This window comes from Streptomyces sp. NPDC057302 (genome assembly GCF_042667685.1).
In the GTDB taxonomy this organism is placed as follows: domain Bacteria; phylum Actinomycetota; class Actinomycetes; order Streptomycetales; family Streptomycetaceae; genus Streptomyces.
Genome location: NZ_JBHUZJ010000006.1, coordinates 172380 through 218149, shown reverse-complemented (window position 1 = coordinate 218149; position 45770 = coordinate 172380). Strand labels below are relative to the sequence as shown.

The following is a 45770-nucleotide window of genomic DNA, read 5'->3' as shown; positions in this document are numbered from 1 at the left end:
CGACGTACACACCACGCGTGTGTACGTCGACGAAGAGCCCCTACGCGTGTCACGGCCGCTCGGCCGTCAGATACCGCTGGACCGTCGGTCCTGCCCAGTCCGCGAGCTCCTCGCCGGACAGCGCGACCACCGGCGGAAACCGCAGGACGTAGCGGGTCAGCGCCACGCCGAGGATCTGCGAGGCGCAGAGCCCGGCCCGCGCCGGGGCGTCGGCGGGATCGGGGCAGACGCGGCGCGCGACCGGCAGCAGTTGGTCCTTGAAGATGCCCTGCATGCGTTCGGCGCCCGCCGCGTTGGTGATGCCGACGCGGAGCATCGCGGTCAGGACCTCGTCCTTCTCCCAGACGTCGAGGAAGTGCGTCACCAGGGCGCGCCCGACGTCCTCGCGCGGCACCGCGGTGAGATCGGGCAGCCGCAGATCGATGGCGCAGGCCGCGGCGAACAGGCCTTCCTTGTTGCCGTAGTAGCGCATCACCATGGACGGGTCGATCCGCGCGTCCTTGGCGATGGCGCGGATGGTGGCCCGCTCATAGCCGTCGGCGGCGAACCGCTCGCGGGCGGCGGCGATGATCGCGCCGCGGGTCGCGTCGGAGCGGCGGGGTGGTGCCGGGGGTGCTTCGGCAACATGCGACGTCGCTGGATCGGGTGGGCTTTCGTTCATGCCAACAATCGTAGGCCAACACGTGTTGACAGTCCATGACGGCGGTCCTACGTTAGCCAACAAGCGTTGACCAACAGTTGTTGGCCCTAGGAGGCAGCCGCCATGAACGGAACCCAGGACTCGAACGCCACCCCGGACCCCGCAGTGATCGTCGTCGGCTGCGGCCCCACCGGACTGCTGCTCGCCGGGGACCTGGCCGCCGCGGGCGTCCCCGTCACCCTGCTCGAGAAGCGGCCGCACGGAATCAGCAACCTCTCGCGCGCCCTGGTGCTGCACGCCCGCACCCTCGAACAGCTCGACGCGCGCGGCCTCGCCGACGAACTGGAGGCCAAGGGCAGGACGCTCGACCGGCTGCGCCTCTTCGCCCGCCTCGACGTGGGCCTCGACAAGCTGCCCTCGCGCTACAACCACCTGCTGGTCCTGCCGCAGTACGAGGTGGAGCGCGTCCTCGAACGGCGGGCGGTCGAGGCGGGCGTCGACTTCCGCTACGAGAGCGAGGTCACCGGACTCACCCAGGACGCGGACGGCGTGACGCTCCAAGTCCGGGGCCCAGGAGGGGAATCGAGCACGCGACGGGCCGCGTACGTCGTCGGCGCCGACGGGCTGCACAGCCCGGTCCGCAAGGCCATCGGCCTGCCCTTCCCCGGGAAGTCCGCCATCCGCTCGCTCGTCCTCGCCGACGTGAAGCTGGCCGAGAAGCCCGCGTCGGTCCTCACCGTGAACGCCGCCGGTGACGCGTTCGCCTTCATCGCGCCCTTCGCCGACGGCTACTACCGCGTGATCGGCTGGAACCGCGCCCACAACGTCCCCGACAGCGAGCCTCTCGACCTCGAAGAGGTCAAGGAGATCACCCGGCTCGCGCTCGGCCGCGACTACGGCATGCACGACGCCCGCTGGATGTCCCGCTTCCACAGCGACGAGCGCCAGGCGCCCGCCTACCGGGTGGGCAGGGTCTTCCTCGCCGGGGACGCCGCGCACGTCCACACCCCGGCGGGCGGCCAGGGCATGAACACCGGCCTCCAGGACGCCGTGAACCTGAGCTGGAAGCTGGCGGCCACGGTCAACGGCCGCGCCTCGGAAGGCCTGTTGGACACCTACCAGTCCGAGCGGCACCCCATCGGCAAGGCGGTCCTGCGCAGCAGCGGGGGGATCGTGCGGCTCGCGATGGCCAAGCGCCCGTGGACGATCGCGGCGCGCGCGGTGTTCGCGTCCTTCGTCAACGCCGTGCGCCCGGTCCGCGAGAAGGCGATCGGCCAGATCACCGGCATCGGCTACAGCTACCCCGCCCCGAAGGGCGCCCACCGCCTGACCGGACGCCGCACCCCGGACGTCGCGCTCAAGGAGGGCCGGCTCTACGAGGCCCTGCGCGAGGGCGAGTTCGTGCTGATCGCACCGGTGGGCGCCGAGTACGACGCGGGGCGTGCGGTCGCGAGGCACTGGGCGAGCGACCGGCGTACGACCGTCCTGGTCCGGCCCGACGGGTACGTGGCGTGGGCGGCGGAGGAGGCGGACGCGGGGGAGATTCGGGCGGCGCTGGGGGAGTGGGGTGCCGCATAGAACGACGCGAGCCCGACTGTTCAGTTTGCCTTCAAAGAAGTCTCGAAAAGATTCGATGGACCTGATGGGTGCGGGGGTGCGACGGTAGTCCCGCAGCCAACCAAGAGATCAGCCAAGAGATCCCCGCCGGGTGGTGCCCACCTCGGCGGGGTTCGTGTTTTCCCGGGACGACCGGGAGAGAGACAAGGGATATCAGTGACTGTCCTGGACCGGACGACCCCCCTGCACACCGAGCCGACGCGGACCAGCACGTCGGCGGCGGGCAAGGCGCAGCGGGCCGCGCGCCCCATCGGCCTCGGCCTCGCTCTCGCGGCGCTCGCCACGGTCGTCTGGTCGGGCAGCTTCGTCACCTCGCGCGCCCTGGCCGACAGCGTGCCGCCCATCCAGCACGCGTTCTGGCGGTGGATCATCGCGATCGCGGCGGTGGCGCCGTTCGCCGCACGCCAGACGTGGCGGCAGCGGGCCCTGCTCCGCAAGCACCTGCGCTTTCTGCTCCTGGCCGCCCTCCTCGGCGTCACCATCTACAACACCCTGGTCAACCAGGCGGGCGTCACCACCACCGCGGGCAACATGGGCATGATCATGGCCGCGTCGCCGGTCCTGATGGCGGTGTACGAGCGGCTCGGCGGCGCGAAGCTCGGCGCGCGCCGGGTGACCGGCATGCTGATCGCCTGTGCGGGCGTCCTGGTCCTGGTGTCCGGGGGATCGCTCTCCATGGACTTCGCGGTGGGTGACCTGTGGGTGATCGCGGGGGCTGTCTCCTTCGGCTCGTACAGCGCGCTGCTCAAGCGCAAGCCCGCGGAGATCGGCGGACTGCCGTTCCTCTTCGCGACGTTCACGCTGGGCGCGCTGATGCTGCTCCCGGTGTTCGTGGTCAGCCTCGTCGTGCAGGGCGGCTTCGAGCCCACCGCCGGGACGGTCTCCCCGCTCCTGTACGTCGGTGTCGTCTCCTCCGCGATCGCCTTCTTCGCCTGGAACAAGGCGATCTCGATCATCGGCGCCGCCCGCGCCGGGGTCATCTACTACCTCCAGCCGGTGTGCGTGGCCCTGCTCTCCTTCGCGGTGCTCGGCGAGGCGATGGGGTGGCTCCAGGTGCTGTGCATGGGGCTGATCCTGGGCGGCGTCGTCCTCGGCTCGGCGCGCACGAAGTAAGGGGGGCGTCCGGTGGGAACACCACTCCTGACCAGTCGGTACGTTGACTCCATGAGCGAGTGGGACATCAAGAAGCTGCAGATCCTGCGGACGTTGAGCGAGCGGGGCACGGTCACGGCGACGGCGCAGGCGCTGCGGATGACGCCGTCGGCGGTGTCCCAGCAGCTGTCCAACCTCGCGAAGCAGCTGGGCGTGCCGCTCCTGGAGGCGCACGGACGGCGGGTGCGCCTGACGGACGCGGCGCATCTCGTCCTGCGGCACGCGGAGGCGGTGTTCGCCCAACTGGAGCTGGCCGACGCGGAGTTGGCGGCCTACGCGCAGGGCGAGGCGGGCGAGGTGCGGGTCGGCGCCTTCTCGACCGCGGTGCCCGCGCTGGTGGTCCCCGCGGTGCGGGAGCTGAGGGCGGCGGCGCCGGGGATCTCGGTGCGGGTCCGAGAGGTGGAGGCGGCGGAGGCGTACGAGCTCCTTGCCGCGGGGGAGGTGGACGTGGCGCTCTCCCTTGCGGTGACGGCGCCCGCCCCGGCGGACGCGGACACGCGCTTCACACGGGAGTCACTCCTGGCGGATCCGCTGGACGTGGCGCTTCCGGGGGACCACGAGCTCGCGGCGGTGGAGGGGCTGCGCCTGTCCGACCTGGCCGGGGAGCCGTGGATCTTCGGGGGCAGCGGCCCCTGGTCGGAGATCACGCGGGCGGCGTGCGAAGGGGCCGGTTTCACCCCTGAGCAGGCGCATTCCGCCTCCGGCTGGACGGCGATCCTGGCGATGGTGGAGGCGGGGATGGGGGTCGCCCTGGTCCCGCGGATGGCGGCGGTCCGCCGTGACGGGGTGGTGATGCGCTCCCTGACCCAGGACAGGCCGCGGCGGCACGTGGTGGCGGCGGTCCGCCGCGGGGCGGCGGGGGGAGCGGCGGTCAGCAGGGTCCTCTCGGCGCTCCGCGGGGCGGTCGCCACGCGGGGGGCGGCGGACCTGCCGTAGACCGGGCCGCCCCGGAGCCGCCCCGCTCTCACCGATGGGCGGCCCGCTCTCACCGATGGGCGGCCAGCACCGCCGCCAGACCCTCTCGCAGATCCCTGACGAAGTACTCGGGAACCTCCAGCGACGGGAAGTGTCCCCCGTTGTCGGGCGCGTTCCACCGGACGATCTGTCGGTACCGCTCCTGCGCCCACGGGCGCGGAGACTTCTCGATGTCGCGGGGATACATGCTGATCGCCGACGGGACGTCGACCCGCAGTTCGGGGTCGAGTGAGTTGTGGCTCTCGTAGTAGATGCGGGCCGCCGACGCCCCGGTCCGCGTCAGCCAGTACAGGGTGACGTCGTCAAGAACGCTGTCCCGGGAGATCGTCTCGAACGGACTGTCCTCGGTGTCCGACCACTCGGCGAACTTGTCGAGGATCCAGGCGAGAAGCCCGACCGGTGAGTCGACGAGCGAGTAGCCGATGGTCTGCGGCCGGGTCGCCTGCTGCTTCGCGTACGCCGCGCGGTGGCTCCAGAAGTCGCGCGTATCCTCGGTCCATTCGCGCTCGGCCGCCGTAAGCCCGTCCGTCGTCAGTCCGGGCGGCGCCTGCGCGAACAACGTGTGGATGCCCAGGACGTGCGCCGGGTACCGGCCGGCGAGGACCGTGGTGATATTGCCTCCCCAGTCGCCACCGTGGGCCACGAACTTGCCGTAGCCGAGCCTGCCCATCAGTTCCACCCAGGCGGCGGCGATCTTTTCCGTTCCCCACCCGGTGGTGGCCGGTTTGTCGCTGTAGCCGAAGCCCGGTAGCGACGGGACCACGACGTGGAACGCGGGCGCGTCCGCGTCTTTCGGATCCGCCAACGCGTCCACCACATCGGTGAATTCGGCGATGCTGCCCGGCCAGCCGTGCGTCAGGACCAGCGGAGTGGCGTCCGCGCGCGGGGACCGGCGGTGCAGGAAGTGGATTCCCAGATCGTCGATGGTCGTGCGGAACTGGCCGATCCGGTCGAGGCGCGCCTCGAACGACCGCCAGTCGTACCCGGTGCGCCAGTAGTCCACGAGATCGACGAGGTCGGCGAGCGGAACGCCCTGTTCCCATCGGCGATGCCCGGACGCGGCGCGAGGGACCGTCTCGGCCTCCGGCAGCCGCGCCGCGGCCAGCCGGGCGCGCAGATCGTCGAGATCGGCGTCGGTCGCGCGGGCTTCAAAGGCTTGTACGTCGCTGGTGGGGCGGGGCATGAGACCTCCTGGCCGTCGCGGAACCGGCTACGACCCGTCGAAGAACCGGCTAAGACGGTTCTAGCAGTTCTCCGAGCCGGGCTGCAACCGGCTAAGGTGGTTCCATGTGTGCTGCGTTCCCTGACTTCCGCCTCGGTACGGTGCTGGCGACCAGCTTCACGGGGACCCTGTCGGAGCGGCACGGCGACGCCGTGGAGCGCATCCCCGTTCCGCACCGGCTCGTCGACTGGCTGGCGGTGTACGGCCTGGCCGTGGACTCCTGCACCGCTGCTCAGCTCGACCTCGCCCGGGAGCTGAGGGAGGCGATCCACGCCGCCGCGACGGCGGCCGCGCTCCAGGAGGCGCTGCCCGCGTCCGCCGTCCACGTCATCAATGACTTCAGCGCTCAGGGCCGGGCCGCGGCGATCCTGACGCCCGAGGGCGAGCGGCGGTGGCGGCTCGGCCCGGAATCCCGCGTGGAGGACGCGCTCAGCGTGATCGCCGCCGACGCGATCAGCGTCATCGCGGGCGAGCGGGACGGAAAGCTGGCCCTGTGCGCGTCACCGTCCTGCCGGGCCGCCTTCTTCGACGGCAGCCAGAGCCGCACCCGCAAATGGTGCGACATGAACACGTGCGGCAATCGCCAGAAGAAGGCCCGCTACCTCGCCAACCAGCGCAAAGCCCAGAGGCCCTGACGGTCACCCGTCAGGGCCTCTGGGCTTTTTGCGGCTACGGCAGGCGGATCAGACGTCCGCCGCCTGCGCCCGCAGGGCCCGCTCGACGCCCGCCCTGGACTCCGTGATCAGGCGGCGCAGGGCCGCCGAGGGAGCCGCCGAGGCCAGCCACGCGTCCGTCGCGTCCAGGGTCGCCCGGGACACCTGGAGCGACGGGTACAGGCCCACCACGATCTGCTGCGCCATCTCGTGCGAGCGCGCGTCCCACGCGCCCTTGACCGCCGCGAAGAACTTCTCCGCGTACGGAGCGAGCAGTTCGCGCTGCTCGGTCTGGACGAAGCCGCCGATCACGGCCTCCTGGATCGCGTTCGGGAGCTGGTCGGACTCCACGACCGAGGCCCAGGCCTCCGCCTTCGCCTCCGGAGTGGGCCGCGCCGCCCGCGCCGAAGCGGCGTGCCGCTCGCCCGCGGCCGTCTTGTCGCGGTCGAGCTCCGCCGTGATGCCGGCCTCGTCGAGCCGCCCCATCGCCGCGAGCCGGTGCACGAAGGCCCAGCGCAACTCGGTGTCCACCGCGAGGCCCTCGATCGACTGCTTGCCCGAGACGAGCTCCTCGACGAGCGTCAGCTGCGCCTCCGTGCGGGCCGTCGCCGCGAACGCCCGCGCCCACGCCAGCTGGTGGTCGCTGCCCGGCTCCGCCGCCCGAAGGTGCGAGAGCGTCGCCTCGGTCCAGCGGGCCAGCGCCTCCTCGCGCCCGGCGGGCGCCGCGTACAGCTCCAGCGACATCTTCACCTGGCGGTGCAGCGACTGCACGACCCCGATGTCCGACTCCTTGGCGATGCCGGACAGGACCAGCGAGAGGTACTCCCGGGTCGGCAGCTCCGCGTCCCGCGTCATGTCCCACGCCGACGCCCACGAGAGCGCCCGCGGCAGCGAGGCCTCGAAGTCGCCGATGTGCTCCGTCACGAAGGCGAGCGACTCCGCGTCCATGCGCACCTTCGCGTACGACAGGTCGTCGTCGTTCAGGAGGATCACCGCGGGGCGCTCGCGGCCCACCAGGGCGTCCACCGAGGTGAGTTCGCCGTCCACGTCCAGCTCCACGCGGTCGGTGCGCAGCAGCTTGCCGCTCTCGTCGTCGAGGTCGTACAGACCGATCGCGATCCGGTGCGGACGCAGGGTCGGCTCGCCCTTCGCGCCGGCGGGCAGCGCGGGCGCCTCCTGCTTCACGGCGAACGACGTGATCCTGCCGGACGTATCGACGTCCACCACCGGACGCAGGACGTTGATTCCGGCCGTCTCCAGCCACTTCTTCGACCACGTCTTCAGGTCGCGCCCGCTGGTCTCCTCAAGCGCGCCGAGCAGATCGGACAGGCGCGTGTTCCCGAACGCGTGCGCCTTGAAGTACGCCTGCACGCCCCGGAAGAACTCGTCCGTGCCGACGTACGCGACCAGCTGCTTCAGGACGCTCGCGCCCTTGGCGTACGTGATGCCGTCGAAGTTGACCAGGACGTCGTCGAGGTCCTGGATGTCGGCCATGATCGGGTGCGTGGAGGGCAGCTGGTCCTGGCGGTACGCCCACGTCTTCATGGAGTTGGCGAACGTCGTCCAGGAGTGCGGCCAGCGCGAGTTCTCCGCGTACGCCTGGCAGGCGATGGAGGTGTACGTCGCGAACGACTCGTTCAGCCAGAGGTCGTTCCACCACTCCATCGTCACCAGGTCGCCGAACCACATGTGGGCCAGCTCGTGGAGGATGGTCTCCGCGCGCGTCTCGTACGCCGCGTCCGTCACCTTCGAACGGAACACGTACTGGTCGCGGATGGTCACCGCGCCCGCGTTCTCCATCGCGCCCGCGTTGAACTCCGGCACGAAGAGCTGGTCGTACTTGGCGAAGGGGTACGCGTAGTCGAACTTCTCCTGGAACCAGTCGAAGCCCTGCCGCGTCACCTCGAAGATCGCGTCCGAGTCGAGGAACTCGGCCAGCGAGGGACGGCAATAGATGCCGAGCGGAACCGACTGGCCGCCAGGACCCTCGTATGAGCTGTGGACCGAGTGATACGGACCGACGATGAGTGCCGTGATGTACGTCGACATGCGCGGCGTGGGCTCGAAGGACCAGACGTCACCGCTGGGCTCGGGCGTCGGCGAATTCGAGACGACCGTCCAGCCGGACGGCGCCTTCACGGTGAACCGGAACGTCGCCTTGAGATCGGGCTGTTCGAAGGAGGCGAAGACGCGGCGCGCGTCCGGGACCTCGAACTGCGTGTAGAGGTAGGCCTGTTGGTCGACGGGGTCGACGAACCGGTGCAGCCCCTCACCCGTGTTGGTGTAATCGCAGTCGGCGACCACCTTCAGCTCGTTCGGCCCCGCCTCCAGGTGCTTCAGGGCGATGCGCGAGTCACGGAAGACGGCGGCGACGTCCAGCGGGCGCCCGTTCAGGACGGCCTCGTGGACCGCGGGGGCGACCAGGTCGATGAACGTCTCGGCGCCCGCCTCCGCGGAGTCGAAGCGCACCGTGGTCACCGACCGGTAGGTGCCGCCCTCTTGCGCGCCGGAGAGGTCGAGATCGATCTCGTACGAGTCAACGGTGAGCAGCTTCGCCCGCTGCTGCGCCTCTTCGCGGGTCAGATTGGTGCCGGGCACGCGGTCATCTCCTCAGGAACGTCAGGTACGACTTGTGGCGTTTCCAGCCATCCTTCCACGTGGGTCCGCGCGCGTGACGGGGCATTGTCCGAGGGGCACCACGCGGCATTGTCCGCGGACTGCCGTGCCGCTAGCATCCGCGCGTCGACTCACGCCCCGGGGGGAGCGTTCATGGGACTGCGACGGGCAGCGCGATTATCGCCGTCACGGCGATTACGGCGATCAACGCGATCACCCCGATCATGTGGCGCGAGGTGCGCCCGATGACCGACGTACTCGTCGTGGGCGCCGGGATCGGCGGGCTCACCGCCGCGCTCAGCCTGCACGCGGCGGGCATCGGGGTCCGGGTCGTCGACGCGGTGGACGCGCTGCGGCCCGTCGGGGTCGGCATCAACCTCCTCCCGCACGCCGTACAGGTCCTTACGGAGCTCGGCCTCGGCGCCGAGCTCGCCGCCACGGCCGTGCCGACCGCCCAGACCATCCACTTCGACCGGCACGGCAACCACATCTGGGGCGAGCTGCTCGGCCGTGCCCGGGGCCACCACTGGCCGCAGTACTCCCTGCACCGCGGCGCCCTCCAGCTGATCCTCCTCGACGCCGTGCGCGACCGGCTCGGCGAGAACGCCGTCCAGACCGGTACGGCCTTCGTGCGGTACGCCGAGCCGGAGGGGTCGGGGGCGGTGCGGGTGACCCTGCGGGACGTGGGGCGCGGGCGGGAGTTCGCGGTGCCGGTGCGGGCCCTGATCGGGGCCGACGGGCTGTACTCGGCGGTGCGGGCCCGGCTGCATCCCGGGGAGGGGCCGCCGCTGTGGAACGGCATCCGGATGTGGCGGGGCGTCACCGAGTGGGACCCGGTGCTCGGCGGCCGGACGATGGCGTTCGCGGGCAGCAACGCGACCGCGAAGCTCGTCGTCTACCCGATCTCGCGGGAGGCGGAGACGCGGGGGCGCGCGCTGCTCAACTGGGTGGCGGAGGTGCGGTTCCCCAGGCACCACCACGGGGCGCCGGGGCCGGTGGACTGGAACCGTTCGGGCCGCCTCTCCGATGTCCTGCCGCACTTCTCGGGCTGGCGGATCGGAGACCTGGACGTGCCCGCGCTCCTTGCCGCGACGGGTTCCACGGGCCGGATCCTGGAGTACCCGATGGTGGACAGGGACCCGCTGCCGTGGTGGGGCAGGGGCCCCGTGACGCTGCTGGGCGACGCGGCCCACCCGATGTACCCCGTGGGGTCCAGCGGTGGCTCCGAGGCGGTGCTCGACGCGTGGGTGCTCGCGCAGTGCGTGGCCCATGGCGGGGTGGACCGGGTGAGTGGGCTGCGGGCCTACGAGGCGCAGAGGTGGGGGCCCGCCAATGCCGTGGCCCTGGCGAATCGGGCGATGCCGGTGGACGAGGTGCTGCGCGCTGTCGCCGAGCGCGCGCCGGAGGGGTTCGTGCGGGTGGAGGACGTGCTGACGGGGGAGGAGCTGGCGGGGCTGGGGGAGGGGTACCGGCGGATGCGGGGATGTTGGTAGCGGCCTTTTCGCTCCCCGGCCCGGCCGGCGGTGGAGGCCGAAGGGCCCCCGCGCCGAGCGGGTTGTCGGGAAGGGGCGGGGTCGGCGAGAGCGACGTCCGAAAGCCGCCAGCCCCATCCACCCGCACGCGCGAAGCTCGGCACATGAACGCAACCACCGCAGCCGCCACCACCACCTACACCCCCCTGCCCATCCACCCCACCGCCCTCGAAGAACTCCGCACCACGGACGACGCCGGACGGCCCTGCGCGCCCTACGTGGACGCGGAAGGCGGCGACCCCCTCCGCTGCTGCCTGCGCCCCGTCGCCCCCGGCGAACGCGTCGCCCTCGTCTCGTACGCACCCCTGCGCCGCTGGGCCGCGCAGACCGGCGCCACCCCCGGCGCCTACGACGAGCAGGGCCCCGTCTTCATCCACGCGCAGGACTGCGAGGGCCCGGAGCCCGGCGACGGCGAGTACCCCTTCGCCCGCCCCGGGTCCCTGCGCACCCTGCGTCGCTACAACGCCCAGGGCCACATCGTCGGTGGCCGCCTGCTGGAGATCCCGGGCCCCGCCACCGAAGGCTTCGACGCCGCGTTCGCGGAGGCCTTCGCCGACCCGGAGGTCGCCCTCGTGCACGTCAGGGCCGTGGAGTACGGCTGCTTCCACTTCGAGGTCCGGCGCCCCTGAGCGAACGCGCGAACTCCCGTACCCGCTCGGTCTCCGCGTCCCGGCGCCACACCATCCCGAGCACCGAGTCCGGCAGCCCCTCCACCGTCACGAAGGTGACGTCGCTGCGCCCGTGGTACTCCGCCGTGGGGCGGCACAGCAGCATCGCCCCGCGCCCGGCCGCGACCAGCGTCAGCCCCTCCTGGAGGGTGCGCACCTGAGGGGCGGGCGGGGTGGCGGCCGTGGCCGAGGCCGAGGTCGACATCGACGGAGCCTGCGCCAGGCGCCAGTACGCGGGCGCCGGCGCCGTCGCGGAGATCAGCGGGGTCCCGGCGAGGTCGGCCGCCCGCAGCGACGCACGGGCCGCGAAGGGATGACGCAGCGACACCGCGACCGTCTGCGGCTGCCGGGAGAAGAGCGGGCCCAGCACCAGGTCCGGCTCCTGAACGGGCAGCAGCACGATCGCCGTGTCCACGTCCCCGTGCCGCACCGCTCCGAAGGGGTCGGAGAACGGCACCTCCACGATCTCCGTCACACAGCCGGGATGCCGCTCCTGGAAATCGGCGATCGCCCCCATGAGCCGCGCGTCCGCCGTCCCCTGGAAGCCGATCCGAAGCCGCCCCGTGACCCCACGCGCGGACTCCCGCGCCGCGTCCACCGTGGCGCTCAACGTCTCGTACGCCGGGCGCAGTTCGGCCAGGAAGCGCTCGCCCGCCGGAGTCAGCCGCACCCGTCGGCTCGACCGCTCCACGAGCCGTGTGCCGATCCGCCGTTCCAGGTCCCGGAGGAGCTGGCTGACGCGGCTCTGCGAGACGTAGAGCCGCTCGCCCGCGCGGCCGAAGTGCAGTTCGTCGGCGAGCGCCATGAAGCACTCCAGCTCCCGTATCTCGAGCACGGGCACACCCCCCTGATCCATGAGCCCCGCTCATTCAAGGATGAGATCTTCGCCGTTGTTCCCGGCAGGGTGTCCGACGAAGGCTTGACCCCATGAAAGCCGCCCCGAACGCATCCCCTGAACTCGCGGAGCCGCAGCGCTCCTTGCCGCTCTCCGTCCTCACCGTCGCCGCCACCACCTTCTCCGTCGTCACCACGGAGATGTTGCCGGTCGGCCTCCTCACCTCCCTCTCCGCCGGGCTCGGCGTGTCCGACGGGACCGCGGGCCTGACCGTCACGCTGCCCGGCGTGGTCGCGGCGCTCGCCGCCCTGCTCCTGCCGGTCGCCGTGCGGCGGGCCGACCGGCGGACGGTGCTGTGCGTGCTGATGGCCCTGCTCGCCGCCGCCAACCTCCTCTCCGCGCTCGCGCCCGCCTTCGGCGTACTGCTCGCCGCGCGGGTACTGGTGGGGGTCTGCATCGGGGGCGTCTGGGCCGTCGCGGCGGGGCTCGGCGTACGGCTCGTGCGCGAGGAGTCCGCGGGGCGGGCCACCACGGTGATCTTCAGCGGTATCGCGGTGGCGTCCGTGCTCGGCGTCCCCGCGGGTACGTTCCTCGGTGAACTCGCCGGCTGGCGCTGGGCGTTCGCCGTGATGGCGGCGTTCGCGCTGGCCGTCGCCGGACTGCTCGCCGCGGTGCTTCCGCCGCTGCCCGCTTCGGCGGCGCTACGGCTCGGCACGTTCCCCGGGCTGCTCCGGGGCGCGCGGCTGCGGGCCGGGCTCCTCGTGGTGCTGCTTCTGGTGACCGGGCACTTCGCCGCCTACACCTACGTACGCCCCGTCCTGGAACGCGTGCCCGACCTGGGCGCCGGGCTGATCAGCGGGCTGCTCCTCGTGTACGGGATCGCCGGCATCGTCGGCAACTTCGCGGGCGGCGCCCTCGCGGCCCGCGACCCGCGCCGGGCGCTGCTCGTCATCTCCGCGGGCCTTGCCGCCGTCGTCCTGCTCCTCGGCCCCGCGGGCGGCTCACTCCTCGCGTCGGCGGCGCTCCTGGTCGCGTGGGGGCTCGCCTACGGCGGGGTCTCGGTCTCCACCCAGCACTGGGTGCTCGCCGCCGCGCCCCACGCCCGCGAGGCGGCGTCCGCGCTCTTCGCCGGGGTGTTCAACGCGGCGATCGCCCTGGGCGCGCTGACCGGCGGCCTGGTCGCGGACGGCTTCGGGACGGCGGACGTGCTGTGGCTCGGGGGCGGCCTCGCGGCGATCGCGCTGCTCGTCGTGGGGTACGCGAAGGGGGCGGGCACCGAATGAGCATCGGTGTCCGCCCCCATCGGCGTACGCAGGCGGGAAAGCCCGTATGTGAGAAAGCCCGCATGCGGGAAAGCCGCAGTCGCGGTCTCGGCCTCAGCCCTTGAGCTCGGCCGCCACCAGCTCCGCGATCTGCACCGCGTTCAGCGCGGCGCCCTTGCGGAGGTTGTCGTCGGAGATGAAGAAGGCCAGGCCGTTCTCCGCCGTCTCGTCGCCCCGGATGCGGCCCACGAAGGCGTCGTCCTTGCCCGCGGCGACCAGCGGGGTCGGGACGTCCGTGAGGACGACGCCCTGGGCCGACGCGAGGATCTCGGTGGCGCGCTCGGCGCTCAGCGGACGCTCGAAGCGGGCGTTGACCTGCAGCGAGTGGCCGGTGAAGACCGGTACGCGGACGCAGGTGCCGGAGACCTTGAGGGCCGGGATCTCCAGGATCTTGCGGGATTCGTTGCGGAGCTTCTGCTCCTCGTCGGTCTCGTTCAGGCCGTCGTCGACGATGGAGCCCGCCATCGGCAGGACGTTGTACGCGATCGGCGCGACGTACTTGTTCGACGCGGGGAACTCGGTGGCCGAGCCGTCGTGCGTGAGCTTCGGGGCGTCGTCGCCGACCTTCTTGACCTGCTCGAAGAGCTCGTCGACACCGGCGAGGCCCGAGCCGGACACGGCCTGGTAGGTCGCCACGACGAGCGCGGTCAGCCCGGCCTCCTCGTGCAGCGGCTTCAGGACCGGCATGGCGGCCATCGTCGTGCAGTTCGGGTTGGCGATGATGCCCTTGGGGCGGTCCGCGATCGCGTGCGGGTTGACCTCGGAGACGACCAGCGGGACCTCGGGGTCCATCCGCCAGGCCGAGGAGTTGTCGATCACGACGGGGCCCTGCGACGCGACCTTCTCGGCCAGCGCCTTCGAGGTGGCGCCGCCCGCGGAGAACAGGACGATGTCGAGGCCGCTGTAGTCGGCCGTGGAGGCGTCCTCGACCGTCACACCGTCGAGGGTCGAGCCGGCCGAGCGGGCCGATGCGAACAGGCGCAGCTCGTCGATGGGGAAGTCCCGCTCGACGAGGATCTTGCGCATGACCGTGCCGACCTGACCGGTGGCTCCGACGATTCCGACCTTCACAGGGATGTCCTCCGTATGTGCATGGGCGCGGGCTTTGGCCCGCGCCGGTTCCATGATGCGTCTGTCCACGGGCGCCTTGTCCAATCCATTGTCCGAAGTTCGGGATGTCACATTCCCGTGGCCCTGGGCCGAACGTTTCGCACGCTCCCCGCGTCCTAGGGGAAACGCGGGGACGGGAGGGGTGTCTTGCTGCGCGGAAGAATGCGACGGGACCGACGGGACCGGCGGGAACGGGCCGACCCGCTCGACGCGGCCCAGGAGAGCCGGGTGCGGGCGGTGCTCGCGCTCGGCGGGGTGCCGCACGCCGATCTGCCCGACGGCGTCCAGCAGGTCAGGCTCAAGCTCCTGGAGCGGGCGGCGGGCGGGCACGAGGCACCGCGTGACGTGTCGGCGTGGGCGGCCGTCGTCGCCTCGAACCTCGCCATGGACTGGCACCGGGCGCGCAGGCGCCAGGAGCGCCTGGGGGAGCGGCTCGCCGTGCTGTGGCGGGAGGCGACGGACGAGGACGGGGCGGAGTCACGGGCGCTCTCGATGGCCGTGACCCAGGGCCTCGACGCGCTGCCGGACACCCAGCGGCAGGTCGTCGTCCTGCGCTTCTACGCCGATCTGCCGGTGCGGGCGATAGCCGACGAGCTGGGCATCCCGGAGGGCACGGTCAAGAGCAGGCTGCATACGGCGGTACGGGTCCTGCGGACGCGGCTGCACGAGGGCGAGGTGGTGTGACGGTGGCCGACGACGAGGTGATCAGGGACGAGCGCGAGTACGAGGACGACGCGCTGCTGCTCGCCCTCATGGACGAGCCGCTGCCCGAGGCGGCCGGGCGGGACCCGGAGCTGGCGGCGGAGCACGCGGCGGCCGTGGCGGACGTCGCACTGCTCCGGGAGGCCATCGGGGCGGCGGGGCGGAGGCTGGCGGAGCCGGAGCCGGAGCCGGGTCCCGAGCCCGTGCCGAAACCGATGCCGCTACCGGTCCGGCCCGCGGGGGTCCGGCGCCGCCGCCTCACGCTGGCGCTGGGCGTGGCCGCCGCGACCGCGGCGGTCTCGCTGGTCGGCGGGGTCCTCTGGCGGGGCATGGAGAGCGGGGGCGGCATCAACAAGAGCTCCGCCGATGCCGACTCCGGCTCCGACTCCCGCTCCGGCTCGGCGAAGGACGCGGCCCCGGAAGCCGGGGACCAGAAGTCCGGGGCGTACGGGGCCTGCGCCCGCCTGATCGTCGAGGGAACGGTGCGGCGGGTCGAGCCGGTCCCCGGCGGAGTCCAGGACCGGATCGTCCTGGACGTGACCCGCTACTACAAGCCGAGCCAGGGGGCGAAGCGGGTCACGTTCGTGATGGACGTGAACGTGGACCCGCGGCTGCGGCCCGGCGACAGGGCCTTGATCGGCATCCCGAAGGGGGAGGCGTCGCCGGACATCTGGTCCAAGGGAGTGAAGGACCTGGCCAGGGACCGGGCGTGGATCGAGCGGGAGCTGCGGCTGGGAAAGGGCATGAAGTGCTGAGCCGAGCGGCCCTGGACCGACCCCGAACAGCCCTCCGGCCGGGCTGGAGAGCCAGCCCGGCCGGAGGGGTGTCACGGGGAGAGGGTCTTACGGGGTGACCTTCTCGATGAGCACGCTGCCGTTGCCGGCGACCGTGCCCCGCCCGTTCAGGAGCGACACCTCACCGAACAGCTGGCGGCCGTCGGCGGCGGGCGCGTCGGCCGCGACCTCCGCCGAGACCTGGGCGGACGCGCCGTTCGCCAGCTTCACCGGCGCCGACTCGTCGACCTTGACCGAGCCGAGCGCGCCCGAGAAGAAGACGTCCCGGTAGTCGTACGCGGTCGTGCCGGACGGGATCGAGTAACCGGCCACCTGGATCTCGTACGTGCCCGCCGCGGGCTTGGTCAGGCTGACCGACTCCTCCGAGTCGCCGTCCGCCGACGAACCCACGACGGCCCCGTCCTTGGAGACCGACAGGTCGAGGTCCGCCGCGGTGTCCGCGGTCGAACCGATGGCGACGTCGAGCCGCTCCGCGCCCTGGGGCACGACCACGGTCGTCGTCTGCGTCTCACCCTGCTTGATCGTGGGCTTCGCCGCCTTCGCCGAACCGAGCGGGCCGCCCTTCAACTTGCCTTCCACCGCGGCGAAGTTGTTCGTGACCTTCCAGGAGACGGGCGCCGGAGTACCGACCTTCGCCTCCGGCACCGTCTGCACGGCCGGGTCGAAGGCGACACCAAGTGCGGAGACGTCCAGCTTGTAGGAGTTGTCCAGGAGCGGGGACGTCCTGCGCGACTCGACCTCGACCTCCCACACGCCCGCCTGCGGCTCGGGGTACGAACGCAGGTCGGGGCGGCAGGTGTTGGCCGGGTTGTCGTAGTTCGCGTAGCAGGTCAGCGACGACGTCGAGTCGACCGGGACGCCGTACGGGTGCACCGCGATGAACCGCGTCTGGCTCTTGTCCTTCAGGCCGCCGAGCGCGAGCTCCAGGGACTTGGCGCCCTTGGGGACCGTCACGAAGTACGACCGGGTGCTGTTGCGCTGCACCTCGCCGGAGCCCGAGAACGTGTACGCGGGCTTGGCGAGCGGCGTCGAGACGACGACCGTCGTCATGATCTGCTGGTCGATGCCCTCGGAGCGCTCGTCGTCGACGGTCAGGATCGCGCTGTGCAGACCTGCCGACTTGGCCTTCGCCTGCACCTTGACGGTGACCGGCTTGTTCAGCGGCAGCGACACGTCGCCGTCGCCGAGCAGCTTGAAGGTGCCCTCGTGGTTGTTGACCAGGTCCAGCTCGTGGCGGACGGAGCGGTCCGGGCCCGAGGTGCGGGTGACCGTGACGTCGTAGGTCCGCTTCTGGCCGGTCTTCAGGCCGCCCTCGCGGTCGTAGACGCCGGTGCCGGGCAGCTTCAGCTCCTGCTCCAGGGCGGTGTCGACCGGGGCCTTCACCGTGTAGGTGTGCGCCTTCGCGTCGTCCTCGATGGCGTTCCAGGCGTCGACCACGTTGATCTGGCCGGTGCCCTGCGCGTACGCCTGCTCGCCGCGGATGCGGTCCGCGGTGGAGGTGAGGGCGGTACGCAGCTTCGCCGGGGTCAGGTCGACGTGCTCGCGCTTGGCGGCGGAGAGGAGAAGCGCCGACGCGCCCGCGGCCTGCGGGGACGCCATCGACGTACCCTGCAGCATCGAGTAACCGGCGGGCAGCGTGTAGCCCGCCTCGGCGACCGGTGCGCCCGGCAGCCAGGTCTGTGTGGTGTTGATGGCCGAGCCCGGCGCGGAGATGATCGGCGCGAAGCCGCCGTCCTCACGCGGACCGCGCGAGGAGAAGGGCATCATCGCGTACGACTTCTTCACGGCCGAGCCGTAGTTGGCGGCCCAGGTCTCCTTGGAGATGGAGGCGCCGACGGAGATGACCTTGTCCGCGAGGCCGGGGTCGCCGATGGTGTTCGCGCCGGGGCCCGAGTTGCCCGCGGAGATCACCAGCTGGACGCCGTACTCGTCGATGAGGCGCTTGTAGAGCAGGGCGCGCGCGTTGTTGCCGTCGTTCAGCGCCGGGAGGCCGCCGATCGACATGTTCACGATGTCGACGCCGCGCTTCGTCACGAGGTCGATCATGCCCTCGGTGAGCGCGACGTTCGTGCAGCCGCCGGTCCAGGTGCAGGCGCGGGACGAGACGATCTTGGCGCCGGGGGCGGCGCCGCTCATCTTGCCGCCGAACAGGCCGTTGGCCGCGGTGATGCCCGCGACGTGCGTGCCGTGCTCGGACTCGATGACGCCGATGTTGACGAAGTCGGCCTTCTTGCCGACCCAGTCGCCGCCGTACGGGTCGGTCGGCACGTCCTTGCGGATCTCGACGACGAAGGGGACGCGCTCGGCGACGTCGGTCGCCGGGTCGTCCTTGCCGAAGTAGGCGACCTGGTGGTCGTCCTTGTAGGGCTTGAGGACGTCGTCGTCGGTGAAGTCCTTGTTGTCGTTCAGGTCGACGCGGACCGTTCCGGCGGCCGGGTCGTAGAGCACGCCCCAGCTGTCGGTGGTGTCGCCGTCACGGTTGATGTCGCCCTTGGCGTCGCCGCCGGTGGTGGCCGACTCGCGGAAGCGGTTGACCTGGAAGGAGCCCGCGGGGGCCTTCCACGTCTCGCTGTCCCAGGTGAAGACGGGTCCCGTGACGGGGTTGGTCATCCGGCGCCAGGTGGCGTCCGCGTCCACGATCGGGTCGGTCGCGGTCACCCAGTCGGTGATCTTGCGCTCGCCGGTGGTGGTCTTCCGGAGCGCGGGGTGACCCAGGTCGACGCCGGAGTCGAGGATGCCGATGGTGGTGCCGCGGCCGTCCGCCTTCGGGTGCTTCTTCACGAAGTCGACGGCGCCCGTCTCGAAGGACGGGTTGTACGGGTTCTTCGCCGGGGTGTTCTTGCCGGGCCCCGGGTACGTGCCCTCGGCCGCCGGCTTCGCGCCCTTGGCCCGGTCCGCGGCGGGCGTCGGGTCGTCGATCTTGATCTCGTGCCGCAGGTCGATGCCGTGCACGGACGACAGCTTCCCGGCCGCCTCGATGGCGGCCCCGGCCTTCGCGGTGGGCACGGTGGCGCGAACGTAACCGAGCTTGTCGTACGTCCGGCCGACCGAGCCGCCCTTGACGGCGTCGAGCTGGTCGGCGACCTGCTCGGTGGCGCCGGGCGCGGTGGCGACCATCATCGTGACGGTCTTCTCGCCGTCCGCCTTCGCGTCCGCGAGGAGATCGGCGTCGGCCGAACCCAGCTTCTTCCCGGCTGACTTGGGGGTGGTCTGGCCCCCGGGGTCTCCGTCGGCCGCGAGGGCCATGGGTATGGGCCCGGCGGCGGAGAGCGCGGCGGTCAGGCCGACGGCTATCGCGAGACGGGTCGTGCGTCTAGCACTGGATCTGTGCATCAGCATCCCTGTACGTAAAGGTCGAAAAGGTCCGGAATCCGGAACCGGATGACCGCTCAGCCTTACGTAAGTGACTGCTGTTTGGGGAGAGTTGTCCGGAGAGGATCAGAGGGTGGCGTAATCCCGCCATACGTCACGGGCGGCATAGCGGATTATTCGGATGTCCGGCGCCGTTGACGCCGTCGACCATCGTTTCGCCGCGTGCGCCGAACCGGGCCGAAACCGGTTCCGAGCCGGGCGCGCAGTGCCGGACAGGAGCGACATGACCCCGAACGGCCCCTACCACCACGGATCCCGCGCCGTTCAGGACCTCGTCGGCGTGCGGGAGACCGCCGACCACATGGGCCGGGCCATCGGTGAGGGCATCCGCCCCGTCGCCGCCGCCTTCCTGGAGGTCCAGCCCATGCTGGTGATCGGCGGCGCGGACCAGGCGGGCGCGGTCTGGGCCTCCCTGCTCACCGGCGACCCCGGCTTCGTGCGCGCCACGGGCCCGCGGCAGGTCTCGATCGCGGGCGGCCCGCGCCGCGCCGACCCCCTCACGCAGGTCCTCGCCCGGGAGAACACCCCCGTGGGCACCATCGCCCTCGACCCCCGCACCCGGCGCCGCCTGCGCCTGAACGGCAGGTCACGCCCGACACCGCGCGGCCTGGCCATCGAGACCGACCGGGTCTTCGCGAACTGCCCCAAGTACATCCAGAGGCGGGAACTCCCGCCGGGCGGCGGCATACCGGGCCGCCCGGCCGCGCCCCGCCACGGCGTCAAACTGACCGGCGACCAGCGCGAGTTCATCGCCGACGCGGACACCTTCTTCCTCGCCACCGTCCACGCGGAGGGCGCCGACGCCAGCCACCGGGGCGGCAACCCCGGCTTCGTCCAGGTCTCGTCCCCCTACGAAGTCTCCTGGCGGGACTACCCCGGAAACTCCATGTTCCTGTCCCTGGGCAACCTCGCCGCCGACCCCCGCGCCGGCCTGCTCTTCCTCGACTGGGTGACCGGCCTGACCCTCCAGCTCACCGGCACGGCCCGTACCGAACACGGCGACGACGGATCCCGCGCGGTCCACTTCACCCTCACCGAGGCCGTCCAGACCTTCGGCGCGAGCCGCTGGTGCTGGTCCCCGCCCGAGTACTCCCCTGCCAATCCCAGGTAAGGGGACTAGCGTCACTCTGTGCACAAAGAGCTCCGGGTGGCGGCCTACGCCGTATGCGTACGGGACGGGCGGCTGCTGCTCGCCCGCTGGGTGGCGGGCGACGGAAGCAAGCGCTGGACGCTGCCCGGCGGCGGGATGGACCACGGGGAGGATCCGTACGACACGGTGATCCGCGAGGCCGACGAGGAGACGGGGTACGTGATCGAGCCGGGCGCGCTGCTCGGCATCGACTCGCTGCGGCGCCGCTATCCGCGCAAGCTCGGCGCCGTCGCCGACTTCCACGGGCTGCGCATCGTCTACGAGGCGCGCATCACCGGCGGCGAGCTGCGCCACGAGCGGGACGGTTCCACCGATCTCGCGGCCTGGCACGCGCTGGACGCCGTCACCGATCTCGACCGCGTGGGGCTCGTCGACATCGGGCTCGACCTGTGGCGGACCCGCCCCGACGACGGCCACCTGGCCGTGCCCTCCTGAGCCCTTCCTGAGCCTCCGTGGAGCCTTCCCTTCCCCGGAAGATGAACGTGGAGTGACTGCCTCCTCTCCGTCCGGAGAGGGGTTCATGGCCGCGCAGGGTGTCGGATGATCCACGTACGGTGATCGGCGTTGGCCGTTGCGGTCTCGTTAACGTGCAGGTCATCCCGGATGTCAACGATCCAGTACGAGCGGGAATTTCGCCCACTGCGGAGCTGCCCGCGACCACTGCCGACGCGTTCGCAATCGGGGAGACCGCGCCATGTCGCGCATACGCTCTGTCGCCACCGCCGCCCAGACCGCCACCCACACCGCCGCTCGGGCCGCCTCGTCCGTGGACCGCCGGGCCTTCCTCGCGACCACCGGGGCCGTCACCCTCTCGGCGGGCATCGGCTACGCCCTGCGGCCCGGCACCAGCCACGCCGCCGCCAGCGGACCCGCCCCCGTCGCCCTCTCCCGGCAGGCGCCCGCCGCGCCCCTGATGCCCTACCTGGGCGGCACCACGCTGGCCGCCGTCGCCGCCCCGCGCGGCACGTCCGGCTACCGGCGGCTCGGGGACGGGCCCGCCTGGGACCGGGTGGTCCGGGGCGACCTCGCCGCGGCCAAGGGGGGCCGCGAGGAGCGGCGCACCCCGCTCGCCGCGTTCGTCCAGTTCACCGACCTGCACCTGGTCGACGTGCAGCACCCACTGCGGTACGAGTATCTGCGCGCCCAGACCGCGAGCGCGTGGCGCCCGCAGGAGGCCCTCTCGGTGGCCGGCGCGGTCGCGCTCGTCGAGCGGGTGAACGCACTGCGCGGCGCGCCCGCCACCGGATCGCCGCTGCACTGCGTGGTGACGACGGGAGACAACACGGACAACAACTCACGCTCCGAGCTCGACTGGTTCCTCACGACCATGAGCGGCGGGCGCATCAACCCCAACACCGGTGACCCGCGCCGCTACGAGGGCGTCCAGGACAGCGGCCTGAAGCTGTACTGGCACCCGGACGACCGCCTCCGCGACTCCGACAAGGCCCTGGGCTTCCCGCAGGTCGACGGCTTCCTAGAGGCGGCGCTCCGCGAGATCAACAGTCCGGGCCTCGGGCTTCCCTGGTACTCGACCGTCGGCAACCACGACGCGCTGCCCGGCGGCTGCTGGGGACCCGGAGACTCGTACTTCTCCGAATTCGCCGTCGGCGGGCGGAAGCTGATGTCCCTGGACGAGCCGCGCGGCGCCGCCCTGTGGAAGGCCGTCAAGAAGGGCCGCGACCCCAAGGGCGCGCACTTCAAGGAGCTCCTGAAGAGCGAGGCGCGGCGGATGCGCCCGGTCACCCCGGACGAGAGCCGCGCGCCCTTCACCCCCGCCGAGTACGTCGAGGCGCACCTCGACCCGGCCCACAAGGGCCACGGCCCCGCCGGTCACGGCTATACGCAGGAGAACCTCGACTCCGGCACCCAGTACTACTCCTTCCGCATCAGCGAGGACGTCCTGGGCATCAGCCTGGACTCGACGGACCCCGGCGGCCACTACGAGGGCTCGCTCGGCACGGCCCAGCTGGACTGGCTGGAGCGGGAGCTGAAGGCCAACGAGGAGAAGGACGGCGGCGGTTCGTACGTCATCGTCTTCAGCCACCACACCAGCGGGACCATGCGCAATCTGCGCCAGGACCCGGGCCGCCCGCGCGAGGGCAGGCACGGGGGCGACGAGATCGTGACGCTCCTGGCCCGCCACCGTTCCGTCCTGGCCTGGGTCAACGGACACAGCCACAAGAACGCGATCACCCCGCACCGGACGCCGCGCGGATCCCTCTGGGAGATCTCCACGGCCTCGCACATCGACTTCCCGCAGCTGGCCCGCGTGGTGGAGCTGAGCGACAACCACGACGGCACGATCTCCCTCTTCACCACGCTCATCGAATCCTCGGCCCCGCACCGCACGGATTACGCCGACCTCTCCCAGACCGGACTCGCGGCGCTCTACCGCGAACTTTCCTTCAACGCCCCAGGTGCGAAGCCCGCGCTCGGCGGCGAGCCGGGCGACCGGAACACGGAACTGATCCTCAGGAAGGGCTGAAAACCGCCCAACCCGCGTGGCGCGGTCAACCTCCTCACCGACCCCGGGAGTCCCTCCGGCCGTCCGTAGGTGATGAGCAGAGGGGGAGACATGTCAGCGCGCAAGAGAATCTTGACGGGCGTGGCGGCAGGAGTGGCCATGACGGTGACGGCGGGGGCGTTCGCGGTGCCGGCGCTCGCGGGGACGCCCGGTTATGGTGGCGGGCACGGGGAGGGGCACCGGGCGACGCAGAAGGCGATGGAGGCCGCCGTCAACGAGGACGCCCCCGGGGTGACCGCGCAGGCCAAGGACAAGCACGGCACCTGGAACTCGGCCGCGGGCATCGGCGACCTGGCGCGGCAGAGCCCGCGCGGCGCCCATGACCGCTACCGCATCGGCAGCACCACCAAGACCTTCGTCTCGACGGTGGTGCTCCAGCTGGTGGCCGAGGGCGAGCTGAGCCTCGACGACACGGTGGGGCGGTGGCTGCCGGGCGTCGTCGAGGGCCACGGCCACGACGGCGACAGGATCACGGTGCGCCAGCTGCTCAACCACACCAGCGGCATCTTCAACGTGACGGCCGACGAGGGCTTCCAGGACAAGGTGTTCAGCGAGAAGTTCCTCGCGCACCGCTTCGACACCTGGACCGCCGAGCAGGAGGTCGCCATCGCCATGCGCCACGAGCCGGACTTCGATCCCGGCGAAGGCTGGAACTACTCCAACACCAACTACCTCCTCGCCGGAATGATCATCGAGAAGGTGACGGGGGAGACGTACGCGGACGAGATCCGCCGGCGCATCATCAAGCCGCTCGGCCTGCACGCCACCAAGGTGCCGGAGACGGACTCCTCGATGCCGAAGCCGAGTTCCCGTGCGTACACGAAGCTGTCCGACGCCCCGGACGCCAAGAACCACGACGTCACGGAGCTCAACCCGTCGGTGGCGGGCGCGTCGGGCGGGATGATCTCCGACGCCGCGGACCTGAACCGCTTCTACACGGCCCTGCTGCGCGGCAAGCTCCTGCCGAAGAAGCAGCTCGCCGCGATGAAGACGACCGTCTCGGAGGGGGAGGACAGCCCCGACGAGCGGTACGGGCTCGGCCTCGCCAGCCGCAAGACGTCCTGCGGCACGGTCGTCTGGGGCCACGGCGGTGACATCCACGGCTCGACGTCGATGTCACTGGCCAGCGAGGACGGCCGGCACGCGCTCGCCGCGAACTTCAACGGCCCGGCGGGCGACTGGCCCGCGGTCCTGAACGCGGAGTTCTGCGGGAAGTGACGTGGGCGGCGGGGCCGTCGCGTCGTCCTGGCGACCCCGCCGCCGTTCCCTACCTGGGCAGTACGACGACGTAGGCCGCCGGATCGCGGTCGGCCGACGCCATCAGGGCGGTCCGTACGACGGTCGCCTGCTGTTCGAGGGACTCGCGCAGCTTCTTGGGCGTCAGATGGACGACGGTGATGCCGAGCCGCTCCAGGTGCTCGCGCTTACGGGCGTATTCGGACCACAGCGCGTCGTCGTCCGGCCGGAAGCCCTGCCGGGGAGCCCGGGTGTCCAGCTCTACCGCGACGGCCAGGTCGGGCCAGTAGGCGTCGACGCCGCCGAGGTGCGGCCCGCCGGGCAATCGCAGGTCGACGTTCCACAGGGGGTCGGGAAGGCCGTGCTCGGCGACCATCTGGTAGATCCGGTCCTCGGCGATGGCCCGCCCCTCGGCGAGCAGCGAGTCCACCGCGTCCACGACATGGGGGCGGGTCAGCAGCCGTGCCTGGTTCAACTCCCGGACGATGGCCGCCGGTTCGCAGTGGCCGCCGCGCACCGCCTCGGTGAGCAGCCTGCGCACCGCGCCCGCCTCGGCGAGGCCCGCCACGGCGTCGGCGAGCGCGCGCGGCACCGGGGCCACCGGAACTCCCGCGATCTGTACGGCGGTCGGCAGCGCCTGGGCCCGCACGAGCCGGATGAAGCCGGTGGAGCGCAGCCGCCGGGTGCGCGGGACGAGGACGTCGATGCGGTCCAGGGAGAGCAGCGGGGGAGCCGACGAGAAGCGGTGCAGGGCGAGCGCCGCGAGTCCCGTGACCAGGGCGTCGGCGTACGGGGCGTGCGGCTCGCCCGCTCCGGGCTGTGCGGGCACGGTCCTGGCCGCCTTGGCCGGGGGACGCCCGGCGAACAACAGGGCGCCGTGCAGGCGCTCTTCGCTGGTCGGCGGGCCCGGGTGCAGCAGGCAGACCCCCGGGAGCAGCTGCTGCCAGGGCCCTTCCGGGCGGCAGTGGGCCGAGACGTCGGCGGCGGAGATGCCGTGGGCGCGGAGCTGGGCGGTGCTCATGACGCGCCGCTGGACGTCGGCGAGGTGACGGAGGGGGCGGGGGGAGAGCGGGGTGTTGTGGTTCATGACCGGGCCATTCCCGCTGCTGATCCGCCCCCTAACCGCTGTTACACGCCCGTCGACATAACCGGACAACCCCGCACTAAAGTGCAGACGTTCGACTGCCGAAAAGGTCTGGTTCGGAGCGGTACGGGTGGGCGCGACACCGAAGCCGCGAGCGGCATCCGACGTGGCGCCCACCCTGGCCGGGGCCTACGCGGCAGCGGCGTCGCAGCCCTGCGCCCGCAGCGACCGGGCGAGGTCGTCCCGGGCTTCGAGCACGAGCCGGCGCAGCGCGGGCGCGGCCGACTCGTGCGCGGCGAGCCACGCGTCGGCCGCGTCCAGCGTGCCCTGATCGTCCTGGAGGTGCGGGAACAGCCCCTTCACCACGTCCATCCCGATCTGGATGGACCGCTCGGCCCACAGCCGCTCGATGACGGCGAAGTACTTCGCCGCGTACGGAGCGACCAGCTCGCGCTGCGACGACTGGGCGAAGCCCGAAATCGTCGCCCCCGCCAATGCGTTGGACAGGGAGTCGGACTCCACCACGGCGGCCCACGCCTGCGCCTTGACCGCTTCGGAGGGCCGGGCGGCCAGGCACCGCACCTGATGGCGCTTGCCCGAAGCCGTGTCGTCCCTGGCCAGCTCGGCGGCGAGCACCCGCTCGTCGGCGACGCCGTGCGCGGCCAGCGGGCCGAGGAAGGCCCAGCGCAGCTCCTGGTCGACGTCCAGGCCGTCGATCTTGCCCGTTCCGTCAAGGAGGGTCCGCAGCAGCTGCAGATCGGCCTCCGACGAGGCCACCGCGGCGAAGAACCGCGCCCACGTCAGCTGATTCTGGCTGCCGGGCTCCGCGATCCGCAGCTCCCGCAGCGCGCCCTCGGCGAGCGCGCGCCCGCCCTCCTCGCGCCACTCGGGGGCCGCGTAGAACGTGAGGGCCGAGTCCGCCCACGTGTGCAGCATCTGCAGCACGCCGATGTCGCTCTCGCGCCCCGCGAACCGCAGCACGAGCCCGATGAAGTCCCGCGCGGGCATGAGCCCGTCCCGGGTGAGGTTCCACAGCGCGGACCAGCACAGGGCGCGGGCCAGTGGGTCGGTGAGGTCGCCGAGGTGCGCCCGCAGCGTGGCGAGGGAGGTCTCGTCGAAGCGGATCTTGCAGTAGGTCAGGTCGTCGTCGTTGACCAGGACCAGGTCGGGAGCCTCCTCACCGGCCAGCTCGGACACCACCGTGCGCGGGCCTTCGACGTCCAGCTCCGCGCGTGCGTACCGCGTCAGCTCGCCCTCGGGCGTGCGGCGGTACAGGCCCACCGCCACGCGGTGCGGCCGCAGCTCGGGATGCGACTCGGCGGCCTCCTGGACCACGGAGAGCTCGGTGATCCGGCCCTCCGCGTTCAGGATGACCTGCGGGGTCAGGGAGTTGACGCCCGCGGTCTGGAGCCACGCCTGCGACCAGGTCGCCATGTCGCGCCCGGAGGTCTCCTCGAGGACCGAGAGGAGGTCGCCGAGCCGGGTGTTCCCGTACGCGTGCCGCTTGAAGTAGCGACGGGCGCCTTCGAGGAACGCGTCACGCCCCACATAGGCGACGAGCTGCTTCAGTACCGACGCGCCCTTCGCGTACGTGATCCCGTCGAAGTTGAGCTTGGCGTCCTCCAGGTCGCGGATGTCGGCCGTGACCGGGTGCGTGGAGGGCAGCTGGTCGGCGCGGTAGGCCCACGCCTTGCGGTTGTTGGCGAAGGTGATCCAGCCGTTGGTGAAGCGCGTCGCCTCGGCCATCGAGAAGGAGCCCATGAAGTCGGCGAAGGACTCCTTGAGCCACAGGTCGTCCCACCAGCGCATGGTGACGAGGTCGCCGAACCACATGTGCGCCATCTCGTGCAGGATGACGTTGGCCCGGCGCTCGTACGACGCCTGGGTCACCTTGCCGCGGAAGATGAACTCCTCGCGGAAGGTCACACAGCCGGGGTTCTCCATCGCGCCCAGGTTGTACTCCGGGACGAAGGCCTGGTCGTACTTCCCGAAGGGGTAGGGGTAGTCGAAGTTGTCGTGGAAGAAGTCGAGCCCCTGCTTGGTGACGAGGAAGACGTCGTCCGCGTCGAAGTGCTTGGCGAGCCCCTTCCTGCACAGCGCGCCGAGCGGGATCTCCAGCGTCGTACCGTCGTCGAAGGTGCGGCTGTAGGAGTCCGTCACGTAGTGGTAGGGACCCGCGACGACAGCGGTGATGTACGTCGAGATCGCCTTCGTCTCGGCGAACTTCCACACCCCGTCGACCAGTTCACCGGAGCCGTTGGACCAGGCGGTCCAGCCCTCGGGAGCCCGCACCTCGAACCGGAAGGGCGCCTTCAGGTCGGGCTGCTCGAAGTTGGCGAAGACGCGGCGCGAGTCCGCGGGCTCGTACTGCGTATAGAGATAGACCTCGCCGTCCTCCGGGTCGACGAAGCGGTGCATGCCCTCGCCGGTGCGGCTGTAGGCGCACTGGGCGTCCACCACCAGTTCGTTCTCCGCGGCCAGGTCCTCAAGGGTGATCCTGGTGCCGTCGAAGACCTCGGAGGGGTCCAGATCCTTGCCGTTGAGGGAGAGTGCCGTGACGCTCGGGGCGATCAGGTCGGCGAAGCTCGCGGCGCCGGGTTCGGCGGAGCGGAAGCGGATCGTGGTGACGGAGCGGAACGTGCGCGGCTCCTGGCCGCTCTCGCCGATCGCGGAGCGCAGGTCCAGAAAGACCTCGTACCCGTCGACGGACAACAGCGCGGCCCTTTCCTGGGCCTCGTCGCGGGAAAGATTCTCACCGGGCACGGGCGGTACTCCCTTGTACTCGCAAGTGGAAGTCGTGGATCGCACGACCTGTACGAATGTCTACGATCCTCGCATGTGGCCCCGGCGGGCGGTATCCGGGAATGCCCGGGCAGATCACTGACGTTCCCCTGGCCAAGCGCGCACGCATTCCCTAGGGAGAGACATGTCCGAGAACGCCAAGCCCGGCAAGACCCCCGTTGACTTCTGGTTCGACCCGCTGTGCCCGTGGGCCTGGATGACCTCGCGCTGGATGCTCGAGGTGGAGAAGGTCCGCGACGTCGAGGTCCGCTGGCATGTCATGAGTCTCGCCGTGCTGAACGAGGACAGGCTCGACGACCTGCCCGAGGAGTACCGCGACATGCTGGAGACGAAGGCCTGGGGCCCGGTCCGCGTGGTCATCGCCGCCCAGCGGAAGCACGGCGACGAGTACACCGGCCGGCTCTACACCGCCCTTGGCACCCGCTTCCACAACAAGGGCGAGGGCCCGACCCGTGAGGCGGTCGTCGCCGCGCTCAAGGACGTCGGCCTGCCCGAGGAGCTCGCGCGGTACGCGGACTCGGACGAGTACGACACCCAGCTGCGCGCCTCCCACCAGGAGGGCATCGACAAGGTCGGCCAGGACGTGGGCACGCCCGTCATCGCCGTCCCCGGCGCGGACGGCGAGCAGATCGCCTTCTTCGGCCCCGTCGTGACGCCCGCCCCCAAGGGCGAAGCCGCGGCGAAGCTGTGGGACGGCACGCTGCTCGTGGCGTCGACGCCGGGCTTCTACGAGATCAAGCGGACGCGTACGCAGGGCCCGATCTTCGACTGAGTCAGAGGAAGGACGGGGGCAGCTCGCGGCCCTTGCCCTGATTGAGGTGCGGCTGCACCCAGAGGCAGTCCTCGCCCTGGCACCGCCAGTGACCCTGGGCCTCGGTCCGGGTCATCACTGTCGCCAAGTAGTCCTCCTCGGCCTGGTTGACCGGCCGGAAGTCCTGCGGTTTGCCGCCGCAGGTCGGGCAGTGCCTGAAAGCCGTCGCCATGGACCACACGGTCCCCCGGAACCGGGCATACCGAAAGGCCCCCGTGAGTCATGTCCTCACGGGGGCCTTTCGTCCATCCGCCTGCCCCGGCGAAAGTTGAGAAGACGATCACGAGGCAGGGCGTTTCAGGGGGCGCGGTGCCTCACGGGGAGAGCAGCAGGCTGTTCACGCGCTGCTTGGCGGCCGCGTAACGCTTGGACACGTCCTGCCAGTTGACGACCTGCCACATGGCCTCGATGAAGTCCACCTTCTGGTTCTTGTACTGAAGGTAGAAGGCGTGCTCCCAGGCGTCGAAGACCAGGATGGGCGTCGAGCCCTGGCCGACGTTGCCCTGGTGGTCGTAGACCTGCTCGACGATGAGGCGGTTGCTGAGCGGCTCGTAGGCGAGCACGCCCCAGCCCGAACCCTGCGTGGTCGCCGAGGCCTTGGTCAGCTGGGCCTTGAACTTGGCGAAGGAGCCGAACGACTCGGTGATCGCGTCCGCGAGTTCACCGACACCGTCCGCGGCCAGCGGCTCACCGCCGCCGCCGTCCTTCGGGCTGTTCATGTTGTGCCAGTAGATGCTGTGCAGGATGTGGCCGGAGAGGTGGAAGGCCAGGTTCTTCTCCAGGCCGTTGATGGCGCCCCACGTCTCCTTGTCGCGCGCCTCCTCCAGCTGCTCAAGGGTGTCGTTCGCGCCCTTCACGTACGCCGCGTGGTGCTTGTCGTGGTGCAGCTCGACGATCTGGGGGTTGATGACCGGCTCGAGCGCCGCGTAGTCGTACGGAAGTTCTGGAAGCGTGTAAATGGCCATGTCCGAGCCCTCCGACTGCTGCTCTGCTGTAGTGCAACGCTTATTGCAATCTATATGCAAGTGCAGGCTAGCAGCAGGAGTGAACCGGAGTTGATCAGCCCTTCGTCCTAGGACCGGAGGTCGGAGTAGGGCGAAGGAACGCGAGAGGGCCCCGAGTCCGTCGACTCGGGGCCCTCTCGAAGGTCGGGCAGCTTGCGCGGTGCCTACGGCTGGACCGCCGCCCGCTTCTCCGCCGTCTTCTGGCGCACGAAACCGATCACCGCGAGCACCAGCGTCAGCGTGCCCGTGGCCAGGAGCTGCTTGCGGGTGTCGGGCTGTTCCGTCATCAGGTAGAAGATGTACGCCATCGCGCCGAGGGCGATCCACGTCAGGACCGGGTAGGCCCACATCTTCACGACCAGCTTCTCGGGCTCCTCGCGCTCCGTCCTGCGGCGCAGGATCAGCTGGGACGCGGCGATGAAGATCCAGACGACCAGGATCATCGCGCCGATCATGTTCAGGAGCCAGGGGAAGACGTCGTCGGGACGCCAGTAGCTGAGCAGCACGCAGACGAAGCCGAAGACCGAGGAGGCGAGGACCGCGAGGCGCGGGACGCCGCTGTAGATCCGGCCGAGCACCTTGGGGCCCTGGCCGCGCGCGATCAGGGAGTACGACATGCGCGACGCGCCGTAGATGTTGGCGTTCATCGCGGAGAGCAGGGCGATCAGGACGATGACGTTCATGATCTCCCCGGCGCCGGGGATGCCCAGGTGGTCGAGGGTGGCGACGTACGGGCCCTTCGCCACGACCTCCTTGTTGTCCCAGGGGAGCAGCGTGACGACGACGAGCATCGAGCCGACGTAGAAGAGGGCGATGCGCCACATCGCCGTGCGCACGGCCTTGGCGACGCTCTGGACCGGGTTCTCGGACTCCGCGGCCGCGATCGTGACGGTCTCCAGACCGCCGTACGCGAACACGGACGCCAGGAGGCCGATGATCAGGCCGTCCGTGCCGTTCGGCATGAAGCCGCCCACGCCGGTGAGGTTGTCCGTGCCGGGCGCCGAGACGTCCGAGCCGGGCAGGATGCCGAGGATCGCCAGGACGCCGATGCCCAGGAAGAGCGCGATCGCGCCGACCTTCAGGGCGGCGAACCAGAACTCGAACTCGCCGAAGTTCTTCACGGCCGTCAGGTTGGCCCCGCAGAACACCAGCATGAAGAGGGCGACCCAGGCCCACTCGGGGCTGTCGGGGAACCAGCCCACCATGATCTTCGCGGCGCCGATGCCCTCCAGGCCGACGGCGACGCAGAGCAGGAACCAGAAGCCCCAGCCCGCGGTGAAGCCCGCCCAGGGGCCGATCGCCCGCTCGGCGTGCACCGAGAAGGAGCCGGACGCCGGGTTCGCCGCCGACATCTCGCCGAGCATGCGCATCACGAGCATGACGAGCGCGCCCGATATCGCGTAGGCGAGGACGATCGAGGGACCGGCCGCGGCGATGCCCGCTCCGGAGCCCACGAAGAGGCCGGCCCCGATGACGCCGCCGAGGGCGATCATGGAGAGATGCCGCTGCTTGAGACCGTGGACGAGCGGCGAATCGGCCTGGGGGACCGCGTCGGCTGATGCGTCCTTGGGGGTGTCCTGGGGGGTGGACATCCGAGACATGGGCGTGCCCTGTTCAGTAGCTGAGACGGGGGAGCGAGCGGCCCACAGTCTGAAGTCCGGCACCGCTGACAGGGAACACCTGACCGCTATACGGACACGACGCTCACACGTTGTGAAGAGACGGGCACGAGATGTTCACGCCCGCTTCAGGTGCCCCGCGCGCCACTCCCGAAGCCCCGCGACCACCAGCACCAGGCCCGTCGCACCCGCCGACCACAGCAGCTGCGGCCGTGCCCCGTCATCGGTCAGCATCAGCCCGATGACGGCCGCCATCGCGGCGAGCGCCGCCCACGTCAGATAGGGGAACGCCCACATCCGCAGGACGAGCCGCTCCGGCGCCTCACGCTCGATGCGGCGGCGCAGCCGCAGCTGCGAGACCGCGATCAGCGCCCAGACGAACAGGAGCACCGCGCCGACCGAGTTGAGCATGTAGAGGAAGACGGAGTCGGGCCACTTCAGATTGAGTACGACGGACACGAAGCCGAAGGCCACCGACGCGAGGACCGCCCGGCGCGGGACCCCGCCGCCCGACACCTTCAGGAGGGCCTTGGGCGCCTCGCCGCGCTCGGCGAGCGAGAAGACCATCCGGGACGAGCCGTAGAGGTTGGCGTTCAGCGCCGAGAGCAGCGCCACGAACACCACGATGTTCATGATCGTGCCCGCGGACGGCACCCCGATCGAGTCCAGGACCGTCACATACGGACTGACGCCTGCCTTCTCCGCCGTCCAGGGCAGCACCGTCACGATGACCAGCATCGAGCCGACGTAGAAGAAGAGGATGCGGTAGACGGCGCTGCGCACGGCGCGGGCGACCGAGCGCACCGGGTCGTCGGACTCGGCCGCCGCGATCGTCACGACCTCCAGACCGCCGAAGGCGAAGACGACGGCGAGCACGCCGGACGTCACGCCCTCCCAGCCGTTGGGCAGGAAACCGCCGTGCCCGGTGAGGTTGGTGAGGCCCACGGGGTCCCCGGAGGAATTCGACGCAGCGGGCAGCACCCCGAAGATCGCCAGCAGCCCCAGGACCAGGAACGCGACGATCGCGAAGACCTTCAGCGCGGCGAACCAGAACTCGAACTCGCCGAAGTTCTTCACGGCGGTGAGATTGGCCCCCGTGAAGACCAGCATGAAGATGAGGACCCACGCCCACTGCGGGACGCCCGGCGCCCAGCCGTTGGCGATCTGCGCGGCGCCGGTGGCCTCCACGGCGAGCACGACGACGAGCAGGAACCAGTAGAGCCATCCGACGCTGAACCCCGCCCAGCGGCCCAGGGCGCGCTCGGCGTGCACGGAGAAGGACCCGGAAGCGGGCATCGCGGCCGACATCTCGCCGAGCATCCGCATCACGCACATCGCGAGCGCACCCGCGATGAGATACGAGACGACGATGCCGGGCCCCGCGACGGCGATCCCCGCTCCGGAGCCGACGAAAAGCCCGGCCCCGATGACACCGCCGAGGCCCAGCATGGTCAGATGCCGCTGCTTCAGACCGCCGCCGAGCGGCTCGGCCGCCGGGCCCGCCGTCCCCGTCGTGGGTGCCGATGAATCGGGGGGTGCGTCGTGCATGGTGCTCAGGCTGCTCTCGGGATCACAGAAGGACTTGGCGGGAACCTACAGTCTCTCCGGGCGGCAGCCCTCCGCGCAAAGCGGACCTGACCCGCCATCACCTCCGTGACGAGCATCACGCCCCCCGCAGGGGTACTGCCCGTACTTTGTGCGAAGCCCACCATCGGGCCACCCGGGACCTTGTCGCCCGCCGCCGGTGATCCACGCCCCCGGCTGGGATAGCGTCCTGGGGTCCCACCTGCCCGTCCCAGAACCCGCGGAGTCCCGATGAGCATCGCCGCCGTCTCTTCCCGTCCCGGCCAGGTCCTCGCGGACCTGCTGCCCGCGTCCCGCGTGAAGGACGCGGCCTTCGTCATCGGCGGCGCCGCCCTCACCGGCATAGCGGCCCAGATCGCCGTGCCCGTCCCGGGCTCCCCCGTACCGGTGACGGGACAGACCTTCGCCGCCCTCCTCGTCGGCACCGCCCTCGGCGCCCGCCGCGGCTTCCTCTCCCTCGCCGTGTACGCCCTCGTCGGCATGGCCGGCATGCCGTGGTTCGCCGAGTCGGGCTCCGGCGTCGCCGCGCCGTCCCTCGGCTACGTCCTCGGCATGCTGCTCGCCGCCACCGTGGTCGGCGCGCTCGCCCGCCGCGGCGGCGACCGTTCGGTCCTGCGCACCGCGGGCACGATGGTGCTGGGCTCCGCGATCATCTACGCGGTCGGCGTCCCGTACCTGGCCGCCGCGACCGGCATGTCGCTGACCCAGGCCGTCGCCGCCGGGCTCACGCCGTTCCTGATCGGCGACGCCCTGAAGGCCGCGCTGGCGATGGGCGCGCTGCCCACGGCGTGGAAGCTCCTCGACCGCTGAGCGGTCAACCGAGCCGTCAACCGACGTTGTAGTTCCGCCTGAAGAGGTTCGCCGGGTCGTACGTGGCCTTGAGACCGGCGAGCCTCTTTCGCGTACCGGCGTCGTACAGCCCCTCGGTCCGCTCCCCGGCGGCGAAGGCGAAGTTGAGCAGCCGCCCCACGGTCTGCGGCGCGAACAGCCCGAACGCCTGCGCCTGCACGGCCCGCACCGCGTCGAGACCGGTGGCGTCCGTGCCGTCGGCGGCCTCGAAGGGCGAGAGCACCCGCACCAGCCACCCCGCGTCCCGATGCGGCACCGCGTTCTCCGCGCTCCCCACGGGCTCGGCCAGCGCCCCGCCCAGCTGGTTGATCTGGACGACGTGCATCGCGTCGGCGGCCGGACCGGTCAGCGCGAGCAGCTCGCACGCCGCGGCGACGTCCAGCTCGCGCACCGCCACGCTGTCCCCGTAGTAGGAGTGCGGGAAGTCCGGGTCGCTGTGGATCGTGTGGCTGTCGGTGTACGGCATCTCCCGCAGCGAGTCCGACACCACGGGCCCGATCTCCCGCAGCGGCGCCACCAGGCGCTCGCCGGCCGCCTCCGGCCCCGTGTAGGCGACCCGCAGGGTCACGAGATAGCGCCCCCGCAGATGGGGCGGCAGCTGCGGGATGTCCGGATAGACGAGCGCGGCCACCGACGAGGTCAGCTCGTCCGGCACGGTCCGCGTCCACGCCTCGTAGGCCCGGAGGATCTGGCCGGGGTCCACCTCGCGCCCGTCGAACTCGATCGCCCCGCCGTACAGCCGCGCCACCGGCACCAGAGCGATCTCCAGGGCCGTCACCACCCCCAGGTTCGCGCCCCCGCCGAGCAGCCCCCACAACAGCTCCGGCTCGCTCCGGGCCGTGACGTGGCGCAGGGTGCCGTCCGCCGTGACGACGTCGAGCCACCGGACGTGGTCGGCCGCGTACCCGAACTCCCGCGCCAGGATGCCGAGGCCGCCGCCCAGGGTGTACGAGACGGCTCCCACGCCCGGCGCCGAACCGTTCAGCGGCGCGAGCCCGTGCGCCGCGGCGGCCTCCACGACCTGGGTCCAGCGGACACCGGCGCCCACGGTGGCCGTGCGCGCTTGCGCATCGATGCGCACGGAGTCCATCCGCCGGGTGCTGATCAGTACGCCGTCCCGCGACGGCCCCGGAAGCCCGTGCCCGGTGGCCTGGACGCCGATGGGCAGTCCCGCGTCGGCGGCGTACGAGACGGCGGCGACGACGTCATCGGCGCTGCGGGCCGCGAACACGATCGCGGGCCGCTGGGTGAAACCGGTCTGGAATCCGGCGATCTCCTCGTCGTACCCGTCGTCGCCGGGCCGGAACACGAGTCGCTGGTCGGTGAAGTCCACGGTGATCCTCCAAGAAGCGCTGCTGACGCAACAGAGGAAACCCGGAAAACCTGACATCGGCCGTCAGGTTTTCCGGGCTCTTTCCACCGTCGAACGGGTGCGGCTAGTGCAGGTCGACGTCGAGGTCGGCGTCGGTGCCGGCCTCGGTCAGGGCATCGGCGTCGGCGCGGGGCCGCACCTTCTCCCGGATGAGGGAGAACGCCACCACGAACGCCGCGGCGAGCAGCGAGAGCAGCACCTGCTTGCGCCCGGCCTCGTCGGTCAGCATGTAGACGAGCACGAACGAGATCATCGCGATCGTGACCCAGGTCAGGTACGGGAAGAGCCACATCTTCACGACGAGCTTCTCCGGCTCCTCGCGCAGGATGATGCCGCGCATCCGCAGCTGCGTGAACGCGATCATCAGCCAGACGAAGAGGGCCACCGCGCCCGAGGAGTTCAGCAGGAAGTCGAAGACGGTGTCCTGCCACTGGTAGTTGAACCAGACGGCGACGAAGCCGAACACGACGGACCCGAGGATCGCGGTCTGCGGCACACCGCGCGAGTTGGTGCGCGCGAAGGCCTTGGGCGCGTCACCGCGCTGGCCGAGCGAGAAGGCCATGCGGGAAGCGGTGTAGAGACCCGAGTTGAGGCAGGACAGGACGGCGGTGAGGACGATGACGTTCATGACCTGACCGGCGTGCGGAATGCCGATCGAGTTCAGGGCGGCGACGTACGAACCGTCCTTCATGATCGTCTTGTCGTTCCACGGAAGCAGCGTGATGACGACGAAGATCGAGCCCAGGTAGAAGACGCCGATACGCCAGATGACGCTGTTCGTCGCCTTGGTGACGGCGCGCTGCGGGTCCTCGGACTCACCGGCGGCCAGCGTGACGATCTCGGAGCCCATGAACGAGAAGACGACCATGAGCACGCCCGTGAGGATGGCGCCCGCGCCGTTGGGCATGAATCCGCCCGCGTCGGTGAGGTGCGCGAATCCGGCGCCGGGGTTGTCGGAGCCCGGCAGCACGCCGAAGACGGCGAGCAGGCCGATGATCACGAACCCGCCGATGGCGACGACCTTGATGCCGGCGAACCAGAACTCGAACTCACCGTAGGAGCCGACCGAGACGAGGTTCGTCGCGGTGAGCACCACCATCACGATGAGCGCCCAGCCCCACTGCGGTACGGCCGGTATCCACCCGTTGAGGATGACGGCACCGGCGGTGGCCTCCACCGCGAGCACCACGACCCAGAAGAACCAGTACAGCCAGCCGATCGAGAAACCGGCCCAGCGGCCGAGGGCCTGGTCCGCGTAGGTGGAGAAGGAGCCCGATGTGGGCCGTGCCGCGGCCATCTCGCCGAGCATCCGCATCACGAGGACGACCATCGTGCCGACGAGGGCGTACGAGACGAGGATGGCGGGCCCGGCCGCGGCGATTCCGGAGCTGGAGCCGACGAAGAGTCCCGCTCCGATGACGCCGCCGATGGCGATCATGGAGAGGTGGCGGTTCTTCAGCCCGGCCTTGAGGCCGTCACCGGTGTCTCCAGACCGCTGATCCCCAGGTTCGTTGGGGCTGCGGTCTGCCTTCGCAAGGGAGGGTTGCGAGGTCATGGACGAATCCTTAAGTTCTCGGGTCACGAGCTCCCGCATTCAAACTCAGGGGTGCACGTGACGGAAGTCCTGACTCCGGATCGTTGTATTCCGGTCCGGCCCCCGGTCGCCGCTACCCATCCCGTGACGTGCCACACTCAGTCGCATGCGCGTGTACCTCGGCTCGGATCATGCCGGCTACGAATTGAAGAACCACCTGGTCGAGTGGCTCAAGAGCCACGGCCACGAGCCCGTCGACTGCGGGCCCCACATCTATGACGCCCAGGACGACTACCCCCCCTTCTGCCTCCGCGCCGCGGAGAAGACGGCGGCGGACCCCGAGTCGCTCGGCATCGTGATCGGGGGCTCCGGCAACGGGGAGCAGATCGCCGCGAACAAGGTGAAGGGGGTGCGGGCCGCCCTCGCCTGGAGCGAGCAGACGGCCGCGCTCGGGCGTGAGCACAACGACGCGAACGTGGTGTCGATCGGCGGCCGGATGCACGAGCGGGAGGAGGCGGTGAAGTTCGTCGAGATCTTCCTGTCGACCCCGTACTCGGGCGAGGAGCGCCACACCCGCCGCATCGAGATGCTGTCGGCTTACGAGACCACGGGCGTGCTGCCCGAGATCCCGGCACACCACCCGCAGCAGTAGCCGGGGCGTCCTCAAGCGCCGGACGGCTGAAGGATTCAGCCCCTCCGGCGCTCGAGGAGCGGGGTCTGGGGCGGAGCCCCAGGTGGGCCCGGGGCGCAGGCACGGTTTTCGGGAAGGGGCGGGGTTGGGGAAGAATCCCTGCTCCGAACCGACCCCAGGAGGACCCCGTGCCGGAGGGCCACACCATTCACCGGCTGGCAGCCGACCACCGGGAGCGGTTCCAGGACCGGGGCCCTCTGAGGGTCACCAGCCCCCAGGGCAAGTTCTCCGACAGCGCGGCCCTGCTCGACGGCCACGAGATGGACGCCGCCGAGGCCCACGGCAAGCACCTCTTCCTCGGCTTCGCCGAAACCGGCTGGATCCACATCCACCTCGGCCTCTTCGGCAAGTACGCCGTCGGTGAGACCCCCGCCCCGCCCCCCACGGACACCCTCCGCCTGCGCCTTTTGACCGACACGTACTACTCGGACCTCCGCGGCCCCACCACCTGCGCCCTCATCACGGACGAGGAGAAGCAGGCGATACACGACCGCCTCGGCCCGGACCCGCTCCGGGACCCGGACGACCCGGACGACCCGGACAAGGCCTACCGCCGCATCGCCCGCAGCCGCACCACCATCGCCGCGCTCCTCATGGACCAGAAGGTCATCGCGGGCGTCGGCAACGTCTACCGCGCCGAGGTCCTCTTCCGGCACGGCATCGACCCGTACACCCAGGGCAAGGACATCGAGCCGGCCCAGTGGACGGCGATGTGGGAGGACCTGGTGGCCCTGATGCGCGAAGGCGTGCGGCTCAACCGCATCGACACCGTCAGGCCCGAGCACCTGCCGGAGGCGATGGGCCGCCCGCCGCGCGTGGACGACCACGGCGGCGAGGTGTACGTGTACCGCAGGGCCACGATGCCCTGCCACATCTGTGGCGGCGAGATCCGCACCGCCGATCTCGCCGCCCGCAATCTCTTCTGGTGCCCCGCCTGTCAGCGAACGGCGCCCTGAGCCCCCGGCTCCCACCTGCGGCTCGCATGGGATCATCACTGCACCGAAACGCTGGTTCAACGGGGGTCACATGTTCGGATTCGAAGCCTCTTGGATGTACGGGCCGGTCGCCCTCGTGGGCGTCGTGCTCTTCATCGCCGTCTTCCTGCTGCCGTCCCTCATCGCCTTCAACCGGGACGCCGAGCTCCGCTGGGTGATCCTCGTCATCAACCTCTTCCTCGGTGCCTCGTTCGTCGGCTGGCTGGTCGCCCTTTACCTGGCGACCCGCAAGCCGAAGCATCCGCTGGGCATGCCCGTCTAGAACCCGTGCGGCAGCCACGGCGCGACGTCCGACCCGAAGGCCAGCGCCGCCTCGGCCAGCGCGCCGGGGCGCAGTTCCCGCACCCGGCCCGCGGCCGCCAGTGACGTCAGGGGTACGCCGCCGAGGTAGACCGAGGCCAAGTCCCGTACGGACAGGGCGAGATCGGCGTCGTCTTCGGTGCGCTCGCAGGTCGCGCCCTTCACGTCGCCCGTGAGCCGCCAACGGCCCGCGTTCCAGGGGCAGAAGGCGTCGTCGACGTCCAACACCAGGTTGACCGGGGCCCGGTAGGCGCGGGCCTCAAGCGCGGCCCCCACCTCCACCAGCCGTACGTGGAGCGCGTCCTTCACCCGGAGCTGACAGCGCCGCACGTCCGAGACGAGCTGGAGCAGCGCGTCGTCCACCGGGCGGCTGTGCGCGTCGATCGCCGACGTCAGGTCGATGCCGAAGAGGAACCGCCACAGCGCCGCGTTGGCCGCCGGGTCGAGTGCCTCCAGATCCCGCAGCCGGACCGTGCCCTTGGGGCCCGCCGCGTCCCAGTCGGGCTTCACGCTGTAGCGCGCGTACCCGACGAGCTCACCGTCGCGTTCGGCGACCACGCACTGGAGCGGTGACGCGCCGTGCCGCTCGCTCTCCGGGTCGAGCAGGCCAAGGCGCTCCCAGCCGGGCTGCCTGGCCAGCATCCCGGGCCGCTCGCTCACCCGTCGTGCGTACAGCGCCTCGCACGCCTCGTGGACGTCGGCGGGCTTGGCGTACCGAAGGCGTACGTCATCGGTACCGGCCGGGACCGACAGGCGTACGCGTGTCGTGTCGATCTCGGCCTTGAGCTGCTGCGTCGCCGCGCCGTACCCGAACCGTCCGTAGATGGCGGGCTCGGAGGCCGTCAGGACGGCCAGGCATTCGCCCTTCGCGCGCACGTCGTCGAGCTGGCGGCGCATCATCGACGTCAGGATTCCCTGCCGGCGGTGCGTCGCCGCGACGCTGACCATCGTCACTCCGGCCGCGTCCACCAGGGAGCCGCCCGGCACACTGAGGCGGAAGCTGAACGCTCCCGTGGTGCCGACGCAGGTCTCGCCCTCCCAGGTGCCGAAGAACCGGTCGAACTCGGTCAGCGCGTTCCAGAGCGCATGCTCCTCCTCGGCCTCGGCGACGCCACCGAAGGCGAGCTCAAGGGTGCCGTAGTACTCGTCCCAGTCTTCCTGGCGCAACTCCCGCAATTCCGTCGTCATATGCCATGCCTACCAGGAGGAAGCGGGCGGAGCGACAGGATTTACGCGCGCCGCCGCCATGCCCCTGATGGGGGACAACCGGCACCTCCCGTGCGAAGTGGCTGGCCCGGTGGATAGGGTCCGGGAGCAATGGAAGGCAGTCGAGCGGAAGCCGAGACGTTCACAGCCCGGATGAAGAAGCGGATCCACCGGGCGCGCATAGGGCTGCGCAAATCCGGGGTCGACTACTTCCGGGGCGACGGCTCGGACTGGATCGCGCTCGCGGGCCTGCTCGTCACCATCCCGGTGATCGCGTTCTTCACCATCGTCAACAACGTCTGGTGCTCGCCCGCCGCGCTCGTCCTGCCCATCGTGGCCGGCGGCCTGCTCCTGCGGCCCTCCAGCCTGCTGGGCCTGTACGCGACGGCCGCCGCCGCGCTGATCGTGGAGTCCGTCCAGCTCGGCCCGTACACGCAAGGGCCCTCGCGCGTCACTCCCGGCGTGGTCCTCGTCGTCGCGGCCTGCGGCTTCTTCGGGCTGATCATCGCGCAGTTCCGCAGCCGGGTCGGCGTGCCCTGGCGCGGCGGCGGGACGATGCTGTTCGACCTGCGTGAACGCATCCGCGTACAGAGCAAGCTGCCGAAGCTGCCCAGGGGCTGGCACCGCGAGATGGCCCTGCGGCCCGCGGGCGGCCAGTCCTTCTCGGGGGACTTCGTCGTCGCGGCCCGCACGAACGGCGGGCGCACCCTGGAGGTCGTCCTCACGGACGTCTCGGGCAAGGGCATGGACGCGGGCTCGCGCGCCCTGCTCCTGTCGGGCGCCTTCGGCGGGCTCCTCGGTTCGCTGCCGCCGCACGCGTTCCTGACCGCCGCCAACGGCTACCTCCTGCGCCAGGACTGGGACGAGGGCTTCGCGACCTCCATCCACCTGGTCCTCGACCTGGAGACCGGCGACTACGAACTCTTCACGGCGGGCCACCCGCCGGGCCTCCAGCTCAGCGCGGGCAGCGGCCACTGGGAGGAGAAGGCGGCCGAGGGGCCGCTCCTGGGGGTCTACGACGGGGCGCAGTTCGACCCGGTGAAGGGCTCCCTGCGCCCCGGAGACGTCCTGATGCTGTTCACCGACGGCATCGTCGAGGCCGCCGACCGCGACATCAGCGAGGGCATCGACCGCCTCACCGGGGAAGCCGACCGCTATGTGGCGGGCGGCTTCCACGGCGCCGCGTGGCATCTGATCGAGGCGGTCGCCAAGGACGTCAACGACGACCGGGCGTTGCTGCTGATCTGCCGGGAACCCTCAGCGGGCGCCTGACAGCTCCGGCTCCGGCTCGGGCACCTGGTGGCGCCCGCCCGGCAGGATCCGGGCCAGCCACTGCGAGCGTCCCGCCGCCAGCGGTCCGAGCACCGCGAGCAGCAGCACGTACCCCGCGATGAAGGGCGAGAGCCGCTCGTCGAGTCCCGCGGTGGCCGCCATGGTCGCCAGGATCAGGGCGAACTCGCCGCGTGCGAGCAGGGTGGTCGAGATGTTCGCCGCGGGCCCCGCCCCGAAGCCGTAGATACGCGCCGCACCGAGTCCGGCGAGGACGTTCATGAGCAGCGTCACGGCCACGGCGGCGAGCACCGGCCAGAGCACGACGGGCAGGTCGCCGGGGTCGATGGAGAGCCCGAAGCCGAAGAAGAAGATCGCCCCGAACGCGTCCCGCAGCGGGTGCACGAGCTTGCGCACCCGCTCGCCGGACGCCGTGCTGCCCACCATCAGACCGACCATGAACGCGCCGATCGCGTCCGCGACCCCGAACCACTCCGAGACCCCGGCCACGAAGACCGCGGCTCCGAGGAAGGAGATGACGAGGAGCTCGTCGTCCCGGGTGTCCATGAGCCGTCCGACGACCTTCGTGCCGAAGCGCGCCACGAGGGCGAGAAGGAGCAGGAAGCCGAACGCCTTGCCGCCGTCCACGACGGCCGCCGCGAGGCTGTCGGCGCCGGACAGGACGGGTTGCAGCGCCGCCAGGTAGAGCGCGAGGAAGATGTCCTCGACGACGATGATGCCGAGGATCGGCTTGGTCTCCGGATTGCCGAGCCTGCCGGTGTCGACGAGCACCTTGGTGACGATCGCCGACGACGAGATGCCGAGCACTCCGGCGAGGACCAGCGCTTCGGAGGTGCCCCAGCCGAGGGCGAATCCGAAGCCCAGGCCCGCGCCGACGTTCAGCGCGAGATACGTCCCTCCGGCGAGGGCCATCTTGCGGCCACCCGTCTTGAGGTCGTCCATGTGGAACTCGAGGCCCAGGTAGAAGAGCAGAAGCACCAGGCCGAGCGCCGAGAGCATCTCCAGGTCGTGGGGGTCGGAGAGCAGGACCACGCCGGGAGTGTGAGGGCCGAGGAGGATCCCGGCCAGGATGAAGAGCGGAATGGTGGGGAGGCCGATGCGGCCCCCCAGGCGGGCGAGCACGGCGGCGGCGAGAAAGGCACCGCCCATGGCTATCAGGGTGTCTGCGTGTCCGATGCCGTTCCTCCTGGTGATCCGAAGACGCACACTCCGCACGTCGTTGGCAAAGGGAGCGTCAAGGAAGCGTCAATAGTTAGCTTACCAAACGATTTACCCAGCAAGTATGTAGGGCGTACATCCGCTCTCTGCGGGGGCTATCCCCACCCCCGATTCGCCGGGGGACCTCATGGTCCACGCGGCCCCCGAATCCGTACGTTCAAGGCATCACCTACGGAAGGCGGAGAGAGCCATGGGGCTGCGGCGCAAGAAGGAAGCAATCGGAGGACCGGTGCCCCCGATGCCCGGCGAGGCACCCCGCGGCTCCGGCGGCCTCAACGGCCCCGACTGGGCCGTCGAACTGCACGGCGTACGCCGCAAGTACGGCAAGGGCGGCGGCGCGGTGCACGCCCTCAGCGGCATCGACCTCGCCCTGGAGCGCGGCAGCTTCACCGCCGTCATGGGCCCTTCGGGCTCCGGCAAGTCCACCTTCCTGCAGTGCGCCGCCGGACTCGACCGGCCGAGCCAGGGCACGGTGCGCCTCGGCGGCACGGAGATCACCTCCATGAGCGAGAACAAGCTGACCGCCCTGCGCCGCACCCGACTCGGCTTCGTCTTCCAGGCCTTCAACCTGCTGCCTTCGCTGACCGTCGAACAGAACGTGGTCCTGCCGATGCGCCTCGCGGGCCACCGCCCCGACCGCCGCAAGGCCGCCGAGCTCCTGGCCCGCGTGGGCCTGGGCGCCGACAAGCACAAGCGCCGCCCCGGCGAGCTCTCCGGCGGCCAGCAGCAGCGCGTCGCGATCGCCCGCGCCCTGGTCACGAACCCGGACGTGATCTTCGCCGACGAGCCCACCGGCGCCCTGGACACCACCACGGCAGCCGAGATCCTCACCCTGCTGCGCTCGGCCGTCGACGGCATGGGCGCCACGGTCGTCATGGTCACCCACGACCCGTCCGCCGCCGCCTACGCGGACCGCGTCCTCTTCCTCGCCGACGGCGCGATCGTGGACCGCCTCGAGCGCGGCTCCGCGGCACAGATCGCGGCCCGCATGACGACGCTCACGGCACCGGCGTACGCGACAGCCGCGGCGTAACCCCGCACCCGCGCGCCCCGCCCTGCCCCGACTTCCGGAGACCCCCCATGCCCAACGGCCTCGCCCGCGCCGCCGTCCGCTTCAAACCCGCCGCCTTCGTGGGCACCTTCGTCGCGCTGATGATGGCCGCGGTGATCGTGTCCGCCTGCGGCATCCTCCTGGAGACGGGCGTCCGCGCATCGGTGCCGCCCACCCGCTACGCCGACGCCCCCGTGGTGGCCGCGGCCGACCAGCGGGCCCACTTCGTGACGGGCAGCGGAGAGAGCCGCTCCGAGTCGGCCACCCCGCTGCCCGACCGGGCCCGCGTCGACGACTCCCTGGTCCAGAAGGCGGGTTCGGTGCCCGGCGCGCGCACCGCCGTCGCCGACGTCACCTTCCCGGTGCAGTCCGGCGGCAGGAGCGTCACCGCGCACGGCTGGGGCTCCACCTCCTTCACCGGCGAGAAGCTGACCGCGGGCCGCGCCCCGGGGCCCGGCGAGATCGCCCTGGCCGCGCCCGGCGCGTCCGTCGGCGAACACACCACGCTCACCACGGCGGACGGACCGCGCGACTTCCGGATCTCCGGCACGCTCAAGGCCTCCCGGGGCGAACCCACCGCCTGGTTCACCGACTCCGAAGCCGTACGCCTCTCGGGCCACCCCGGCCGCGTCGACGCCATCGCCGTCCTGCCCAAGGACGGCGTCACGGACGAGACCCTCAAGTCCCAGGTGGCCCACGCCATCGGCGGCAAGGCCGACGTCCACACCGGCGACGACCGCAGCGAGGCCGAGGGCTCCGAGCTCGCCTACGCACAGGAGATGCTCACCGGACTCGGCGGCTCCTTCGGCGGCATCGCCACCATGGTCGCCATGTTCACCGCCGCGGGCACCGTGGCGCTCTCCGTGGGCCAGCGGGCCCGCGAGTACGCCCTGTTGCGGGCCATCGGCACGACGCCCCGCCAGATCCGCCGCACCATCGCCACCGAGGCCCTGCTCGTCGCACCCCTCGCCGGAGCGGTCGGCGTCCTGCCCGGAATCGCCCTGGCGGGCTGGTGGTTCGGGCAGCTGAAGGACAGGGGCGCGATCCCCGAGGCCCTGGACCTCTCGGTCTCGTTCATCCCCCTGGTCTCGGCGGTCGGCGTCTGCGTGATCACCGCCCTGCTCGCCGGCTACATGGCCGCCCGGCGCCCCTCCCGCATCAGGCCGGGCCAGGCCCTGAGCGAGTCCTCGGTCGAACGCCTGCGCTTCGGCTGGATCCGTACGCCCCTTGGGATCGCGGCGGCCGTCGGCGGCTGCGTATTCGCCGGGATCGCCTCCTCCATGACCGGCGACGACGCGGCCAACGTGGCGCTCGGCATCGTCATGCTGTTCATGATTGCCGTGGCCCTGCTCGGCCCGCTGGTCGCCCGCGGCTGCGCGGCCCTCTTCGGACTCCCGCTGCGCGGGGCGGGCGCTTCGGCCTCGCTCGCGGCGGCCAACTCCCGTACGAACGCCCGCCGTCTGGCATCGGCGATCACCCCGATCGTCCTCGCCATGGCGTTCTCCTCGACCCTCGTCTTCATGCACACCAGCGAGGAACGGGTCACGGCCGACCAGCAGCGAGACGGCATCACGGCCGACCACATCGTCTCCGCCTCCGGAGCGGGAGCGACCCCCGACGGGGTGACGAAGGCCGCGCGGGTCCCCGGGGTCACCTCGGCCGTGGGCCTCCTCAAGACCTCCGTCCTGGTCCCGGTGGGCTCGGGCGGCGACCGCTGGCTGGAGTCGGCGTCCACGCAGGGCGTGACGGGCTCGTCCCGTGACCTGGCCAAGGTCCAGGACCTGGACGTCAGGACGGGCACGCTGGCCTCGCTCGGCAAGGGCGAGATCGCCGTCGACGCGAAGCTGGCGGACTCCGCGCACGTCAAGACGGGCGAGCGCATGGAGCTGCGCCTGCCCGACGGCACGAAGGCGTCGCCGAAGGTGGTGGCGACGTACGGCCGGGGCCTCGGCCTCTCCCAGGTCACGCTCCCCGCAACGGACTTGAAGCACCACGTGACCTCGTCCTTCTCCTCGGAGATCTGGACGAAGGGAGCGGCCCCCGCGGCCCTCACCGCCCTCGGCACGCTCCAGGACCGCGACGGCTACGCCACCGCCCAGTCCACGGACCGTGCGGTCAACGCCTGGGCGAACGCGGTGATGGCGGCCGTACTCGGCGGGTTCGCGGCCGTCGCCGCGGTCAACACCCTGGTGATGACGGTCCTTGACCGCCGCCGGGAGCTCGGCACCCTGCGCCTGATC

37 protein-coding genes (1 of these 37 only partly in view) are annotated in these 45770 nt (G+C 71.2%); 21 read left to right on the top strand and 16 right to left on the bottom strand.

The window, feature by feature from the left end:
* Positions 1-49 precede the first annotated feature (49 nt).
* Positions 50-661, bottom strand: a complete 612-nt coding sequence (locus ACFUPX_RS07460) for a TetR family transcriptional regulator (RefSeq protein WP_383317503.1) — start codon at positions 659-661, stop codon at positions 50-52.
* 102 nt (positions 662-763) lie between these two features.
* Between ACFUPX_RS07460 and ACFUPX_RS07455 the strand changes: the two genes are divergently transcribed.
* The 3 genes from ACFUPX_RS07455 to ACFUPX_RS07445 all read left to right on the top strand — a co-directional run bounded on the left by ACFUPX_RS07455 (position 764) and on the right by ACFUPX_RS07445 (position 4345).
* Positions 764-2218: an FAD-dependent monooxygenase gene (locus ACFUPX_RS07455; RefSeq protein WP_383317500.1), complete on the top strand. Its 1455-nt coding sequence runs from the start codon at positions 764-766 to the stop codon at positions 2216-2218.
* A gap of 195 nt (positions 2219-2413) precedes the next feature.
* A complete protein-coding gene (locus tag ACFUPX_RS07450) occupies positions 2414-3370 on the top strand; it encodes a DMT family transporter (protein WP_383317497.1) in 957 nt (318 codons plus the stop codon).
* A gap of 51 nt (positions 3371-3421) precedes the next feature.
* Positions 3422-4345: a LysR family transcriptional regulator gene (locus tag ACFUPX_RS07445; RefSeq protein WP_383317495.1), complete on the top strand. Its 924-nt coding sequence runs from the start codon at positions 3422-3424 to the stop codon at positions 4343-4345.
* Between the two features lie 49 nt (positions 4346-4394).
* On the opposite strand, the gene ACFUPX_RS07440 is transcribed toward ACFUPX_RS07445, so the two are convergent.
* The gene (locus ACFUPX_RS07440; RefSeq protein WP_383317492.1) at positions 4395-5567 is read right to left on the bottom strand and encodes an epoxide hydrolase; all 1173 of its coding nucleotides are present in this window, start codon (positions 5565-5567) and stop codon (positions 4395-4397) included.
* A gap of 104 nt (positions 5568-5671) precedes the next feature.
* On the opposite strand from ACFUPX_RS07440, the gene ACFUPX_RS07435 reads away from it, so the two are divergent.
* Positions 5672-6241, top strand: coding sequence for a CGNR zinc finger domain-containing protein (locus ACFUPX_RS07435; RefSeq protein WP_383317490.1), 570 nt, complete (start codon positions 5672-5674; stop codon positions 6239-6241).
* A gap of 48 nt (positions 6242-6289) precedes the next feature.
* Here ACFUPX_RS07435 and pepN (ACFUPX_RS07430) read toward each other — a convergent pair whose 3' ends face one another.
* On the bottom strand, positions 6290-8857 hold the full coding sequence (gene pepN / locus ACFUPX_RS07430; protein WP_383317487.1) for an aminopeptidase N: 2568 nt from the start codon (positions 8855-8857) through the stop codon (positions 6290-6292).
* Between the two features lie 263 nt (positions 8858-9120).
* Here pepN (ACFUPX_RS07430) and ACFUPX_RS07425 point away from each other — a divergent pair, with 263 nt between their 5' ends.
* Together ACFUPX_RS07425 and ACFUPX_RS07420 are read left to right on the top strand one after the other, a co-directional pair.
* Positions 9121-10368, top strand: a complete 1248-nt coding sequence (locus ACFUPX_RS07425; RefSeq protein WP_383317484.1) for a flavin-dependent oxidoreductase — start codon at positions 9121-9123, stop codon at positions 10366-10368.
* A gap of 143 nt (positions 10369-10511) precedes the next feature.
* Positions 10512-11036, top strand: coding sequence for a DUF1203 domain-containing protein (locus ACFUPX_RS07420; RefSeq protein WP_383317481.1), 525 nt, complete (start codon positions 10512-10514; stop codon positions 11034-11036).
* Here the strand turns inward: ACFUPX_RS07420 and ACFUPX_RS07415 are convergent.
* Positions 10987-11931, bottom strand: a complete 945-nt coding sequence (locus tag ACFUPX_RS07415) for a LysR family transcriptional regulator (protein ID WP_383317478.1) — start codon at positions 11929-11931, stop codon at positions 10987-10989. The genes ACFUPX_RS07420 and ACFUPX_RS07415 overlap by 50 nt on opposite strands.
* 71 nt (positions 11932-12002) lie before the next feature.
* Between ACFUPX_RS07415 and ACFUPX_RS07410 the strand changes: the two genes are divergently transcribed.
* Positions 12003-13193 (top strand): MFS transporter, encoded by a 1191-nt coding sequence (locus tag ACFUPX_RS07410; protein WP_383317475.1) that lies wholly within the window; start codon positions 12003-12005, stop codon positions 13191-13193.
* 93 nt (positions 13194-13286) lie between these two features.
* Here ACFUPX_RS07410 and ACFUPX_RS07405 read toward each other — a convergent pair whose 3' ends face one another.
* Complete coding sequence (locus tag ACFUPX_RS07405) at positions 13287-14303, bottom strand: aspartate-semialdehyde dehydrogenase (protein ID WP_383317472.1); 1017 nt, start codon at positions 14301-14303, stop codon at positions 13287-13289.
* Between the two features lie 201 nt (positions 14304-14504).
* On the opposite strand from ACFUPX_RS07405, the gene ACFUPX_RS07400 reads away from it, so the two are divergent.
* Together ACFUPX_RS07400 and ACFUPX_RS07395 are read left to right on the top strand one after the other, a co-directional pair.
* Positions 14505-15026: a sigma-70 family RNA polymerase sigma factor gene (locus ACFUPX_RS07400; RefSeq protein ID WP_383317468.1), complete on the top strand. Its 522-nt coding sequence runs from the start codon at positions 14505-14507 to the stop codon at positions 15024-15026.
* A 2-nt stretch (positions 15027-15028) separates the two neighbouring features.
* Positions 15029-15799 (top strand): hypothetical protein, encoded by a 771-nt coding sequence (locus ACFUPX_RS07395; protein ID WP_383317466.1) that lies wholly within the window; start codon positions 15029-15031, stop codon positions 15797-15799.
* 87 nt (positions 15800-15886) lie between these two features.
* Here the strand turns inward: ACFUPX_RS07395 and ACFUPX_RS07390 are convergent, their stop codons facing one another.
* Positions 15887-19171, bottom strand: a complete 3285-nt coding sequence (locus tag ACFUPX_RS07390; protein ID WP_383317463.1) for a S8 family serine peptidase — start codon at positions 19169-19171, stop codon at positions 15887-15889.
* A 262-nt stretch (positions 19172-19433) separates the two neighbouring features.
* On the opposite strand from ACFUPX_RS07390, the gene ACFUPX_RS07385 reads away from it, so the two are divergent.
* The 4 genes from ACFUPX_RS07385 to ACFUPX_RS07370 all read left to right on the top strand — a co-directional run bounded on the left by ACFUPX_RS07385 (position 19434) and on the right by ACFUPX_RS07370 (position 24102).
* On the top strand, positions 19434-20321 hold the full coding sequence (locus ACFUPX_RS07385; RefSeq protein WP_383317460.1) for a pyridoxamine 5'-phosphate oxidase family protein: 888 nt from the start codon (positions 19434-19436) through the stop codon (positions 20319-20321).
* Positions 20322-20339: 18 nt separating this feature from the next.
* Positions 20340-20795 carry an NUDIX hydrolase gene (locus tag ACFUPX_RS07380; protein WP_383317457.1) on the top strand — a complete coding sequence of 152 codons (456 nt, stop codon included), beginning with the start codon at positions 20340-20342 and terminating at the stop codon, positions 20793-20795.
* Between the two features lie 259 nt (positions 20796-21054).
* Positions 21055-22845, top strand: coding sequence for a TIGR03767 family metallophosphoesterase (locus ACFUPX_RS07375; protein WP_383317454.1), 1791 nt, complete (start codon positions 21055-21057; stop codon positions 22843-22845).
* 120 nt (positions 22846-22965) lie between these two features.
* Positions 22966-24102, top strand: coding sequence for a serine hydrolase domain-containing protein (locus ACFUPX_RS07370; RefSeq protein WP_383317452.1), 1137 nt, complete (start codon positions 22966-22968; stop codon positions 24100-24102).
* 49 nt (positions 24103-24151) lie between these two features.
* On the opposite strand, the gene ACFUPX_RS07365 is transcribed toward ACFUPX_RS07370, so the two are convergent.
* Together ACFUPX_RS07365 and pepN (ACFUPX_RS07360) are read right to left on the bottom strand one after the other, a co-directional pair.
* Positions 24152-25207, bottom strand: a complete 1056-nt coding sequence (locus tag ACFUPX_RS07365) for a hypothetical protein (protein ID WP_383317450.1) — start codon at positions 25205-25207, stop codon at positions 24152-24154.
* Between the two features lie 186 nt (positions 25208-25393).
* Entirely contained in the window at positions 25394-27967 is a 2574-nt protein-coding gene (gene pepN, locus ACFUPX_RS07360) for an aminopeptidase N (protein WP_383317447.1), read from the bottom strand.
* A 163-nt stretch (positions 27968-28130) separates the two neighbouring features.
* On the opposite strand from pepN (ACFUPX_RS07360), the gene ACFUPX_RS07355 reads away from it, so the two are divergent.
* Positions 28131-28778 carry a DsbA family protein gene (locus tag ACFUPX_RS07355; RefSeq protein ID WP_383317444.1) on the top strand — a complete coding sequence of 216 codons (648 nt, stop codon included), beginning with the start codon at positions 28131-28133 and terminating at the stop codon, positions 28776-28778.
* A 1-nt stretch (position 28779) separates the two neighbouring features.
* On the opposite strand, the gene ACFUPX_RS07350 is transcribed toward ACFUPX_RS07355, so the two are convergent.
* The 4 genes from ACFUPX_RS07350 to ACFUPX_RS07335 form a co-directional block, all read right to left on the bottom strand.
* Positions 28780-28989, bottom strand: a complete 210-nt coding sequence (locus ACFUPX_RS07350) for a hypothetical protein (RefSeq protein ID WP_383317441.1) — start codon at positions 28987-28989, stop codon at positions 28780-28782.
* 142 nt (positions 28990-29131) lie between these two features.
* The gene (locus tag ACFUPX_RS07345) at positions 29132-29782 is read right to left on the bottom strand and encodes a superoxide dismutase (protein ID WP_383317438.1); all 651 of its coding nucleotides are present in this window, start codon (positions 29780-29782) and stop codon (positions 29132-29134) included.
* A 203-nt stretch (positions 29783-29985) separates the two neighbouring features.
* A complete protein-coding gene (locus ACFUPX_RS07340) occupies positions 29986-31422 on the bottom strand; it encodes an amino acid permease (protein ID WP_383317435.1) in 1437 nt (478 codons plus the stop codon).
* A 135-nt stretch (positions 31423-31557) separates the two neighbouring features.
* Positions 31558-32988, bottom strand: a complete 1431-nt coding sequence (locus ACFUPX_RS07335) for an amino acid permease (RefSeq protein WP_383317432.1) — start codon at positions 32986-32988, stop codon at positions 31558-31560.
* Between the two features lie 267 nt (positions 32989-33255).
* Here ACFUPX_RS07335 and ACFUPX_RS07330 point away from each other — a divergent pair, with 267 nt between their 5' ends.
* Positions 33256-33834: a biotin transporter BioY gene (locus tag ACFUPX_RS07330; RefSeq protein ID WP_383317429.1), complete on the top strand. Its 579-nt coding sequence runs from the start codon at positions 33256-33258 to the stop codon at positions 33832-33834.
* A 16-nt stretch (positions 33835-33850) separates the two neighbouring features.
* On the opposite strand, the gene ACFUPX_RS07325 is transcribed toward ACFUPX_RS07330, so the two are convergent.
* A complete protein-coding gene (locus ACFUPX_RS07325; protein WP_383317426.1) occupies positions 33851-35206 on the bottom strand; it encodes an FAD-binding oxidoreductase in 1356 nt (451 codons plus the stop codon).
* Between the two features lie 103 nt (positions 35207-35309).
* On the bottom strand, positions 35310-36800 hold the full coding sequence (locus ACFUPX_RS07320; RefSeq protein WP_383317423.1) for an amino acid permease: 1491 nt from the start codon (positions 36798-36800) through the stop codon (positions 35310-35312).
* A gap of 145 nt (positions 36801-36945) precedes the next feature.
* On the opposite strand from ACFUPX_RS07320, the gene ACFUPX_RS07315 reads away from it, so the two are divergent.
* The 3 genes from ACFUPX_RS07315 to ACFUPX_RS07305 all read left to right on the top strand — a co-directional run bounded on the left by ACFUPX_RS07315 (position 36946) and on the right by ACFUPX_RS07305 (position 38727).
* Positions 36946-37431: a ribose-5-phosphate isomerase gene (locus tag ACFUPX_RS07315; RefSeq protein WP_383317420.1), complete on the top strand. Its 486-nt coding sequence runs from the start codon at positions 36946-36948 to the stop codon at positions 37429-37431.
* Between the two features lie 167 nt (positions 37432-37598).
* Entirely contained in the window at positions 37599-38426 is an 828-nt protein-coding gene (locus ACFUPX_RS07310; protein WP_383317418.1) for an Fpg/Nei family DNA glycosylase, read from the top strand.
* Between the two features lie 70 nt (positions 38427-38496).
* Entirely contained in the window at positions 38497-38727 is a 231-nt protein-coding gene (locus tag ACFUPX_RS07305) for a superinfection immunity protein (protein ID WP_383317416.1), read from the top strand.
* On the opposite strand, the gene ACFUPX_RS07300 is transcribed toward ACFUPX_RS07305, so the two are convergent.
* A complete protein-coding gene (locus tag ACFUPX_RS07300) occupies positions 38724-39953 on the bottom strand; it encodes a GNAT family N-acetyltransferase (RefSeq protein WP_383317413.1) in 1230 nt (409 codons plus the stop codon). The two genes, ACFUPX_RS07305 and ACFUPX_RS07300, sit on opposite strands and share 4 nt — an antisense overlap.
* 129 nt (positions 39954-40082) lie before the next feature.
* Here ACFUPX_RS07300 and ACFUPX_RS07295 point away from each other — a divergent pair, with 129 nt between their 5' ends.
* A complete protein-coding gene (locus ACFUPX_RS07295; protein WP_383317410.1) occupies positions 40083-41243 on the top strand; it encodes a PP2C family protein-serine/threonine phosphatase in 1161 nt (386 codons plus the stop codon).
* On the opposite strand, the gene ACFUPX_RS07290 is transcribed toward ACFUPX_RS07295, so the two are convergent.
* Complete coding sequence (locus ACFUPX_RS07290; RefSeq protein ID WP_383317408.1) at positions 41229-42410, bottom strand: cation:proton antiporter; 1182 nt, start codon at positions 42408-42410, stop codon at positions 41229-41231. The two genes, ACFUPX_RS07295 and ACFUPX_RS07290, sit on opposite strands and share 15 nt — an antisense overlap.
* Before the next feature lie 307 nt (positions 42411-42717).
* On the opposite strand from ACFUPX_RS07290, the gene ACFUPX_RS07285 reads away from it, so the two are divergent.
* Positions 42718-43512, top strand: a complete 795-nt coding sequence (locus tag ACFUPX_RS07285; RefSeq protein WP_383317515.1) for an ABC transporter ATP-binding protein — start codon at positions 42718-42720, stop codon at positions 43510-43512.
* Between the two features lie 47 nt (positions 43513-43559).
* A protein-coding gene (locus tag ACFUPX_RS07280) for an FtsX-like permease family protein (protein ID WP_383317405.1) crosses the window boundary here: on the top strand, positions 43560-45770 show its 5' portion. It continues 255 nt past the right edge of the window; the window shows 2211 of its 2466 coding nt (coding positions 1-2211); it begins with the start codon at positions 43560-43562; its stop codon lies off the right edge, out of view.

Coding starts and splice junctions, on each gene's coding strand:
- ACFUPX_RS07460 (WP_383317503.1), bottom strand. CDS start 661: ATGAACGAAAGCCCACCCGATCCAGCGACGTCGCATGTTGCCGAAGCA.
- ACFUPX_RS07455 (WP_383317500.1), top strand. CDS start 764: ATGAACGGAACCCAGGACTCGAACGCCACCCCGGACCCCGCAGTGATC.
- ACFUPX_RS07445 (WP_383317495.1), top strand. CDS start 3,422: ATGAGCGAGTGGGACATCAAGAAGCTGCAGATCCTGCGGACGTTGAGC.
- ACFUPX_RS07440 (WP_383317492.1), bottom strand. CDS start 5,567: ATGCCCCGCCCCACCAGCGACGTACAAGCCTTTGAAGCCCGCGCGACC.
- ACFUPX_RS07435 (WP_383317490.1), top strand. CDS start 5,672: ATGTGTGCTGCGTTCCCTGACTTCCGCCTCGGTACGGTGCTGGCGACC.
- ACFUPX_RS07425 (WP_383317484.1), top strand. CDS start 9,121: ATGACCGACGTACTCGTCGTGGGCGCCGGGATCGGCGGGCTCACCGCC.
- ACFUPX_RS07420 (WP_383317481.1), top strand. CDS start 10,512: ATGAACGCAACCACCGCAGCCGCCACCACCACCTACACCCCCCTGCCC.
- ACFUPX_RS07415 (WP_383317478.1), bottom strand. CDS start 11,931: ATGGATCAGGGGGGTGTGCCCGTGCTCGAGATACGGGAGCTGGAGTGC.
- ACFUPX_RS07410 (WP_383317475.1), top strand. CDS start 12,003: ATGAAAGCCGCCCCGAACGCATCCCCTGAACTCGCGGAGCCGCAGCGC.
- ACFUPX_RS07400 (WP_383317468.1), top strand. CDS start 14,505: ATGCGACGGGACCGACGGGACCGGCGGGAACGGGCCGACCCGCTCGAC.
- ACFUPX_RS07390 (WP_383317463.1), bottom strand. CDS start 19,171: ATGCACAGATCCAGTGCTAGACGCACGACCCGTCTCGCGATAGCCGTC.
- ACFUPX_RS07385 (WP_383317460.1), top strand. CDS start 19,434: ATGACCCCGAACGGCCCCTACCACCACGGATCCCGCGCCGTTCAGGAC.
- ACFUPX_RS07375 (WP_383317454.1), top strand. CDS start 21,055: ATGTCGCGCATACGCTCTGTCGCCACCGCCGCCCAGACCGCCACCCAC.
- ACFUPX_RS07365 (WP_383317450.1), bottom strand. CDS start 25,207: ATGAACCACAACACCCCGCTCTCCCCCCGCCCCCTCCGTCACCTCGCC.
- ACFUPX_RS07355 (WP_383317444.1), top strand. CDS start 28,131: ATGTCCGAGAACGCCAAGCCCGGCAAGACCCCCGTTGACTTCTGGTTC.
- ACFUPX_RS07350 (WP_383317441.1), bottom strand. CDS start 28,989: ATGGCGACGGCTTTCAGGCACTGCCCGACCTGCGGCGGCAAACCGCAG.
- ACFUPX_RS07345 (WP_383317438.1), bottom strand. CDS start 29,782: ATGGCCATTTACACGCTTCCAGAACTTCCGTACGACTACGCGGCGCTC.
- ACFUPX_RS07340 (WP_383317435.1), bottom strand. CDS start 31,422: ATGTCTCGGATGTCCACCCCCCAGGACACCCCCAAGGACGCATCAGCC.
- ACFUPX_RS07335 (WP_383317432.1), bottom strand. CDS start 32,988: ATGCACGACGCACCCCCCGATTCATCGGCACCCACGACGGGGACGGCG.
- ACFUPX_RS07330 (WP_383317429.1), top strand. CDS start 33,256: ATGAGCATCGCCGCCGTCTCTTCCCGTCCCGGCCAGGTCCTCGCGGAC.
- ACFUPX_RS07320 (WP_383317423.1), bottom strand. CDS start 36,800: ATGACCTCGCAACCCTCCCTTGCGAAGGCAGACCGCAGCCCCAACGAA.
- ACFUPX_RS07315 (WP_383317420.1), top strand. CDS start 36,946: ATGCGCGTGTACCTCGGCTCGGATCATGCCGGCTACGAATTGAAGAAC.
- ACFUPX_RS07305 (WP_383317416.1), top strand. CDS start 38,497: ATGTTCGGATTCGAAGCCTCTTGGATGTACGGGCCGGTCGCCCTCGTG.
- ACFUPX_RS07300 (WP_383317413.1), bottom strand. CDS start 39,953: ATGACGACGGAATTGCGGGAGTTGCGCCAGGAAGACTGGGACGAGTAC.
- ACFUPX_RS07295 (WP_383317410.1), top strand. CDS start 40,083: ATGGAAGGCAGTCGAGCGGAAGCCGAGACGTTCACAGCCCGGATGAAG.
- ACFUPX_RS07290 (WP_383317408.1), bottom strand. CDS start 42,410: ATGGGCGGTGCCTTTCTCGCCGCCGCCGTGCTCGCCCGCCTGGGGGGC.
- ACFUPX_RS07285 (WP_383317515.1), top strand. CDS start 42,718: ATGCCCGGCGAGGCACCCCGCGGCTCCGGCGGCCTCAACGGCCCCGAC.